The organism is Metapseudomonas phytobenefica (genome assembly GCF_043392685.1).
Taxonomy (GTDB): Bacteria; Pseudomonadota; Gammaproteobacteria; order Pseudomonadales; family Pseudomonadaceae; genus Metapseudomonas.
The window spans coordinates 56,703-113,355 of the sequence record NZ_JBHZGM010000009.1; the positions used below are offsets into that span (position 1 = coordinate 56,703).

Below are 56,653 nucleotides of genomic sequence, written 5' to 3' on the forward strand. Positions count from 1 at the left end.
TGCTCGCCATCACCCTGCGCAGCTTCCTGCGCTCCTCGCGCCTGCCCATCGTCTTCGTGCCGGTGTACATCGGCTACGAACGCGTGCTGGAAGGCCGCACCTACCTGGGCGAACTGCGCGGAGCAAGCAAAAAGAAGGAATCCATCTTCGACCTGTTCAAGGTCATCAGCGCCCTGAAGCTGCGGTTCGGTTCAGTGGCGGTGAACTTCGGCGAACCGATCAAACTGGCCGAATTCCTCGACCAGCAGCAGCCCGACTGGCGCACCCAGGAGCTGGGCCCGCAATTCCGCCCGGCCTGGCTCAACGACACCACCAACCAGCTCGCCGAGCGCATCGCCCGTCATCTCAACGACGCGGCGGCGATCAACCCGGTCAACCTGGTGGCCCTGGCGCTGCTCTCCACCACCCGCCTGGCCCTGGACGAACGCGCCCTGACCCGCGTGCTCGACCTCTACCTGGCGCTGCTCCGCGCCGTGCCCTACTCGCCCCACGCCACCCTGCCCGAAGGCGACGGACAGGCGCTGATCCAGTACGTGCTGAGCATGGACCTGCTGGCGGAGCAGAAGGACGCGCTGGGCAGGATCCTCTATCTGGACGAGCAGAACGCCGTCCTCATGACCTACTACCGCAACAACGTGCTCCATGTGTTCGCCCTGCCCGCCCTGCTGGCCTGTTTCTTCCAGAGCAGCGCGCGGATGAGCCGCGAGCAGATCCTGCGTTACACCCGTGCGCTCTATCCCTATCTGCAGGCAGAGCTGTTCATCCGCTGGGACGCGAACGAACTGGATGGCGTCGTGGACCAGTGGCTGGCAGCCTTCGTCGAACAGGGCCTGCTCAAGGTGGAAAACGACGTCTATGTGCGTCCGGCACCGAGTTCGCGGCAGTTCGTGCTGCTGACCCTGCTGGCCCGCGCCATCGTCCAGACCCTGCAGCGCTTCTACATGGCCATCGCCCTGCTGCTCAACGCCGGCCAGAACCAGTTGAGCGCCGAAGAACTCGAGGACCTCTGCACCGTCATGGCCCAGCGCCTGTCGATCCTCCACGGGCTGAACGCTCCGGAGTTCTTCGACAAGAGCCTGTTCCGCCACTTCATCCAGACGCTGCTGGACCAGCGCGTGCTGCGCCAGGACGAAGCAGGCAAGCTGGGCTACCACGAACTCCTTGGCGAACTGGCCGAAGGCGCTGCCAAGCGTGTGCTGCCGGCGGAGATTCGCCTGTCCATCCGCCAGGTGGCCTTCGATCGCCAGGTCGAGGCCGAGCCGGACGCCCCAGTGGAAGCTGGCTGATCCTTCTCGCCAGGCCTTCTGGCCTGGCGCTTCTCTTTTAGGACCGTTCCCACATCCCGACTGGGCATTTCCCGGCAGGCTCGCTCGAGCGGCCTCCGTACCATTCGGCGCTGCTCCTCTCGGATCACCGAGTGCACCACCAGCCCCGAACACGGAAAACCCAATCCATGCTGCTGAGAACCATCACAGTCGAGAACGGCACCGGAGAGGTGGTCAACGCCGCCATCCTGTGCAGCTTCGCCATCCCCGAGATCGATCGCAACATCGTCGTTTACACCCTCAACGAAGACGGCCGCGAGGGCACCGCCAAGGTGTATGTAGCGAGCGCCATCCCCCAGGACAACGGCTATCGCCTTGCCGGCCTGGAATCCGAGCGGGAATGGCAACACACCGTGCAGGTGCTCAGGGAAATCACTCGGGGAGAAGAGTCGTGAGCATGGTCAGCAAGACGCAATTCCACTTCGTCCAACTCAAGGGCGAAATTACCGGCGCCGGCAATGAACCAGCCGCCTCGAGGGACCACCAAAGCCTGTCAATCAGCAGGTCTTCCATCAGCAAGCTGATCGCCACCCGCGAAAGCAGCAACATCGGCGACCCGCTGCCGTCTACCCGCCCGCCACTGCCGGATGAACCCACTTCTGTGGCCGCGTTCCTCTCCCCTATCGACAGCCGCGCCCTCGGCGTGGATTTCAGCCTGGCCACGCCAGCGGTCCTCGAAGCCACGGCCGAAACGCCCGCGCCCGCTGAAGAGGCGATTGCGGAAGAGGTCGAGGTCGAGGTCGAGCGCGAGCCGGCCGACGTACAGGACGTAGCGGAAGCCTGTGCCGAAATAGTTGCGGAGCCGGCGATCCCCGAATCCGAGCCAGAGGCAGCTGTCGAGCCAGAGCCAGAGCCAGAGCCAGAGCCAGAGCCAGAGCCTCAGATTGAACCAGAACCTGAACCTGAACCTGAAACGGCAGCCGGATTGCCCCTCGAAATCGAGGAACTGCCAGGCGACCAAGCCGAAACAGCTACGGTCCCTGCACCGTCCCGGCGGGCAGCTGAACAGCTGATTGAGCCGGCGGCGGTGGAGACCGAACACCCAAGCCACATGATCCAGCCGCAACCGGCTCTTCCCACCCTTGCCGACAGCGAGGCCGACAGCGTGCTGTGCGACGTGCAGAGTACCCTCGCCTCCCTCGCGGACATGGCCAAGAACCTGACCCAGCAGAAGCTGGAAACGGTGAAGCAGCAGGAAAGCCTGGAACAGCGCAAGGCCCTGTTGCAGGAGAAGGAACGCATCCTCGCCGACAAGGACGAACAACTGCGTCTGCTGGAGGCACGGCTGACCCGCGAAGTCTCCAACCTGGAGCGCAGCGCCGAGGACAATGCCCGCGCCCTGGCCGAACGCAGCACCGCCCTCAAGGCCCTGGCCGAAAGCGTCGAAGCCCGCGACCGCAGCACGGCCAAGCTCGCCGAAACCCTGCGCCTGGAAAAGCAGCGCAACGATGAACTGGCCGAGACGCTGGTGCGCCGGGCGGAATCCCTCGACGAGCGCGAGGCCGCGCTGAACCGCAAGGACGAGGACCTCGCCGAGAAGCTCAAGCAACTGGTCGCCGCCAAGGACCGCTTCCGCGCCCTGGTCAAGGCCTTCAACGAAACGGTGCAATTCAACAACACCCTGAACGCCATCTCCAGCACTGCGCTGGACGACAGCCAGCACTGACCTCCCCCACTCGCCCCCGGATCGGGGGCGATGTCTTTCCAGCCCCAGCCCGTCGCACTTTGCCTTTGTTCATCAACGCCGGGGCAGCACTCGGTTAAACTTGATTGCTCCGACCCGCCGCCCCAGCGCGTGAGGGTCGCTCCGGTCCGCTGAGCTTTGTGCTTACCGCCCCTCAACAGCCACAAGGATGCTGCCATGATCCGCTTCGCTACCCTCTGCGCCGGCCTCGCCCTCTCCGCCAGCGCCTTCGCCCTGTCCCTCGCCGACCTCAGCCAGCAGGACGCCAGCGGCGGGCTGAAGGATGCCCTGACCCAGGGCGCCAAGGTGGCCGTCCAGCAACTCGGCAAGCCGGGTGGCTTTTCCAGTAACCCCGACGTGCGCATCGAGCTGCCGGGCAACCTCGGCAAGGCCGCCAGGACCATGAAGATGATGGGTATGGGCGCCCAGGTGGAACAGCTGGAAACGACCATGAACAAGGCCGCCGAAGCGGCAGTACCGCAGGCCCAGGCGCTGCTGGTGGACGCGGTGAAGAAAATGACCGTGCAGGATGCCAAGAGCATCCTCAGCGGCCCGGACGACGCCGCTACCCAGTACCTGAACAAAACCAGCCGCGAGCAACTGCGCGCGAAGTTCCTGCCCATCGTCAAGCAGGCCACCGACAAGGTGGGACTGGCCCAGCAATACAACAGCTTCGCCGGCCAGGCCGCGAGTTTCGGCGTGGTGGACGCCAAGAGCGCCAATATCGAGAGCTACGTGACTGAAGAAGCCCTGGACGGCCTGTTCAAGATGATCGCCGAGCAGGAAGCCAGCATCCGCCAGAATCCTGCGGGCGCGGCTACCAGCCTGGCGAAGAAGGTCTTCGGCGCGCTCTGAGCGTCGCAGCGCATTGATAGCGGCCCTCTCCCGCAAGCGGGAGAGGGGACTATCCGCGCAGGCCTTGAGCCACGTGCACGCCCTGTAGGGGCGAATTCATTCGCCAGGCAGCCCGCCCCTTACCACTCCAACACCTCCACCCTGCTATCCCCCAACGCATCATCCAGCCCCTGATGGAACCACCTCAGCGCCTGTTCGAACCGGCCATGCCAGAGCCGCTCGCTGGCACCGGCCTGGATGCCCGTCTGAACCCGCGCCGCCATGGCGAAGTCTTCCTCCAGCGCCGAATAGAGAATCGCGTTGTTCCTCTCGAAATAGCGCTGCGCCTTTTCCGTCGCCGGCGCTTCCGGCAGCAGGGTATGCCCGAGCACGCGGGTCGCCAGCGGGCCGTCGGGGAACACGGTGGAGAAGTCGATATGGTCCGGCTCCACCAGCACCAGGGTGTTGGGCCAGAGGAAGTACAACAGGTTGCCGTGACGCCGCAGGTTCCAGTCCCGCTCCGGCTGGTCGAGGATTTCCCGCAGGTTGCGCTTCACGTAGTAATTGCGGATATGCCGGCCGAAACGCTCGAACAGGCCCAGGTTGGGCCAGAACAGATGGTCGATGGTGGCCTGGTGCGCCTTGGCGACGTGGTAGTTCTCCAGGAAGGTGTCGATGGTCAGCTTCCAGTTCACCGGCCGGCGGATGTCCCGGGGATCGAAGATCACGTGATCGTCCAGGGCGAAGCTGTCGAAGTCGGCGAGGATCTGCTCGCCGAAGAAGGCGTCCAGATCCAGCGCCGGCCCCGGTGAGTGGCGCGCCCAGACGGCACCGAAGCGCTCGGCGACGGGCACCTCGGCAAGGTTCAGGCAAGCGCGATCGATGCCGTCAAAACCATATCCGTGGGGAATGCCGCGAAGCTGCCCGTCCGGATTATAGGCCCAGGCATGGTACGGACAGACGAAGACCCGGTTGCGCCCGCTGGCATCGTTCACCAGTTGGGTGCCGCGGTGCTTGCAGACGTTGAGGAAGCCCCGCAGTCGGCCCTGCTCGTCACGGGTCAGTAGCAGCGGCGCCAGCAGCTCGCGGGTGATGAAGTGACCCGGGGGAATTTCGCAGGAACGGGCCACCAGCAACGGCTCGCAACGCAGTATCTCGTCCCGTTCGCGGCGGTAGCGCTGCGCGTCGAGGTAGACATCCACCGGCAGCGCCGACGGCGACTCGACGCACTCGGATTCGCCCTGTTCCACCAGGGCCAGGGTTCGCTTGAGCAATGCCACCTGGGTCGCGTGCTGCATGGACACCTCGTCTTGTGATCATGGGCTGAGGCAGGCCCGGCCAGTCTCTGCGCGCATGCCCACGGCGCCAAGGGCCAGGGAGGAACCAGCCGGAAGATTGGCAGAAATGGCCGAAGCGCCCATGAAAAAGGCCCCCGAAGGGGCCTTTTTCGTCAGTGGCTGGGCTGCGGGTCGGGAGCCAGCGCTGGCCGGGCCTGCTCCGCCTCCACGGGTTTGACCCGGAACCAGGCGGCGTAGAGTGCCGGCAGGAACAACAGGGTCAAGGCGGTGGCGACGATCAGACCGCCCATGATGGCCACGGCCATGGGACCGAAGAACACGCTGCGCGACAGCGGGATCATCGCCAGCACCGCTGCCAGCGCGGTGAGCACGATGGGGCGGAAGCGCCGCACCGTGGCCTCGATGATGGCGTGCCAGCGGTCCAGTCCCTGTGCGATGTCCTGCTCGATCTGGTCGACCAGGATCACCGAGTTGCGCATGATCATCCCCGCCAGGGCGATGGTGCCGAGCATCGCGACGAAGCCGAAGGGTTGGCGGAACACCAGGAGGAACAGGGTCACGCCAATCAGCCCCAGGGGCGCGGTGAGGAACACCATGGCCGAGCGCGAGAAACTCTTGAGCTGCAGCATCAGCAGGGTCAGCACGACCACGACGAACAGCGGCATGCCGGCGTTCACCGAGCGCTGCCCACGGGCGGAGTCTTCCACCGTACCGCCGACTTCCAGCAGGTAGCCGTCCGGCAGCTCGGCGCGGATCGGCTCCAGCGTCGGCAAGATGTCCTTGACCAGGCCGGCCGGCAGCGACTTGTCGTAGATGTCGCCACGCACGGTGACGGTGGGCAGGCGGTTGCGGTGCCAGATGATGCCCTCCTCGAACCCGTATTCCAGGGTGGCGATCTGCGACAGCGGCACGCTGCGACCGTTGTCCGTGGGCACCGACAGGCTCGGCAACAGGGCCAGATCCTGGCGTTCACGCACGGTGCCGCGCAGGAGGATCTCGATCAGCTCATTGTCTTCGCGGTACTGGCTCACCGGCGCACCCGTCAACGAGCTCTGCAGGAATCGCGACAGGTCGGCGGTGCTCACCCCCATCGCCCGGGCGCGGTCCTGGTCGATGTTCAGCCGCACCACCTTGCTCGGCTCCTCCCAGTCCAGGTGCACGTTCACCACATGCGGGTTTTCGCGCACCTTGTCGGCCACCTTGCGGGCCAGGGAGCGGACTTCGTCGATGTGTTCGCCGGATACGCGGAACTGCACCGGGTAACCCACCGGCGGGCCATTCTCCAGGCGCGAGATACGGCTGCGCAGGGTGGGGAATTCATCGTTCAGCACCTGGATCAGCCAGCTGCGGACTTCCTCGCGGGACTCGATGGTCTTGGCCAGCACCACGAACTGGGCGAAGCTCGCCGCAGGCAGCTGCTGGTCCAGCGGCAAGTAGAAACGTGGCGAGCCGGTGCCGACGTAGGCGACGTAGTTATCCACACCCGGGTGGTCGCGCAGCAGCTGCTCCAGGCGCTTCACCTCGGCCTCGGTATTGGCCAGTGATGAACCCTCGCTCAGCTTGAGGTCGACCATCAGCTCCAGGCGGCCGGAGGACGGGAAGAACTGCTGGGGCACGAAGCGGAACAGCGCGATGGAGGCGATGAACGCGGCCAGGGTCAGCAGGATCACCGTCTTGCGCCGCCGCACGCACCACTCCACCACGCCACGGACGCGCTGGTAGAAGGGCGTACCGTACGGATCGTGGCCCTTGTCGCTGCCGCCATGTTTCTTCGCGTGCAGCCTGGCCAGATCGGGCAGCAGGCGGTCGCCCAGGTAGGGGACGAACATCACCGCGGCGATCCAGGACACCACCAGGGCGATGGTCACCACCTGGAAGATCGAGCGGGTGTACTCGCCGGTACCGGACTGCGCGGTAGCGATGGGCAGGAAACCGGCGGCGGTGATCAGGGTGCCGGTGAGCATCGGGAATGCCGTGCTGCTCCAGGCATAGCTGGCCGCCTTGAGGCGGTCGTAGCCCTGCTCCATCTTGATCGCCATCATCTCCACCGCGATGATCGCGTCGTCCACCAGCAGCCCCAGCGCCAGCACCAGCGCGCCAAGGGAAATCTTGTGCAGGCCGATGCCGAGGTAGTACATGGTGGCGAAGGTCATCGCCAGCACCAGCGGGATGGACAGCGCCACCACCAGGCCGGTGCGCAGGCCCAGGGAGAAGAAGCTCACCAGCAGCACGATGATCAGAGCCTCGGTGAGCACACGAACGAACTCCCCTACCCCGGTCTTCACCGCCGCCGGCTGGTCGGACACCTTGCGCAGCTGCATGCCGGCCGGCAGGTTCTGCTGCAGTCGGGCGAACTCCTGCTCCAGCGCCTGGCCGAGCACCAGGATGTCGCCGCCATCCTTCATGGATACGGCCAGGCCGATGGCGTCTTCGCCCATGAAACGCATGCGCGGCGCCGGCGGGTCGTTGAAACCGCGACGTACGTCGGCGACGTCGCCGATGCGGAAAGTACGGTCACCCACGCGGATGGGGAAATCGCGGATTTCCTTCACCGAGTCGAAGCGGCCGGAGACCCGCAATTGCACGCGGTCGCTGGGGGTCTCGAAGAACCCGGCGGCAGCCACGGCATTCTGCTCTTCCAGGGCCTGCTGCACGGCGGCAAGCGGCAGCCCCAGAGTCGCCAGCTTCACGTTGGAGAGTTCGATCCAGATCTTCTCGTCCTGCAGGCCGAGCAGCTCCACCTTGCCCACATCCTTGACCCGCTGCAGTTGCAGCTGGATGCGGTCGGCGTAGTCCTTGAGCACGGCGTAGTCGAAGCCTTCGCCGGTCAGGGCATAGATGTTGCCGAAGGTGGTGCCGAATTCGTCGTTGAAGAACGGCCCCTGGATGCCTGGCGGCAAGGTGTGGCGGATGTCGCCGATCTTCTTGCGGACCTGGTACCAGAGCTCGGGAATCTCGTTCGAGCGCATGGAGTCGCGGGCGATGAAGGTCACCTGCGATTCGCCCGGGCGGGAGAAGGAGATGATCTTGTCGTACTCGCCGGTCTCCATCAGCTTCTTCTCGATGCGCTCGGTGACCTGGCGGGACACTTCCTCGGCACTGGCGCCCGGCCAGTTGGTGCGTATCACCATGGCCTTGAAGGTGAAGGGCGGGTCTTCGCTCTGACCCAGCTTGGTGTAGGAAATGGCCCCGACAATGCCCAGCAGCAGCATGATGTAGAGGACGATCTGGCGGTTCTTCAGCGCCCAGGCGGAAAGGTTGAAGTTCACGGCGCCTTACTCCTTGGCCAGCATCTTCACCGAACGATTGGCGCGGTCCACCGGCCGCACCTGCTGGCCTTCGCGAAGCACCTGCACGCCGGCGGCCACGACCCAGTCGTCGGGCTCGAGGCCTTCGAGAACCGGCACCCGGTCCTCACCATAGGGACCGACGCGCACCAGGCGGCGCTTCAGGGTGGAGTCCCGGGGATCCACCACCCAGACATAGGGCTGGCCCGCCTCTGCGGTCAGCGCCGAGAGCGGTACGGAAAGGGGAACCGAAGCATTGCTGCGGATGAAGACGCGGGCGCTCTGCCCCAGTTCCGCCGGGACCTTGCCATCGACGAAGGCGACACGCGCAGCGAAGGTGCGCGACTGCGGATCGGCGGCCGGCGCCAGCTCACGGATACGCGCCGGGAAGCGCTGGCCGGGCAATGACCACAGCTCGACCGCCACCTCCTGGCCGACCTTGAAGCGGTCGATGGCATGTTCCGGCAGGCTGATCAGCACTTCGCGCTCGCCGTCCGCAGCCAGGGTGAAGACCGTCTGCCCGGCGGCCACCACCTGCCCCACTTCCGCGCGGCGACTGGCGATCACGCCATCCCGGGAAGCACGCAGCACGGTATAGGCGGCCTGGTTGCTGGCGACGTTGAACTCGGCCCTGATCTGCTTCACCCGCGCCTCACCCGCGCGGTACTGATTCTCCACGTTGTCGTACTGGGAGCGGCTGATCATCTGGCGGTCCAGCAGGGTGCGGTAGCGATCACGCTCGGCACGCACCAGCTTGAGGTTGGCCTCGGCGGCGGTGACCTGGGCCCGGCTGGCCTCCAGTTGCAGGCGCACGTCCTGCGGGTCCAGTTCGGCCAGGGGTTGGTCCTTCTTCACCCGCTGCCCCACTTCCACCAGGCGCTTGGCGATCTTGCCGCCAATGCGGAAGGCCAGCTCCGGCTCGTAGCGCGAACGCACTTCACCCGGGAAGGTATCCACCGCGTCCGCCGCAGGCTCGGGCTGCACCACCATGGCTGGACGCACCACCTGTTGCACAGGCTCCCCATTGCCGCAGGCGGCGATCAACAGGGAGAGAGAAAGGGGCAGAGCGAGGGGCAAGGCATGGCGAAACATGATGAATGACCTTTCGCGAAGAGCAGTGGGAATATTTATACTGCTGGGTATAGTAAAAATAGCAAACTCACCAGTCCAGTATTTAGAAAGAAATGTCTAACCATTCATTTCCGACCAGCGGCCCGGGCCGCCCGAAAGATCCGGCCAAGAGAAAGGCGATTCTCGAAGCCGCGAAGAATCTTTTCCTGCGAAACGGCTATGACGGCAGCAGCATGGACGCCATCGCTGCCGAGGCCGGTGTGTCCAAGCTGACCGTGTACAGCCATTTCACCGACAAGGAGACGCTGTTCTCCGCCGCGGTGAAGGCCAAGTGCGAGGAGCAGCTGCCGGAGCTGCTGTTCGAGCTACCGCCGGATGCCAGTATCGAAAGCGTGCTGCTGAACATCGGCCGCAGCTTCCACCAGCTGATCAACAGCCGCGAGTCCCTGGAACTGCACCGCGTGATGGTGGCCATGGCCAACCAGGACGCGAAGCTGTCACGGATGTTCTACGAGGCGGGGCCGCAGCAGATCCTCAAGGAAATGACCGGGCTGCTGGCCCAGGCCAACCAAGCCGGCAAGCTGCGCATCGAAAACGCGCAGAACGCCGCCGAGCATTTCTTTTGCCTGATCAAGGGCGGACACAACTTCCGCCTGCTGATCGGCTGCGGCACGGCCCCGGAAGGGGAAGACGCCGAGCAGCATGTGCGGGAAGTGGTGGAGCTGTTCACCAGGGCCTATGCACCCTGACCGAGCCTCCGCAGGTCCGGTCACGAAATTGGCTGGACGCCACCTGCGGCTGGCCTTGCCTCAGGTTCCGAGTTTCTTTTTCGGATAAATGTCATACCGGCTGGATTTGCCTTCCAGCGCATAGCCCGGCCTGGCGCCCTCGATGATCGGCGCCTTGCGCGGGCGCTTCACCACCACACGGTGGCTGGCCAGGGCCTGGGCCGCCTCCAGCAGTGCCGGAGCATCCTGGTCGTCGCCCACCAGGGGGCGGAACAGGCGCATTTCCTTCTTCACCAGCGCGCTCTTGTCGCGGTGCGGGAACATCGGGTCGAGGTAGATCACCTGGGGCGCCTCACCCTGCCAGTTACGCATCAGCTCTATCGCATTGCCCTGCAGCAGATGCATGCGCGCGACGATGGCGGCGCAGTCCAGGTCCCGGCTGGCACGGGCCAGGCCGTCTTCGAGCAGGGCAGCGATCAGCGGCTGGCGTTCGATCAGGGTCATGTCGCAGCCCAGGGTCGCCAGGACGAAGGCATCGCGCCCCAGTCCCGCCGTGGCATCCAGCACCCTTGGGCGGACGCCGGGCTGCACGCCCACCGCCTTGGCGATCATCTGCCCGCTGCCGCCGCCGAACTTGCGCCGATGGGCCACTGCGCCCTCGACGAAATCCACCCGGACAGGTCCCGGCGAATCGGGGCCGAGCTGCAGCAGTTGCAGGCCGTCGCTGCCAAGCTGCAGGGCGAAGTCCGCCTCACCCTCGCGCGCCAGCCCCAGGCGCGCGGCCCAGGCTTCCAGCGCTTCGGCACAGGCCGGTTCCAGGGCCTCGGCCCTTACCCTGACGGAATCTTCACTCATGGACACAATCGCCTGACCGGTAAAAACCCGCGCATTCTGCCAGAGCTGCGGGGCAGATTCGCGCCCGGCTCACCGGCACATGTGCAACGCCCCCATATCCAGATGGAAGTGGTCGCGGTGGGCCGCGTTGTAATCGGGCCCCAAGGTGACGCTGAAGTGTTCGCAGGCGGACGCTCGCACCAGACGCAGGAAGCGCGCCTTCTCGCCCTCCCCCGTCCAGTCCCCGGCCACCGAAACGTACCGGTCATCGGCCAGTCGGAATCCGGCGATGTCCAGTGCATTGGCCGAAGCATGCTGGCTGCGGCGCTGGCTGCCGCCGATGTTGCGGCAAGCGAAGCTGCCCAGATGATCCAGGCGCGTCACCCTCTGGCCGAACACTTGCTGCGCGGCTGGTTGAAGGCCGTGACGTTCGAACAGCGCGAAGGCCACCGCCAGTTCGCAGCTCGCGATGAAGCTGCTGCTCAAGGCAAGACCGGCTGCATTGATGCGCACGCTGTTGGCGAGCGGGCAGCCGGCGGTGGGCGCGCTGTCCGGCAGTGGCGCGTACTTCAGCGCAGAGCTCGCCAGCGCGCTGCGGCAGAGTTCGGGATCGTCCTGCAGGCGCCACAGTTTGAAACGGGTGACCAGGTTGGGCGCTTCCCGCACGTCCAGCGGCGCCCAGGGGTTCCAACGCGGCGACAGCTCCAGGCGCCAGGCCCGTTCCCGCTCTGGCACCAGCAGGATCACCAGCGCCACGAGGACCAGCAGAACCCGACGCACTGCAGGTTCACGGCCTGAACAGGCCCTGGGCGGCGGCAAAGGCTTCGCCACGTTGCGCTTGGGTGGTCATGGCAGGCTCCGGAATCCGCGAACAGAGGCCGATAGCCTAGCCCAAGGTTCACAGGAGACCGAGCTGTTCGGCAGGCGGTTGCGGCAGCTCGAGAGCCGGTAGTCCCGGCAGGCGCTCGCAAAGGGCGGCATGGAAGCGCAAGGCCTGGGCCGCCGCCTGGTGGTTGTCCGGGGTGTGCAGGAAGACGCTGGGCGTCAGGCCCTGTTCGATCCAGCCGGCCACCTTGTCCAGCCAGGGTTCGAGGAACGGCTGGTTGGCGTCCAGGTCCGGCCCGCCGATGAAGCGCACCTGCGGGCTGGCGCTGAAGGCGGTGGGCCGAACCGGCACGCGCGGTTTCTTCGACTGTGCATGAAGCACCGCCGGGTCCCGGGATCGGACACTGAACAGGGCCCGCGAATCCAGGCAGATGCGCTCCACGCCGCGCTCGTGCAGCAGGCGATTGAGCGCCCGCTCGGCGTCGCCCTTGTCGAAGAAGGCCGGATTGCGCACTTCCACCGCAATGGACTGGTGACTGAACTCGTCCAGCCAGCAGGCCAGCTCACCAAGCCGGTTGGGTCCGAAGGCGGCCGGCAGCTGCAACCAGAGCGGCGCCAGGCGCGGCCCGAGGGGCGAGAGCAGCTGGAGAAAGTCCTGGGTGGCGCTGAACTGGTCGCGCAGGTCGCCTTCATGGCTGATGTCGCGAGGCAGCTTGGCGCAGAAGCGGAACGCCTCCGGCATGGTTTGCGCCCAGCGCTGGAGAGTCTCGGCGGATGGCCGGGCGTAGAAGGTGGTATTGCCTTCTACGGCATTGAACACCTGGCAATAGTGGCCAAGGGTCTCGGCGGGGCGCAGGTCGGCGGGATAGAAACTGCCGCGCCAGGCCGGCTCGTTCCACGACGGGCAGCCCAGGTGATAAGGCAGCATCAGGCGTAGAGGTCGAGGCCGAGGACTTCGGGGGCGTCGAATTCGGCAGTCATGCGGGCAGTGGTGCTGTAGCTGGCGACGGCCTGGGCGGCGCGGTTGCTCATGTTGCGCTGCTGGATCAGGTCCTGGGGACGCAGCGGGAGGCTGTCGGCAGAAGCGTTGCTGGCCTGTACACGGCGAGGCTGCGGCGCCTGCTCGTAGCCCTGGGTCGCGGACGGCGTGCCCGGCTGCTCGCGGCGAGCTTCCTCCTCACGCTGGATCTCGCGGAAAGGCGTGACCGCACTGCCCTGACGGGGGCTGCGCTCCAGCGGATAGGAAGAAGTGAAGCCGTCGATACGCATCGGTTACTGCCCGGCAGTGCTGGCGTTTTGAAATGAATGCGGGTGGACTCTAGCCGTCCGCCCCGGCGTTGGCAATCCGCGACGGGGACGGCAGGAGCGATTCTACTGCGGCGCCTTGGGCGTGGCGACGTTGTCGCGCAGGTAGACCGGCTGCGCCTGATCGGCGGGCAGGCCTTCGCCCCGCTCCCAGGCGAAGCGGGCCAGGGTGAGCAGGTCTTCGGCGTGGGGCAGCAGGTCCGGCGACTGGCCGGAAACCGGCACCGGAATCCGCGCGGCAAAGGTGCCCCAGCCGGTGCCGGCGCCGTACCAGCTGCCGCTGGCATCGCGTGGCAACCGGGCCTGTTCGGGCGGCAGCACGGCCTCCACGCCCGCCAGGCGCATTTCGCCGGCTTCCAGGCGGTAGCAGCCCCAGTAAACCTCGTCCATGCGCGCGTCGATGGCGGCGGCCACCTGGTCCACGCCCTGCTCGCGATGGGCCCGTTGGGCCAGCACGGCCAGGTCGGACACCGGCAGCACCGGACGATCCAGGGCGAACGCCAGCCCCTGGACGACGCCGATGGCGATGCGCACACCGGTGAAGGCACCGGGGCCACGGCCGAAGGCGATGGCATCCACCGCGGCCAGCGGCAGGCCCGCCTCACCCAGGAGGGTCTGGATCATCGGCAGCAGGCGCTGGGCATGCAGGCGCGGGATCACCTCGTAGTGGCTGAGTACCTTGCCGTCATGCAGCAGGGCAACGGAGCAGGCTTCGGTGGCGGTATCCAGGGCCAGCAGAGTGGTCATCGATCGGTCCAGACGCAGGAAAAAAGGCGGGCATTATAAACGCCAACGGCCCGCAAGCGGGCCGTTGGTCAGATACGGGCTGCGTCTCAGCTGAGGGCGGCCAGCACCTTGGCGGTGATCTCGTCCACGGAGCCCACGCCGGCAACGGCGCTGTACTTCGGGGTGCCTTCGGCGGCGGAGAGCTTCTGGTAGAAGTCCACCAGCGGCTTGGTCTGCGAGTGGTACACGGCCAGACGCTTGCGTACGGTCTCTTCCTTGTCGTCGTCGCGCTGGATCAGGTCTTCGCCGGTTTCGTCGTCCTTGCCGGCAACCTTCGGCGGGTTGTGCTCGGTGTGGTAGACGCGGCCGGAAGCCGGGTGTACGCGGCGGCCGGCGATGCGGCTGACGATTTCCTCGTCGTCCACTGCGATTTCCACCACGTGGTCGATGGTCACGCCGGCTTCCTTCAGCGCTTCAGCCTGAGGGATGGTGCGCGGGAAACCGTCGAAGAGGAAGCCATTGGCGCAGTCGGGCTGGGCAATGCGCTCCTTGACCAGGTTGATGATCAGGTCATCGGAAACCAGGCCGCCGGCGTCCATGACGCTCTTGGCCTGCAGGCCCAGCTCGGTACCGGCCTTGACCGCTGCGCGCAGCATGTCGCCAGTGGAAATTTGCGGAATGCCGAACTTTTTGGTGATGAACCCGGCTTGAGTACCTTTGCCGGCACCAGGGGCCCCCAGCAGAATCACGCGCATCGATGTGCTCCTCAAAGTTTTGTTTTTGAATCGGTCGGATTCGCCTCTTGGGGCCAATCTCAGAATGGATATTTCGGCGTCGCTGTCGGGCCAAAAGGATGTTCAAGATACACAGCGACCCTATAGCGCACAAGACGCCGGAAGTAGGGGCGAAAACAGACTCAACCGGTGTTTCGCAACCCCGCCGCGATACCCGCCACGCTGACCAGAAGGGCCTGCTCCAGCGGGCCTTCGGCATGCTGCTCGCAGCGTCTGGAACGGGCCAGGAGCTCGGTCTGGAGCAGGTGCAGCGGGTCCAGGTAGGTGTTGCGCACGCTGATCGCTTCGCGGGTCTCCGGGCTCTGCGCCAGAAGCTCGGACTGGCCGGTCAGGGCCAGTACCGAAGTGCGCGCATGCGACAATAGGTCGCGCAATTGCGCACCCAATGGTTTCAGCTCTTCCGGCACCAGCCGCTCGTCGTACAGCGCGGCAATATTCGCGTCAGCCTTGGCCAGGACCATCTCCAGCATGTCGATGCGCGTCGCGAAGAACGGCCAGCGCTCGCGCATCCGCGCCAGCAGCGGGGTTTCCCCGCGTTGCCCGGCGTTGCCCAGGGCCGCTTCCCAGCCCAGCCAGGCCGGCAGCATCAGGCGCATCTGGGTCCAGGCGAAGATCCACGGAATCGCCCGCAGGCTTTCCACCCCGCCGGCGCGGCGCTTGGCCGGGCGGCTGCCCAGCGGCAGGCGGCCCAGTTCCTGCTCCGGCGTGGCCTGGCGGAAATACTCGACGAACTGCGGATGCTCGCGCACCACGGCGCGGTAGGCTGCCACGCCATCGGCGGCCAGGCGGTCCATGGCGGCACGCCAGGCCGGTTCCGGCTCCGGCGGCGGCGACAGGGTCGCCTCCAGCACGGCGGCCAGGTAGGTGTTGAGATTCTGCTCGGCGATGCCGGGCTGGCCGAACTTGAAGCGGATCATCTCGCCCTGTTCGGTGGTGCGGAAGCGCCCTGCCACCGAGCCGGGCGGTTGCGACAGGATGGCCGCATGGGCGGGGCCACCGCCGCGCCCCACGGTGCCGCCGCGGCCATGGAACAGGAGCAGCTCCACCTGATGCTCGCGGCAAATCTCCACCAGGCGTTCCTGGGCCCGGTACTGCGCCCAGGCGGCCGCCACCGTGCCGGCATCCTTGGCCGAGTCGGAGTAACCGATCATCACCTCCTGCGGACCATGCAGCCTCTCGCGATAACCGGGCAGGCCCAGCAGGCGTTCGATGACCGGGCCGGCGTTGTCCAGGTCGGCCAGGGTCTCGAAAAGTGGCACCACGCGGATCGGCCGTTGCAACCCGGCTTCCTTGAGCAGCAGTTGCACCGCCAGCACATCGGAAGGCGCCCCGGCCATGGAGATCACGTAAGAACCCAGGGAGGCGGCCGGCGCGCTGGCCACCACCCGGCAGGTGGCGAGCACTTCGGCGGTGTCGGCCGATGGCCGGTAGTGCGGCGGCAGCAGCGGGCGGCGGTTGTCTAGCTCACGCTGGAGGAAGGCCAGGCGGTCTTCCTCGCTCCACTCGGCGTAGTTGCCGAGCCCCAGGTAATCGGTGATCTCACCCAGCGCGGCAGCGTGGCGGCCGGAGTCCTGGCGGATGTCCAGGCGTACCAGGAACAGGCCAAAGGTGGCGGCGCGGCGCAGGCAGTCGAGCAACACACCGTCGGCGATCACACCCATGCCGCAGGCGTGCAGGGAGTGGTAGCAGACTTCCAGGGGCTCCATCAGCTCGCTGTTGTCATGCAGCACCTCGGGGCCGGGCGGGATGTCGCAGTCCAGCGCCGCTTCGGCCCAGGCCCGGGTCGCGCGCAGGCGATCGCGCAGTTGCTTGAGCACCGCGCGATAGGGTTCGGGATGCACGCCCACGCGCACGCGCAGTTCATCGCTGGCCTGCTGCATCGACAACTCGGCCGCCAGGTGCTCGACGTCGCGCAAGTACAGGTCGGCGGCCATCCAGCGCGCCAGCAGCAGCACCTGGCGGCTGATGGCTGCGGTGACATTGGGATTGCCGTCGCGGTCGCCGCCCATCCAGGAGGCGAAACGCAGGGGCGCGGCACCGAGCGGCAGGCGCTGCCCGGTGGCGGCATGCAGGACCTCGTCGACGTGGCGCAGCACCTTGGGCAGCGCGTGCCAGAGGGAATGCTCGATCACCGCGAAGCCCCACTTCGCCTCGTCCACCGGGGTCGGCCGGCTGCGGCGGATCTCCTCCGTGTGCCAGGCCTCGGCGATCAGGCGCAACAGACGCAAGCGCACGCACTCGCGCTCGCTGTCGCTGAGGTCGGAGTGGTCCCGGGCGGCCAGTTGCGCGGCCATGGCGTCGTATTTCCGGATCAGGGTCCGGCGGGCGACTTCGGTGGGATGGGCGGTCAGCACCAGTTCGATGTCCAGGCGCGCCAGTTGCCGGGCCAGTTGTTCCGGAGCGTGGCCGGCGGCGCGCAGGCGTTGCAGCAGATCGCCCAGCACGCGGTCTTCGAAGGGCTTCGGCTCGTCCGGGGCACGCCGACGGATGCGGTGATACTGCTCGGCGATATTGGCCAGGTTGAGGAACTGGTTGAACGCACGGGCCACTGGCAGGAGTTCGTCGTCGGTGAGTCCGTCGAGGGTCTCGTTGAGCTGCCGTTCGCCCTGGGCCGAGCCCTGGCGTGCAGCCTTGGCCCCCTTGCGGATGCGCTCGATCTTGTCGAGGAAGGCATCTCCCAGCTGGGCACGGATCGTATCGCCGAGCAGCTCGCCGAGCAGGTGGACATCCTCACGCAGACGCGCGTCGATTTCGGCCATGGCCTTCCCTCCGTAGCTGTGTGCGTCCTCCAGATTGCCGATAGCGTCATGCAGATACAAGGGCGCGACGAACGGCGTATCCGGACGCTACCGCGAGCTAGTCTGAACCTTAGCCGCCATCACGAATGACGACTCCCGGGCGGTGGGGATCGCCCGGAGCTCGAAAACACCCACCACCCGTGGGAAGAGGATGAGGTGTCTATGAAGATCCGAGAATTGGTCCGCCATTGGGAGCAGAACGCCAAGGGTCGCCTGACCCGCAGCGAGTACAGCGTTCATCTGGATCTGGAGTCCGCCGCGCGGCTCGCGGCGCTGGCCGAGATGTACCCCAAGCGCAGCGTCGAGGAACTGATCGGTGAACTGGTGGGCGCCGCCCTGGAGGAGCTGGAAGCCAGCTTCCCCTACGTCAAGGGCAGCCAGGTGGTCGCCACCGATGAACAGGGCGATCCGCTCTATGAAGACATAGGGCCGACACCGCGCTTCCTGGCCCTTTCGCGCCGTTACCTGCAGCAGCTCAGCGATCAGCGCGACGCCACCAATCACTGAACGCCCGCGCTAATGGTCACCCGCGCCGATGCACGCCAGGCACGTGCAGGTGCCCGGCGTGCGCGCAATCTTCACCGGTCACCGGCGGCGGGCCGGGCTGTTCCAGCTCGCGAAGGATGGCGCAGGCCTGGCTGGCACCGTCGCCGTTGCAGCGCGCCTGCAGGTCCTTGAGCTGGTCACGCAGGGACTGCAGTTCGGCGATGCGCACCTCGACATGGTGCAGGTGCTCATCGATCAGCCGGTTGGCGGTGCCGCAATCGGCTTCGGGGCGGTCGCGCAGGGCCAGCAGCGCGCGGATTTCCTCCTGGGTCATGTCCAGCGAGCGACAGTGGCGGATGAACGACAGGCGCTCCACGTGGGCCGTGTCGTATTGCCGGTAATTGCCAGCGCTTCGCGAGGGCGCCGGCAGCAGGCCTTCGCGCTCGTAGTAGCGGATGGTTTCCACCGGGCATCCGGTGAGGGTCGCCAGTTCGCCGATCTTCATTGCCTGACTCCGCTTGACTCTGTAGTTGCTACAGGGTGTGCAATGCCACTCGAAGCGTCAAACAGGAATTGACCCCATGAGCCAACATTGCTGCCACGACCATGACCACGCGCCCCGTTCCGCCACGCCGGAGCTGGCGGCAATCGCCACCAGCGCCGAGCCGCGCTGGAGCAGCCTGCGCATCGACGCCATGGACTGCCCCACCGAGGAGCGCCTGATCCGCGACGCACTGGGCAAGGTGCAGGCCATCGATGCGCTGGAATTCAACCTGATGCAGCGCCTGCTGCGCGTGCGCCATCGCTTCGAGGACGTGGAACCCCTGCAGCGCCTGATCGAGAGCCTGGGTATGCAGGCCGTGCCCCTCGCCGAAGGCGCTCCGGCCAGCGCCCCGGCGGAAGCGAAGAAACCCTGGTGGCCGCTGGCCCTGGCCGGCCTGGCCGCACTGGCGGCGGAAGCCTGCGAATGGTTCGGGGCGGGGCCGCAATGGCTGACCGCGGGCCTGGCGATCCTCGCCATCCTCGGCGCCGGCCTGCCCACCTACAAGAAGGGCTGGATCGCCCTGAAGAACCGCAACCTGAACATCAACGCGCTGATGAGCATCGCCGTGACCGGCGCCCTACTGATCGGCCAGTGGCCGGAAGCGGCCATGGTCAGCGTGCTGTTCGCCATTGCCGAGCTGATCGAGGTGCGCTCCCTGGAGCGGGCACGGGATGCCATTCGCGGCCTGCTGCAACTGGCCCCGGAACAGGCCACGGTGTTCGAGGACGGCCAGTGGCGCGAGCGCCCGGCCCGCGAGGTGCAGCCCGGTGCCCACCTGCGGGTCCGCCCGGGTGAGCGCATCGCCCTGGACGGCGAAGTGCTGGGCGGTCGCTCCAGCGTCAACCAGGCGCCCATCACCGGCGAGAGCCTGCCGGTGGAGAAAGGCCTGGGCGATCCGCTGTTCGCCGGCACCATCAACGGTGAAGGCGAGCTGGAATACCGCGCCACCCGTGCCGCCGACGACAGCACCCTGGCGCGCATCATCCACGCCGTGGAAGCGGCCCAGGGCTCGCGGGCGCCGACTCAGCGCTTCGTCGACCGCTTCTCGCGCATCTATACGCCGGTGGTGATCCTCATCGCCGTGCTCACCGCCCTGCTGCCGCCGCTGCTGTTCGATGGCGCCTGGCTGGACTGGCTGTACCGCGCCCTGGTGCTGCTGGTGATCGCCTGTCCCTGCGCCCTGGTGATTTCCACCCCGGTGACCATCGTCAGCGGCCTGGCCGCGGCAGCCCGGGGCGGCATCCTGATCAAGGGCGGGGTGTTCCTCGAACTCGGCCGCAAGCTGGCCTGGGTAGCCCTGGACAAGACCGGCACCCTGACCGAAGGCCGCCCGCGCCAGACCGATATCGAACAGCTGCAGGCGCACCAGCAGGAACCCCGCGCCCTGGCCGCCAGCCTGGCCGCCCGCTCGGACCACCCGGTGTCCCAGGCCGTGGCCCGTGCCGCCGAAGCCGACGGCGTTGCGCTCTACGCCGTGGGCCGCTTGGCCGCCCTGCCCGGGCGCGGAGTCACCGGCCTGATCGACGGGCGTACCTATCACCTGGGCAACCACCGCCTGGTGGAGGAACTCGGCCTGTGCTCGAGCGAGCTGGAAACCCGCCTGGATGCCCTGGAAGCACAGGGCAAAACAGTGGTGGTCCTGTGCAGCGAGCAGGCGGTGCTGGCGCTGTTCGCCGTCGCCGATACCGTGCGCGACAGCAGCCGCGAAGCCATCGGCCAGCTCCACGCGCTGGGGGTGAAGACGCTGATGCTCTCCGGCGACAACCCGCACACCGTGCAGAGCATCGCCCGCCAGGTCGGCATGGACGATGCCCGTGGCAACCTGCTGCCGGAGGACAAGCTGGCGGAGATCGGCCGGCGCCAGACCGGCGGCGTGCCGGTGGGCATGGTGGGTGACGGCATCAACGACGCCCCCGCCCTGGCTCGCGCCGACATCGGCTTCGCCATGGGCGCCGCGGGCACCGATACCGCCATCGAAACCGCTGGCGTGGCATTGATGGACGACGACCTGCGCAAGCTGCCGCAATTCATCCGCCTGTCGCGCCGCACCCACGCCGTGCTGATGCAGAACATCAGCCTGGCCCTGGGGATCAAGGCAGTGTTCCTCGCCCTCACACTGATGGGCAGTGGCACGCTGTGGATGGCGGTGTTCGCCGATATGGGCGCCAGCCTGCTGGTGGTGTTCAACGGGTTGCGCTTGTTGTCGCCGAAGTCGCTGTAGGCGCGAAATCATTCGCGAACACGGCTCCCGCGCGGCTCGCAGGCCCACGCGGAGTTGTCCTGCAGCGTTGGGCCTCGTTCCTCGGACCAACCTACGGGACGGATTGAGATGGAATCGCCTACCCCGCAAGCGCTTCCTGATAGAGCTGCGCCATCCTGGCGTCGAAGGCCACCAGCAGCACCTCTCGCAGGCTGCTGCCCGCCGGCCTCGGCCGCCTGAGTTCCGCCATCGCGACCTGCGCCGCCTCCCGCAGCGGATAGCCATATACCCCGCAGCTGATCGCCGGAAAGGCGATGCTGGCCAGCCCTTCGGCTTCGGCCAGGGCCAGGCTGTTGCGGTAGCAGTTGCCGAGCAGCTCGGGTTCGCGATGGCTGCCGCCGTGCCAGACCGGTCCGACAGTGTGGATCACGAAACGTGCCGGCAGACGGAAGCCGGGCGTGATCTTCGCCTCGCCCGAGGGGCAGCCGCCGAGGGTGCGGCAGTGGGCGAGGAGTTCGGGGCCGGCAGCACGGTGGATAGCGCCGTCAACGCCCCCGCCGCCGAGCAGCGAGGAATTGGCGGCATTGACGATGGCGTCCACCGCCAGGGTGGTGATATCGCCTTGCCAGATACGTATGTCCATGGGGGTCACCTCCATTGGGAGGCTAGCCTCTTATTTGACCTCTTGCGGGGTCTCCTGCCCCATGCAACGCACGGCCTGTTTCTTGTTGTCCACCAGCACGCCGGTCAGGCCCTTCTGCTGGGTGTCGAACAGCACCAGCACGCCATCGATGCACTGCGCCACCTGGTCCGCCGGTTTGAGGGAAATCCTGTAATCCTCGCCGGGAATGGTCTTGAGCATGGTGAAGTCGGACAGCAGCAGGGCGTCCTCGGGTTTGGCGAAGTGCAGGTAGCCGTAGTACCAGAGCACCATCACGGTGCCGACAATGCTGCCGATGCCGGTGAGGATCAGTGGGATGGGGTTGCGTTCGCTCATTGGGGACTCTCTGTATTCGGGACTTCAGCCAGCCGGCGCAATCCGACGAAGCCTTTCGGGTCTTCGAGGTAAAGCAGCATCACCGTTCGCCAGGTGGGATCGGCGAATGTCTGCACATGGCCACCGCGGACCGGCTGGAACACCCGCGGAGGGGGCGCAGCTTGATACAAGCGCACGCCGTTGGAAAGGGGGACCACCGGATCGTCGATGCTGTGGTAGATCAGCATGGGCAGGCCCTGCAACCTGCCGATGGCACGAATGGCGCTGTCGCCGTCGGGTACCAGCCAGGACAACGGCACCTGCAATGGCCAGGTGATCCAGGCATTGGAGAGGCTGTACCGGGCCACTTCGCGGTAGCTGGCCGGCACGCCGTCCAGCACCAGCGCCTTGAGCCTGTCCCGGCGCGCGGGGTGTTCGGCGAGGTAATGCACCGCCAGGGCGCCACCGATGCTCTGGCCGAGCAGCACCTGTGGCCGGCCCTGCACTTCCGGCGCCCGGTCGAGCCAGGCGAAGGCCGCATCGATGTCCTGGTAGATCGCCGGCAGGCTCGGCGCGCCCTCGGAGCGGCCGTAGCCCCGATAGTCCAGCAACAGCACCTGGTAGCCCTGGGCCGGCAACCACCAGCTGCTGCCCAGGTGGCTGGCGACGTTGCCGCCGTTGCCATGCAGGTGCAGCACCGTACCCTTCACTTCGACGCCCGGTTTGGCCGGCAACCACCAGGCATGCAGGCGCGTGCCGTCGGCGGCGGTGAGCTGGATATCGCGATATTCCAGCCTGGCCTTCTCCGGGGTGAACGGCAGGTGCTTGTCCGGGTAGAACAGCAGCGAGCTGCAGCCTTGCAGGAGCAGGGCGAAGAAGATCAGCAAACAGTGGCGCATCGAGGATTCCTTCCCGGAGACCGTTGGCCGGCCCTTCGGGCCGGTTAGCGAATGAATTCGCCCCCACAATGAACCTGCAGCCTCACAAGATATTGGCGTAATCCGCCTCGATGCGTTCCAGGCTCAGGTGGTTGAGGAAGTTAGAGAAGCACATCCAGGCCGCCAGCGCGTTGAGGTCGCGGAACTGCGGCGGCAGGTACTTCGGTGGCACCACCAGGCCTTCGTCCACCAGCTGGCGCAGGGTGCGGGTGTCTTCCAGGGTGGTCTTGCCGCAGAACAGCAGCGGGATCTGCTCCAGCTTGCCCTTGCGCACCGCGAGCTGGATGTAGTTGTAGATCAGGATGAAGCCCTTCAGGTAGGACAGGTCCTTGGTGAAGGGCAACCCGCCTGGCAGCGAGCCACGGAAGGCGCGGCTGGCGCTGGCGTAGCTTTCCTCCATGCTGTACCCCTGCTCGCGGTAGAAGTGGTAGACGTCGAGGAAATCGGCGCCCTCCTCCGCCATGTGGATGGCGCGGGTGCGGTTGGTCAGCCGGCGCAGGCGTGTCGGATAGGACGCGAAGGCGATCACCTCCATCAGGATCGCCAGGCCTTCCTGGGTCACGGTGGAGGACGGCGGGCCCTTGGAGAGGAAGGTGCAGATCGGTTGGTTCTGGCCATTCAGGGTGGTGCCCACGTGCACCAGCCCCTCGTGGACTTCCAGGGCACGCACGTCGCGCTCGTTGAACATCGCGTCGGCGCGGATCTTGATGTAGTCGGCCCCCGCCGCGGCGTCGGCGACGATGCCATCGGACTCGAACACACGGATGGTGTCATCGCCGAACACCGGCCCCAGCCGGCTCTGCAACAGGTCCACGGCGTCCTTGGCGGTGAGGTTCTTGACCTCGTCCTTGAGGTCGCCGCGATCGGCGATGTTGTTCAGGTAGTCCGAAAGCATCAGGCCGAGGTCGGCCAGGGTCGGGTCGCCGGCGTGGAAGGCATCGGAGGCGGCGCCGTAGAGCTCCTGGGAAATCAGGCCGAAGTCCGCGGTGCCGCGCGCCTCGAGCATGCGGATCACCATGCGGTATTCCTTGCACATGCGCCGCATGATCTGGCCCACCGGGTTGAACTGGCCCAGGTGGCGGGTGATGTCGCGCTCGATGTTCTGGAATTCCAGCTTCTTTTCCGCCGAGTCGAAGGCCAGCGGACGGCTCTCGTAATAGGCGCGGTCCACCGCGGGCATGGACTTGCCCTTGTGCTTGAGGAAGCCCTGGCGGACGCTGTCGTCCCATTTCACCGCGTCCAGCACCCGGATCGGCGTCTGTGCCTGGACGATGCGGTCGGACAGTGCGCGGATGGTCTTCTGGTAGTCGTCGGGCAGCTTGCGGCGGGACATCGGCGTCTTACTCCTCGACCGCGCGCTGGTAGCGCGCCACTTCGACGAAGACGTCGGAGTTGGCCGGGTCATCCAGCCAGCCGAAGACCACGTCCAGCGGGCTGGTGATGAGCAGGCCGTCGCCCTCCGGCATTTCCACGAGCTGGCCCTCGAACCGGCCTTCCCGCATTTCCTGCTCGATGCGCTCGACATCCAGGTTGTAGACCACCAGCTCGTTGTCGGTGGTCAGTTCGAAACCGGCGATGGCGAAATTGGCGCCGAGCTTCTTCGGCAGTCCGGCTGAGAGGTACCAGCGGCGACCATGGTGAGCAACGGTGAAGCCGAACTCCTCCATGCCTTCCAGGTTGTCCTTGCTGCCTTCGAAGCTGCGTGCCTTGTACAGGTTGGAGCCAGCGCGGCTGATCTCCAGATATTGCCGCTCGCCCCACTCGTCCTTGCGGCTCCAGTCCCCGAGCAGGGGAATGGGCGCCGGCTCGTTGGCCGGGATGGGATCCTTGAAAGTGACAAGGCAGCCACCCAACAGCAGGAATGACAGGGCAACCACGGCACGCCAGACACTCATCTCGCTCTCCTTGTGATAACGAAAACCCCGCCTCGCCAGCCAGGTGAACAGATCGCAAGCGATGGCCGGGCAAAACAGGCGAGCAAGCGCAGTCTACATGCAGTAAATGAGCATTCTGAGCCTGCTTTCAACGACGCATGGCCGAGCACAGCAGTGTTCACGCAGCCGCCGGCACGGCGGGGTTCGATCTACTCGCCTAGAGTCCCATCACCAGATAAAGGTAGCGTTTCAGGACGGCTCGCATCTCGTCGATGTCGAGGTTTTCCACCCCATCGAGAAGGCCCTGATATTCCATCCGCAGAATGACGGCCGTCAACACCTTGGCGTCTTCGGCAGGTTCGGCCGAGCCCAATACCTGGAAGAAATGCTCCGCGCCCTGCGAGAGTATCCGGCGATGGGCGTCAGCCAGATTGCGAAGCCCTGCATTGAGCAACGCTTCCTGGCGGAAGGCATGCTCGGCCAGCAGCTGGTCGCGGTTCTCTTCGAGTTGGCTGCGCACGTACTGGATGGCCAGCTCGACGATCTGGTCGGTCATCTCCCGACGCGAGTCGCCGTCGCGGCTGAGCGCCGCGGCCATGGCCTGGAGGTCGTCCTCCACGTTGGCCCAGAAGGCCGCCATCACCGCCGAACTGCGCTCCACGAACTGGGCGAAGGTGTCGGTGATCAGATCGTTGATGTCCTTGAAGTAATAGGTGGTGGCCGACAGCGGCACCTGGGCCTCGGCGGCCACGGCCCGATGGCGCACCGCCCTCACGCCGTCGCGCACGATGATGCGCATGGCGGCATCGAGGATCGCCTGGCGTCGCTGTTCGCTGCCCTGGCGGCTGGCCTTGCGGCCCTGGTATTTCACGCTTTCGGCGACCGCGCTGGCTACGCGGGCGGCACTGTCACCGCGGGACGACTGGTTCAAGACAGGAAACCCTCCGAACTCACTCAAAGTGAAGTGTTGACCATTTATCCGGCTAATCAATGCGGGATCTGGCGAGATTGTCGCTCTGTCGACCCCTGACGAGCGCCTTGTAGGAACAACGCCGGGGCAAAAAGGTTCGCGTGCCGGACGCCAGCCAAGAAAAAACCGCCCGAAGGCGGTTTTTTCTTCTTGCTTCAGAGTCAGGCCTGCGGACGCATGTGCGGGAACAGGATGACGTCACGGATAGACGGCGAGTTGGTCAGCAACATCACCAGGCGGTCGATACCGATGCCTTCGCCGGCGGTGGGCGGCATGCCGTATTCGAGGGCGTTGATGAAGTCGGCGTCGTAGTGCATCGCCTCGTCGTCACCGGCGTCCTTCTCCTTGACCTGCAGCATGAAGCGTTCGGCCTGGTCTTCGGCGTCGTTGAGCTCGGAGTAGGCGTTGGCGATCTCGCGGCCGCCGATGAACAGCTCGAAGCGGTCGGTGACGCTCGGGTCCTGGTCGTTGCGGCGGGCCAGCGGGGAGACTTCGAACGGGTACTGGGTGATGAAGTGCGGCTGCTCCAGCTTGTGCTCCACCAGTTCCTCGAAAATCATCACCTGCAGCTTGCCCAGGCCTTCGTGGCCGAGGACCTTGGCACCGGCCTTGCGGGCGATCTCGCGGGCCTTGTCGAGGTCTTTCAGGTCAGCCTCGGTGATGTCCGGGTTGTACTTGAGGATGGCGTCGAACACGGACAGGCGGGCGAACGGCTCACCGAAGTGGAAGACCTTGTCGCCGTAGGGCACGTCGGTGCTGCCGAGCACGGCCTGGGCCAGCTCGCGGAACAGTTCCTCGGTCAGGTCCATGTTGTCTTCGTAGTCGGCATAGGCCTGGTAGAACTCGAGCATGGTGAACTCGGGGTTGTGCCGGGTCGAAACGCCTTCGTTACGGAAGTTGCGGTTGATCTCGAAGACCTTCTCGAAACCACCGACCACCAGGCGCTTGAGGTACAGCTCCGGCGCGATACGCAGGAACATGGCCATGTCCAGCGCGTTGTGGTGGGTAGCGAACGGCTTGGCCGCGGCGCCGCCGGGAATCGTCTGCAGCATCGGGGTTTCCACTTCGAGGAAACCGCGCTCGGACAGGAAGCGGCGGATGTGGGCGATGACCTGGGAACGCACGCGGAAGGTGTGGCGGGTTTCCTCGTTGACAATCAGGTCGACGTAGCGCTGGCGGTAGCGCTGCTCGGTGTCGGTCAGGCCGTGGTGCTTGTCCGGCAGCGGGCGCAGGGACTTGGTCAGCAGGCGCACGTTGGTCATGTCGACGTACAGGTCGCCCTTGCCGGAACGGGCCAGGGTGCCTTCGGCGCCGATGATGTCACCCAGGTCCCAGGTCTTGATCTCGGCCAGGGTCTCTTCAGGCAGGGTCTTGCGGTTGACATAGGCCTGCAGGCGGCCGCTGCTGTCCTGCAGGACCAGGAAGGAGCCGCGGTTGAGCATGATGCGACCAGCAACCTTGACCGGAATGGCTGCGGCTTCCAGCTCTTCCTTGGTCTTGTCGGCGTACTGTTTCTGCAGGTCCGCGAAGTAGTCGGCGCGGCGGAAGTCGTTGGGGAAGGCGATGGCCCTGGATTCACGCACGGTGGCAAGCTTTTCCTTGCGCTGGGCGATCAGCCTGTTTTCTTCCTGTTGCAGTTCGTGCTGCTCGAGTTGTTGGTCGCTCATGGTCGTTTATCTGCCTGGCGTTTAGATCAATTGGGTTTGCATGTAGGAGCGAGCCTGCTCGCGAAGCGCTCAAGCGGGTTCGCGAGCAAGAGCCGGGCTCCTGCAGGGAGGCTCCGCGTCAGAGCCCTTGTTTGAGGCTGGCCTCGAGGTATTCGTCCAGGTCGCCGTCCAGCACCCGGTCGCAGTCGCTGCGCTCGACGCTGGTGCGCAGGTCCTTGATCCGCGACTGGTCGAGTACATAGGAGCGGATCTGGTGGCCCCAGCCGATATCCGACTTGGAGTCTTCCAGGGCCTGGGAGGCGGCGGTGCGTTTCTGCATCTCCTGCTCGTACAACTTGGCCCGCAGCATCTTCATCGCGGTGTCCTTGTTGGCGTGCTGGGAGCGTTCGTTCTGGCACGCCACCACGGTGTTGGTCGGCACGTGGGTGATACGCACCGCGGAGTCGGTGGTGTTCACGTGCTGGCCGCCCGCGCCGGAGGAGCGGTAGGTGTCGATGCGCAGATCAGCCGGGTTGATCTCGATCTCGATGTTGTCGTCGATCTCGGGGGAGACGAACACCGCGGTGAACGAGGTATGGCGACGGTTGCCGGAGTCGAACGGGCTCTTGCGCACCAGGCGGTGCACGCCGATCTCGGTACGCAGCCAGCCGAAGGCGTACTCGCCCTTGATGTGCACGGTGGCGCCCTTGATGCCGGCGACCTCGCCCTCGGACAGTTCGACGATCTCGGCATCGAAGCCGTGCTTGTCGGCCCAGCGCAGGTACATGCGCAGCAGCATGTTGGCCCAGTCCTGGGCCTCGGTGCCGCCGGAGCCGGCCTGGATGTCCAGGTAGCAGTTGTTGGGGTCCATCTCGCCGCTGAACATACGGCGGAATTCCAGCCTCTCGAGGATCTCGCGCAGGCGTTCGATTTCGGCGGCGACGTCGTTGACCGCGCCTTCGTCGTTCTCCTCGACCGCCATGTCCAGCAGGTCGCGGGAGTCGGCCAGGCCGCCGGTGAGGTCGTCCAGGGTCTCGACGATCTGCGCCAGCTGGGCGCGTTCACGGCCGAGGTTCTGGGCGTATTCGGGGTTGTTCCAGACGTTGGGGTCTTCGAGTTCGCGGTTTACTTCGACGAGACGATCATGCTTCTGATCGTAGTCAAAGATACCCCCGAATAGACAGGGTGCGATCGGAGAGGTCCTTGATGCTGTTCAGGATCGGGTTGATTTCCATGGCTGGAAGCTCTCGCTGGCAAAACTTTCGGAAAAGCCGGCGAGTATACCCGAGTCACTGGATGCCGGCAGCATGCCAGCCGTGAATTGCGCCGATCCGGCGACGCACGGACCCGCCCCGCTCCGCCTCCCCGTCAGGGCCCGGTGTCCACCTCCGCCATGGCCACCTGATTGCGGCCGTTGTTCTTGGCCCGGTACAGCCCCTGATCGGCCAGGTCTACCAGGACCAGGGAAGACTGGCCCAACTTCGGCGTCAGGGTGGCTACGCCGACGCTGACGCTCAGCACCGAACCCGGTGCCGGCAGGTCGTGGTGGATGCACAGGGCCTCCACCGTGCGCCGCACCTTCTCCGCCAGCAGGCGCGCGCCGCCGGCAGCAGTTCCCGGCAGGACCATGGCGAATTCTTCGCCGCCGTAGCGTGCGGCCAGGTCCGTGGCGCGGCTGCAGCAGGTGCGGATCGCTTCGGCGACCCGGCGCAGCGCATCGTCGCCGGCCACATGACCGAAGTTGTCGTTGAAGGCCTTGAAGTGGTCCACATCGATCATCAGCAGCGACAGTTCGTTCTGCTCGCGCAACGCGCGGCTCCATTCCATGTCCAGGTATTCGTCGAAGTGGCGGCGGTTGGACAGGCCGGTGAGGCCGTCGGAGTTCATCAGCCGCTGCAGCACCAGGTTGGTTTCCAGCAACTGCTGCTGGCTTTCCCGCAGGGCGCGATAGGCCTCGTCGCGCTGCAGCAGGGCGACGTAGGAACGGGAGTGGTAGCGGATGCGCGCCACCAGCTCGATGGCGTCCGGCAGCTTGACCAGGTAATCGTTGGCCCCGGCGGCGAAGGCCGCGCTCTTCACCCTGGGCTCTTCCTTGGTCGACAGGACGATGATCGGCACCTCGCGCAGGGCCGCCACGCCACGGAGTTCGGCCAGCAGGCTGAGGCCGTCGACGCCGGGCATCACAAGGTCGAGCAGGATCACCGTCGGCTTGATCTGGCGGGCCATGGCGATGGCCTGCTGGGGATCGGAGCAGAAATGGAAGTCGATGCCCGGCTCGCCGACCAGGGCGCGGCGCACAGCCTCGCCGATCATCGCCTGGTCATCCACCAGGAGGACCATCGCCCCGCCACCGCCTGGGGAAGTCTCATCCATCTGACTTCGATAAGGGTATTGCATATGACTCTCCGGGCCCGCCGGGCCTAGCTTGATGCTTCGAATTCAACCAATCACTTCGACCAGCCGGGGCGCGATTCGCTCCAGCGCGAGTATCTCCACCGCTGCGCCGATGGTCGCGGCGGCCTTGGGCATGCCATAGACGGCGCTACTGTCCCGGTCCTGGGCGATGGTCAGAAAACCCTTGTCGCGCATGCGCTTGAGGCCTTCCGCGCCATCGCGGCCCATGCCGGTGAGCAGCACGCCAATGGCCTCTCCCTTCCAGTGCGCCACCAGGCTGTCGAAGAAGACGTCGATGGAGGGACGGTAAACATGGCTGGCGGGCTCGGCGGTATAGGCCAGGGAGCCGTCCTTCAGCAGCCTCAGGTGATTGTTGGTGCCGGCCAGGAGAACGGTCCCCGGCTGCGGCGCTTCTCCCTCCCGCGCCAGGCGGACGGGGAGACTGGATTCACTGGCCAGCCAATCGGCCATACCGGCGGCGAAGACTTCGTCCACGTGCTGGACCAGCACCACGGACGCCGGGAAATCCGCCGGCAACTGCTTGAGCAGCTGCGCCAGGGAAGCCGGGCCGCCAGCGGAGGCGCCGATCGCCACCAGACGCTGACCGCCGGGGCGCCGCGCAGGTGGCTCGGCGGCGCCACGGCCACGGTTGTCGCGCTGGCCCACCAGCCAGCTGATGTTATGGATCTTGCGCAGCAACTGCGCGGCTTCCTGGGCCTGGCCGCTGCCGAGTCCCGGGGTGTTCACCGCGTCCAGGGCTCCGTGGCCCATGGCTTCGAACACCCGGTGCATGTTCTGCTCAATGTCCACGGTGACGATGAGAATGGCGCAGGGGCTGCGGGCCATGATCTGCCGGGTCGCCTCGACCCCGTCCATCTCCGGCATCAGCAGGTCCATCAGCACCACGTCCGGCACGTCCCGGCTGCAGCACTCCACCGCTTCCACGCCATTGGCCGCGACCCAGGCGATCTGGTGCGCTGGCTCCAGGGCAAGGGCCCGGCGCAGCGCTTCCACCGCCAGGGGCATGTCGTTGACTATCCCTATCCTCACCCTTGCGCCTCCCCGATCAGCATGACCACCGCATCCAGCAACGCTTCGTCGTGGAAGCTGGCCTTGGCCAGATAATAGTCGGCGCCGGCATCCAGCCCGCGGCGACGGTCCTCTTCACGATCCTTGTAGGACACCACCATCACCGGCACGGACCGCAGGCGATTGTCGCGACGCACCAGGGTGACCAGCTCGATGCCGTCCATGCGCGGCATGTCGATATCAGTGATGAGCAGGTCGAAATGCTCGGAACGCAGGGCGTTCCAGCCGTCCATGCCGTCCACCGCCACCGCCACCTCGTAGCCACGGCCAACCAGCAGCTTGCGTTCCAGTTCGCGCACGGTGAGGGAATCGTCCACCACCAGCACGCGCTTGCGCTGGGCCCCCGCGCCTTGGCGCCCGCTGCGGTCGACCCGTTCCAGGCGGCCGCTGCCGAGCAACTTGCCGACGGACTTGAGCAGGTCCTCGACGTCGAGGATCAGCACCGGCCGACCATCGTCCAGCAGGGCCCCGGCGGACAGGTCCTGGACCTTGCCCAGGCGCGGGTCCAGCGGCATCACCACCAGGGTGCGCTCGCCAAGGAAGCGTTCCACGGCCACGCCGTAGCAGGTGTCGCGCTCGCGGATCAGCACCACCGGAATGCCGTGCTCGTCGCGCTTGCCTTCGGCGCACTGGAGGATCTGGCTGGCCGAAACCAGTCCCACGTGCCGGCCTTCGTGCCAGAAGTGCTGGCGGCCTTCGAGCTGGACGATATCCTCGGACTGCAGCCGGGTCATGCGTTCGATATGGGCCAGCGGGAAGGCGTAGGCCTCGCCGCCCACCTCCACCACCAGGCTGCGCACCACCGACAAAGTCAGCGGTACTTCGATATGGAAGGTGGCGCCCTGCCCGCTGCGCTGCTCCATGCGCACGCCGCCCCGCAACTGGCGCACCATGTGCTGCACCGCGTCCAGGCCGACACCACGCCCGGACACCTCGGTGACCTGGTCGCGCATGCTGAATCCCGGCAGGAAGAGGAAGGCCAGCAGTTCCTCCTCGGTCATCCGCAGCGCCGTTTCGGGGCTGGCGAACTGCCGCGCGACCACCGTATCACGCAAGCGTTCCAGGTCGACCCCAGCGCCATCGTCGGCCAGTTCCAGCAGGAGCATCCCGGCATGGTGGCGGGCATGCAGGCGGATCACGCCCTCCTCCGACTTGCCCAGGCGCCGGCGCACCTGCGGGCTTTCGATGCCGTGGTCGACGGCATTGCGCAACAGATGCGTCAGGGGCGCTTCCAGGCGCTCCAGCACGTCGCGATCGACCTGGGCGCTCTCGCCGCTCACCTCCAGCCGCACCAGCTTGCCCAGGGAGCGGCCAAGGTCACGGACCATCCGCGCCTGCCCCGCCAGCACGTCGGCGAAGGGGCGCATGCGCGAGGCCAGTGCGGCATCGTAGAGCAGTTGCGCACGCTGGCCGCCCTGCCAGCCGAACTCATCGAAATCGGCCATGTAGCCGGCGAGCATCTGCTGGCATTCGCCCAGCAGTTGCCGCGCCTCACCCAGCATGGCCTGGGCCTGCGGGTCCAGGGTGCCGTCCAGCACCGACTCGCGGGCCGTATCCAGCGCCCGGCTGGCGCTGGCCTGGAGGCGCTTGAGGCGATGCAGGACGTCGTTCAGCGGCTTGATGCGCTGGAACTCCACCAGCGACTTGCTGGAAATATCCAGCAGGTGATCGAGGCGCTCCGCGCTGACCCGCAACACCCGGTCGCGGGCCTCGTTGCCGGTGTCGCCGGGGATGGGCGCCTCCGCCTCGCGCGGCGCGGGCTCCGCGGGATGCGGCGGTGGCGGTTCGGCAATACTCGGCGGGGGAATGACCGGCTCGACGAGCTCCCCGGCCGCCGGAGGACTGTCCACGGGCAGCCCCTGCAACCGGGCGATCAGCGCTTCGATGGTCTCGCGCCCGGCGCTCTCCGCCCAGCCGGCTTCGGCGCCAATGCGCAGCAGCAGGTCGGAACCCTGCAGCAGCGCATCGATATTGTCCGGCTGCAGGCGGACATGGCCCTGGTGGGCAGCCTCCAGCAGGTCCTCCATCACGTGGGCGACCCGTACTCCGGCATCCAGCCCGACGATCCTCGCCGCGCCCTTCAGGGAGTGGGCCGCGCGCATGCAGGCTTCCAGCTGGTCGGCCTGGGTCGGATTGCGTTCCAGCACCAGCAGCCCGGCGTTCAGTGCCTGGGTCTGGGCTTCGGCCTCCAGCCGGAACAGTTCCAGCAGGGACGCATCGCGCATCTGCTCCGGGGTCATGCCAGGCTCCTTGCCATGGCCTGCAGCAGCAGGCCCTCATCCAGCAGCGTGATGCTGCGTTCGCGCCACTGCACCACGCCCGTGGCGAACTGGCGGGCCGCCAGGTCCGGTGCGCGGCCGGGGTCGACCACGGCATCCAGGGGAATGCCGTGGATACCGTCCACTTCATCCACCGGCGCCACCAGCGGGCCGCCCGGGCTGGCGAAAATCAGCATCCGGGGCACCACGCGGCGCTCGTCATGGGTCTCGGCGCCCTTCTCCAGCCCCAGCAGTTCCAACAGGGACAGGCAGGCCACCAGTGCACCGCGGACGTTGGTCACCCCCAGCAGAGCCAGGGCGCGCTGGTGCGGCAGGGAGTGGATGGGGCTGACCGCCGCCACCTCCACCAGGCTGCGGGTGGCGATGCCCAGCCATTGCTCGCCCAGGCGGAACACCAGTGTGGAGCGGCGTTCGCGGCCATCTTCTTCGGCGTCGTCCACTGAGCTGTCGGTGTCTTCGCGAATCAGCGCATAGCGGTCGAGCAGCAGGGTGGCGGCCGCGGCATGCACCTCGCAATTGCGGCAATGGACATGAGCGGCCAGGCGCTCGCAGGATTTGTCACCGTGGATGCCGATGCGATTCCAGCAGTCGTCCACCGCTGGCAGCTGGTCGCTGGCGATCAGGGGCAGGCGGTTATCGGCCATGGTTGTTCACTCCCCGGCTGGCGCGCTGTTGCAGGCGCCGTGCGCCGGCCCGGTCGCCCCGTGCGGCGAGCAGCGCTGCCAGGTGGGCCAGTGCTTCGGCGTGCTGCGGCGCCAGGTAGAGCGCCTTGCGGTAATAGTCCTGCGCCTCATCCGCCTTGCCGGCCACGTCACTGAGCAGCCCGAGCCAGTAGAAGGCATCCGCCGAGGGGCCATGGGCAGCCAGGAAGGCTTCGCAGGCACGGCGTGCTTCCTCGCTGCGACCACTGTTGGCCAGGCTGACGATATTCGCCAGGGTGGCCTCTGGCCCCTCTCCGCCGGCGGCCGTTCGGGCCTGCCCGGGCTTTGGCTGCGTGGGTTTCGGCATCGGCGGACGTGGTCGGGACGGAACGCGAGCAGGCGCCGGCGCGGCCACTGTAGCAGCAGGCGCCGGAACCTGGGGCCGGCTCGGCTTTGCCGCCTGGGATGGCCCATGACGGAACACGAAGGCCTGTGGATAACCCAGCGGCTGCATGCCCTGCTGGCTGAGCAGGCTGGCCTCGGCGGGGCCGATGAACATCGCACCGTCACGCTGCATCAGGCGCTTGAGTACCTCCAGCACGGCGCTCTGGGTGGGCCGGTCGAAATAGATCAGCAGGTTGCGGCAGAACACGAAATCGTAGGGCGGCTCCCCGGCGAGCAGGCCGGGCTCCAGCAGGTTGCCGCGCAGGAAGCGCACCCTGGACGCCACTTGCCGGGTCACGGCGTGGCCCTCGCCCGAAGGCAGGAAGTAGCGGTCGCGAAAACCCAGGTCATCGCCCCTGAACGAGTTGCGCCCATACACACCCTGGCGCGCACGTTCCAGCACCCGCTCGCTGATATCCACCGCATCCACTTCGAACAGCCCCGGGGCCAGGCCGGCATCGAGCAGCGCCATGACGATGGAAAACGGTTCTTCCCCCGTGGAACAGGGCAGGCTGAGGATGCGCAACGGACGGCCGGGGGCCAGCGCCGGCAGCCGATCGAGGGCCAGGCGGCCGAGGGCTGCGAAGGATTCGGGATAGCGGAAGAACCAGGTTTCCGGCACCACCACCGCCTCCACCAGCGCCTGCTGTTCGGCGGGCGAAGCGTTCAGGGTGGTCCAGTAGGCGTCCTCGTCACGGCTGGCGCAGGCGTGCATGCGCTGGCGCACCGCACGCTCGATCACCACCCGGCCGACGGACTCCGCCTCCAGGCCGATGCGGTGCTTCAGCAGGGTTTCGAAGCGCTCGATCATGCCGCGCCCTCCGTCGTCGGAAAGAGCAAGGCGCGCACCTCGTCCGGCATCAGGTCGGCAACGCGGATGCGCTGCACCAGGCCGTCGGCGGCCTGGTAGACCGGCCCCAGGTAGCGCGCTGCGCCCTGTTCCAGGCCGTAGTCGCGGAACTCATCCGGATGGCAGCGCAGGGTATCGGTGGCCTGTTCCAGGATGAGCCCGAGCCAGCGGCCCTGCCCTTGCAGCGGATAATCCACCAGCACCAGCCGGGTGCTGGTGCGCGCCCGGGACGGCTGGCCGAAGGCGAGTGTTCCCAGGTCCAGAACCGGCACCAGCACGCCCCGGTGGGAAAACACCCCGGCGACCCACTCGGGCGCCTCGGGCACCTGCTTCAGCCGGCGCAGGGGCAGGACCTCCACCACTTCATGGACGTCCAGCGCATAGCGGTCGCCACCCATGCGGAACTGCAGGTAGAGCCGGCCCCTGGCGGTGCGGGCCGGCGTTCGGGTTCGATTCGGGCCCATGGTGCCGACTCAGACCTTGAAGCGGCTGACGCCGGTCCGCAGGCCGTTGGCCACCAGGTTCAGTTCGTCGATGGCGGAGCTGGCCTGGCGCAGGGATTCCACCGTCTGCCCGGTGGCCTCGCCCAGTTGCACCAGCGCCTGGTTGATCTGCTCGGCGCCGGTGGCCTGGGCCTGCATGCCCTCGTTGACCATCTGCACCCGCGGCGCCAGCGCCTGCACCTGCTGGATGATCTGCGACAGCTGCTCGCCCACCTGGCCGACTTCGGCGATACCGCGACGGACTTCCTCGGAGAACTTGTCCATGCCCATGACCCCGGCGGACACCGCCGACTGGATCTCGCGCACCATCTGCTCGATGTCGTAGGTCGCCACGGCGGTCTGGTCAGCCAGGCGGCGCACTTCGGTCGCCACTACGGCAAAGCCACGGCCGTACTCGCCGGCCTTTTCCGCCTCGATGGCGGCGTTCAGGGACAGCAGGTTGGTCTGGTCGGCCACCTTGACGATGGTGGTGACCACCTGATTGATGTTGCCAGCCTTCTCATTGAGGATCGCCAGCTTGGCGTTCACCAGCTCGGCTGCGCCCATCACCTGGTGCATGGTGTCTTCCATGCGCGCCAGGCCAAGCTGGCCGGAGCCGGCGAGGACGGAGGTCTGCTCGGCGGCGCCGGACACCTCGGCCATGGTGCGCACCAGGTCGCGGGAGGTGGCGGCGATTTCCCGCGAAGTAGCACCAATCTCTGTGGTGGTGGCGGCGGTTTCGGTGGCAGTGGCCTGCTGCTGCCTGGAGGTCGCGGCAATCTCGGTAACCGAGGTGGTCACCTGCACGGCCGAGCGCTGGGCCTGGGAAACCAGCGTCTTGAGCTCCTCGGCCATGCTGTTGAAGCCGGTCTCGATGGCGTTGAATTCGTCCCGGCGCTTGAGGTCCAGGCGGGTGGACAGATCGCCGCTCCCCATGATCCGCAAGGTATCGACGATACCGCCGACCGGGCGGGTGATGGCACGCAGCAGCAGCAGGCCGCAGACGGACGCGGCGGCAATGGCCAGCACCAGGGCGATGAGCATGCTGCGTTCGGCACTGCGTACCGAAGTGATGATTTCGGCGATCGACGCCTCGCTCAACTCGCGGTTGATCTCGATCAGGTCGTTGAGCTTCTCGCGGCCTTCGCCCCACCGCTCCACCAGAGCGCCCTCGAACGTGGCACTGGCCGCGTCGAACTTGCCGTCGTCCAGGTTTGCCAGCGCCTGGGCCTGATGCATCCCGTACGCCTTGCGCAGATCGGTGAAGGTCTTGAACTGCTCGCGATCGACATCGTCGCTGATGGTGCGGTCGTAGGCTTCGATCGCCTCATCGAGCTCGGCGCTGCTCTCCTCCAGATCCTTGCGGTCGGTGTGATAGATAGCACCGCGCCAATCGCCGTCGCGGTGCAGGAGCGCCTGGGTACGCAGGAGGTTTTCGGTCCATTCGCTGCGAACCTTGCTGATGAAATACATGCCGGGCACGGAATCCTTCAGGACCCGGTCACCCTCCTGCTCGATATTCCTCAGCTGCAGGTAGGACATGCCGGCCATCAGCAGCATGATGGCGATGATCACCGCGAAACTTGCCTGGATACGCAAGCGAACAGTCCAGTTCTTCACATTCTTCCCCTTTACCCGTGCCAGGTTTCTTGCAGGCCTGCGGCCAAATGCGGCGACTCTAGAGACAAGCTCGGCGACTCGCAATCGCCACGAAGCATGGAATTTCGTCGCCAGAATGTCGGCGGCACGAAACCATTGGGGAGTTTGGCAGAAAGTTGCCGAATTGCAGGGAGGGGATGCGCGTGGGGAGCGAACCCAGAACGGGTAGGAGCGAGCTTGCTCGCGAACAGTCCATCACACGACCTTTCGCGAGCAAGCTCGCTCCTACAGCTAAATGTACCGGCGGATTCGGTCAGGCCAGTTCCTGACGAACCTGCTGTTCGAGTTCGGCCTTGAGTGCCGGATCGAGGCGCAGCTGGCGGGCCAGTTCCTCCAGGTAGGCGCGCTCCATGAAGTGCTCCTCGTCCACCATCAGCACGCTGGCCAGGTACATTTCCGCGGCCATTTCCGGCGTGCTGGCGGCGCGGGCCACTTCGGCCGGGTCCAGCGGCTTGTTCAACTCGGCATCCAGCCAGTGACGCAGCTCGGCGTCCTGGGTCAGCTTGGCCAGCTCTTCCTCGATCAGCTGGCGCTCGCGGGCGTCCACATGGCCATCGGCCTTGGCCGCCGCCACCAGAGCCTTGAGGATGGCCTGGCTGTGCTGCTCCGCCTGCAGTGCGGGCAGGCGATCGAGGGTGCGCGGCTCGTTCTGCGGCGCCGTCGCCTGCTGCGCCTGCCAGTTGCCGTAGGCCTTGTAGGCCAGCACCCCGAGCGCCGCCAGGCCGCCATAGGTCAGTGCCTTGCCGCCCAGCTTGCGCGCACTCTTGTTGCCCAGCAGCAGCCCCAGGGCTCCCGCCGCCAGGGCACCGCCGCCGGCGCCCTTGAGCAGGCTGCCGAGGTCGCTGCCATTGCCGGATTTGCCGGCGGATTTGCCGGCCGCCTTCTGTTGCAGCAGGTCCTGGCCGGATTTCAGCAGTTGGTCGAGCAGTCCACGGGTAATCATCGATGCCTCCAGGTCATTCCAGACTCACAGATCGACCGACTCTAGCCGCAGGGATTCCCGGTCGCAGGGGGCAGAGTGCTTCCAGATATTGCCGGTCGATCGCGAATGAATTCGCCCCCAGAGGGAGACGCGCTACCTGTGGATATCCGTATGCCGCGTTTCGCGCAGAAACAACAGCGCGCAGACCAGGCTGCCACCGGTGATCAGCACCGGGTACCAGAGGCCGTGGAAGATGTCGCCGGTATACACCACCAGGGCGAAGGACACCGTCGGCAGGAAACCGCCGAACCAGCCATTGCCGATGTGGTACGGCAAGGACAGCGAGGTGTAGCGGATGCGGGTCGGAAACAGCTCGACCATCAGCGCCGCCAGCGGGCCGTAGCAGAGGGTGGAAATCAGGATCAGGGCGAAGAGGATGGCGATCACCATCGGCCTGTCGATCTGCCCGCTGTCTGCCTGCTGGGGATAACCCGACGCCTTCACCGCCGCCGCCATGGCCTCGGCGTCGAAGCCGCTGATCTCGGTGTCGCCGATCCGCACCAGCACCTCGCTGCCGGCCGCCGCGGCCTCACTGGAATAGGGCAGCCCGCGCTTAACCAGGAAGGTCTTCACCTTGTCGCAGGGGCTGTCGAATTTCGCCTTGCCCACCGGATCGAACTGGAAGGTACAGGTGGCCGGATCGGCGATCACGGCGATCGGCGCCTGCTGGCTGGCCTGGTGGATGGCGGGGTTGGCGTAATGGGTCAGCGCCTTGAACAGCGGGAAGTAGCACAGGGTGGCCAGCAGCAGGCCAGCCAGCAGCACCGGTTTGCGGCCGATGCGGTCGGACAGCCAGCCGGCGACGATGAAGAACGGCGCACCCAGCACCAGGGCGACTATCAGCAGGCCATTGGCGGTGCCGCCGTCGACCTTGAGCACCTGGGTCAGGAAGAACAGCACATAGAACTGCGCGGTGTAGAAGGTCACCGCCTGTCCGGCGTTGATGCTGAAAAGCGCGGTCAGCACCACCTTGAGGTTGCTCCAGTTGGTGAAGGACTCGCGCAGCGGCGCCTTGCTGCACTTGCCCTCGGCTTTCATCTTCAGAAAGGCCGGCGACTCGTGCATGGACAGGCGAATCCAGGTGGAAATGCCCAGCAGCACGATGGACAGCAGGAACGGCAGGCGCCAGCCCCAGGTTTCGAACTGGTCGCCGGTCAGCTCGCGGCAGGCCAGGATCACCAGCAGCGAGAGCAGCAGGCCGAGGGTGGCGGTGGACTGGATCCAGCTGGTATAGCTGCCGCGCTTGTTGGCCGGGGCGTGCTCGGCGACATAGATCGCCGCGCCACCGTACTCGCCGCCCAGCGCCAGGCCCTGGAGCATGCGCAGGCAGACCAGGAGGATGGGCGCCGCCACGCCAATGGAGGCATAGGTGGGCAGCAAGCCCACGGCGAAGGTGGACAAGCCCATCAGCAGGATGGTGACCAGGAAGGTGTACTTGCGCCCGATCATGTCGCCCAGGCGACCGAACACCAGTGCCCCGAACGGGCGCACCAAGAAGCCGGCGGCGAAGGCCATAAGGGCGAAGATGAAAGCCGTGGTGTCGTTCACCCCGGCGAAGAACTGCTTGCTGATCACGGCGGCCAGGGCGCCATAGAGGAAGAAGTCGTACCACTCGAACACTGTGCCGAGGGAGGAAGCGAAGATCACCTTGCGCTCCTCCTGGCGCGTCGTGGCGGGCAACTCATCAGCGGGAGTCGTTACGTACTCGGTCATTGCGGCTCTCCTGCCCCTTGTGGGGGCTCTTGTTGTTGTGGATGCCTTTCCTGATCAGCCTCGACCACCACGGCGCAGGACGCCGCGCGATGCTGGATGTCACGGGCGGCGAAGGTCCTTCGCTCAAACCCCGATGCTTTCCTTCACCTTGCCCACCGTTGCCGCGCCCAGCCCGAGGACACGCTGCTGCTCGGCGAGGATCAATTGCGCTGCCTTCTCGGCGATCACCAGTACCGGCGAGCAGGTATTGCCGGAGGTCAGGCTGGGCATGATCGAGGCATCGGCGATGCGCAGGCCGGGGATGCCGTGCACCCGCAACTCGGCATCCACCACTGCATCGAGACCCTGGCCCATGCGGCAGGTGCCGGCCGGGTGGAAGATGGTGGTGCCGATCTCGGCGGCGGCGCGGTGCAGGTCTTCTTCGCTCTGGTAGCCCGGGCCGGGCTTGTACTCCTCCGGCTGGTAGGTGGATAGCGCCGGTGCGGCGACGATGCGCCGGGTCAGGCGGATGGCATCGGCGGCCACCGCCAGGTCGCGTGGGTCGCTCAGGTAGTTGGGCTGGATCGACGGCGCCAGGGCCGGGTCGGCGGAACGGATGCGCACCGTGCCACGGCTGTGCGGACGCAGGTCGCAGACCGACGCGGTGAAGGCCGGGAAGTCGTGCAGCGGCTCGCCGAAGCGGTCCAGCGACAGGGGTTGCACGTGGTATTCGAGGTTGGCCGAAGGCTGCTGCGGATCGGAGCGGGCGAAGGCTCCCAACTGGCTAGGCGCCATGGACAGCGGACCGCTGCGGTCCAGCAGGTAGCGTATGCCCATGCCCAGCTTGCCCCACAGGCTGCCGGCAATCTGGTTCAGGGTCGGCACGCCGCTGACCTTGTAGACCATGCGTAACTGCAGGTGGTCCTGGAGGTTCTCACCGACGCCCGGCAACTCGTGCGCCACGCCTATGCCGAGACACTCCAGCAAGGCGCGCGGTCCGATGCCAGAGCGCTGCAAAAGGCAGGGCGTGCCGATAGCGCCAGCGCTGAGGATGATCTCGCGGCGCGCCTCGATGCGCTGCTCGCCGCCCCGCCAGTTCACCAGCAGCGCCTTGGCGCGGCCATCTTCGAGGACCACCCGGAGCACTTCCGCCTGGGTCAGGACCGTCAGGTTCGGGCGATGGCGGATGCCACGCAGGAAACCCTTCGAAGCGTTCCAGCGCACGCCGCCGCGCTGGTTCACCTGGAAATAGCCGCAGCCTTCGTTGTCGCCGCCGTTGAAATCCTCGACGCTGGCGATGCCGGTCTGCGCGGCCGCCTGCTGGAAGGCATCCAGCAGTTGCCAGGACAGGCGCTGGCGCTCCACCCGCCACTCACCGCCTGCGCCGTGCAGTTCGCTGGCGCCGCCGAAGTGATCCTCCATCCGCAGAAACAGCGGCCACAGCTCTTTCCAACTCCAGCCGGCGTTACCTTCGGCGGCCCAGCCGTCGTAGTCGCGGGCCTGGCCGCGCATGTAGATCATCCCGTTGATCGACGAGCAGCCGCCGAGCACCTTGCCGCGCGGATATTTCAGCGCGCGGCCGTTGAGACCGGGAACCTCGTCGGTATTGAAGCACCAGTCGGTACGCGGATTGCCGATGCAATAGAGGTAGCCGACGGGGATGTGAATCCAGGAGTAGTTGTCCGCGCCACCGGCTTCCAGCAGCAGGACGCGATTGGCCGGGTCGGCGGAAAGCCGGTTGGCCAGCAGGCAACCGGCAGGACCGGCGCCGACGATAAGGTAGTCATAGGTATCCAATACCCCGGACATGGCGAGCCTCGTCTTGTCGTTGTTTTCGAAGGCCGTCGGACGGGCGGCAACTGACCGCCAGGTCGCGAACGTCTTGAGGCTAGCCGCTCATTCACGATAAAAAAACGACCGTTTCGGGACAGCTGCTGTTAGTTTTCTAACAACGTCCTCCCCTTTCCCTGCCAAGGACCGCTGCCATGTTCGACTGGAACGACCTGCGCTTCTTCCTCGAATTGCAACGCAGCGGCCGCCTGCTCACCACAGCCAAGCGCCTGAACACCACTCATGCAACGGTGGCGCGGCACATCGAGAACATCGAGCGCGACCTCGGCACGCAACTCTTCGCCCAGCACACCGGCGGCTACCAGCTGACGCCCGCGGGTCAGGCCCTGCTCAAACATGCCGAGGCCATGGAGAACGCCGCCTTGCTGGCCCAGGAAGAGATGAGCCAGAGCATCTCGCCGCTGGGGCAGATCCGCATCGGCGTCACGGAGGGCCTGGGCAGCATGTTCCTTGCCCCGCGCCTGGCCGGACTGATGCGCCAGTATCCGGGGCTGGAAGTTGAGCTGGTCTCGGTGCCGCGCTTCGTCAGCATCACCAACCGCGAGGCGGACATCGCCATCTCCCTCGACCGGCCCAATGCCGACCTGGTGATCACCCGCTCGCTGACCCGCTACCGTCTCAGCCTGTTCGCAAGCCCGGCCTACCTGGAGCAGGCGCCGCCGCTGGACAAGCGCGACGACCTGGGCAAGCACCAGTGGATCGGCTATGTCGACGACCTGCTGTTCAGCCAGGAGCTGATGTTCCACCACAACTTCTGCCGCCACCCTCACGTGGTGTTCCGCAGTACCAGCGTGGTCGCCCAGCAGCAAGCGGCCCAGTCCGGTCTCGGCCTGGCCATCCTCCCGTACTTCATGGGCAGTCGCGATCCGCAGCTGGTGCCGGTCCTGCCGGAGGAATACATCGAACGCGAGTACTGGATGAGCACCCGCCGCGAACTGCACCGCTCCGTGCGCCTGCGGGTGGTGTGGGACTTTCTGATGGAGCTGTGTGAGCGGGAGCGAGAGTTGCTGCTCGGAGAACCCCTGTAGGAGCGAGTAGCTGGATGAAATCCGGGAGCGGCGAACCTCCCGAACTACAACGGCGCGGCACAAACCTGTAGGAGCGAGCTTGCTCGCGAAATTCGCCAGCCAGCTGGCTCCTACAAGGAGAGTTCGTATCGCTGCGGACCCGCAGGGTGGCGGAAGTTCGCGTAACCATCTAAAAAAGCGAAACCATCGTTCAGATTTCGATATTTCATGGATACCACCCCCCCATGATGACCCTCCGCCAGATCCGCCATTTCATCGCCGTCGCCGAAACCGGCTCCATCTCCGCGGCAGCCCAGGCGGTGTTCATTTCCCAGTCCACCCTGACCCTGGCCATCCAGCAACTGGAACAGGAGATCGGCGTCAGCCTGTTCAACCGCCATGCCAAGGGCATGTCGCTGACCCACCAGGGCCACCAGTTCCTGCGCCAGGCGCACCTGATCCTCGCCACGGTGGAAAACGCCAAACGCAGTCTGCAGCAGAGCACCGACCAGGTGGCCGGCAGCCTCACCATTGGCGTGACCAGCCTGGTGGCCGGCTATTACCTGGCCGACCTCATCACCCGTTTCCAGCGCGCCTATCCCAATGTGAAGACCCGCGTGGTGGAAGACGAGCGCCCCTATATCGAGCACCTGCTGGTCAGTGGCGAGATCGACGTGGGCGTGCTGATCCTCTCCAACCTGGAAGACCGCCACGCGCTGCAGACCGAAGTGCTGACCCACTCGCCGCACCGCCTCTGGCTGCCTGCCCAGCACCCGCTGCTGGAGCGCGACAGCATCAGCCTGGCGGATGTGGCCGGCGAGCCGCTGATCCAGCTCAACGCCGACGAGATGGGCCTGCACACCCAGCGCATCTGGTCCCGAGCCGGCCTGACGCCCCAGGTGACCCTGCGCACCGCCTCGGTGGAAGCGGTGCGCAGCCTGGTGGCGGCGGGCCTCGGCCTGTCGATCCAGCCGGACATGACCTACCGCCCCTGGTCACTGGAAGGCGACATCATCGAAGCCCGCCCGCTGGTGGACCTGGGCGCCCCGCTGGACGTCGGCCTGGCCTGGCGCCGAGGCACCGCGCGCCCGACCCTGGTGGACCCGTTCATCACCGTGGCGCGGGAACAGCCGAACAACCGCAGGCTTTCTATTTAATAGAACGCTACTTTCAATATTTAGAATTTGTCGACCTCCAGCCCGGCCTCTAGTCTCTCCCCCCTATAAGCTGAGGCATGCCGGGCTCCCAAGGAGCACGGAATGACCGCAGAACAAGAATCCGAGAAGAAAAGAGCCCGCAAGATGACCGGCGCCGCCAGCACCCCGACCCTGCATACCGAACTGCTGATCGACGGCCAGCTCGTCATCGGCGAAGGGTTGGCCGAGCCGATCATCAACCCCGCCAGCGGCGAGACCCTGGTGACCATCGCCGAAGCCTCCATCGAGCAGGTGGACGCCGCCGTCGCAGCCGCTCATCGCGCCTTCACCCATTGGTCGCGGACCACGCCCGCGCAGCGCGCCGCCGCCCTGCTGGCCATTGCCGACGCCATCGAAAAACGCGCCGATCAGCTTTCCCGCCTGGAAGCCCTGAACTGCGGCAAGCCGCTGCACCTGGCGCGCCAGGACGACATCCCCGCAACCGCCGACGTGTTCCGCTTCTTCGCCGGCGCCGTGCGCTGCCAGCAGGGCCAGCTCGCCGGTGAATACGTGCCCGGCCACACCAGCCTGGTGCGCCGCGACCCGGTGGGCGTGGTGGCCTCCATCGCCCCCTGGAACTACCCGCTGATGATGGCGGCCTGGAAGATCGCGCCGGCGCTTGCCGCCGGCAACACGCTGATCTTCAAGCCCTCCGAGCACACCCCGCTGTCCATCCTGGCCCTGGCGCCGGCGCTGGCGGACATCCTCCCGCCGGGGGTGATCAACATCCTCTGCGGCGGCGGCGACAGTGTCGGCAGCCAACTGGTCGGCCACCCGCGCGTGCGCATGGTGTCGCTCACCGGCGACATCGTCACCGGGCAGAAGATTCTCCAGAGCGCCGCGCGCACGCTCAAACGCACCCACCTGGAACTGGGCGGCAAGGCGCCGGTGATCGTCTGCGACGACGCCGACCTCGACGCCGTGGTCCAGGGCGTGCGCACCCACGGCTACTACAACGCCGGCCAGGACTGCACCGCCGCCTGCCGCATCTATGCCCAGGCCGGTATCCACGACCGCCTGGTGAGCGAACTGGGCGAGGCCGTGGCCAGCCTGCGCTTCGCCCGCAAGCGTGACCAGGACAACGAGATCGGCCCGCTGATCAGCTCGCGCCAGCGCGACCGCGTGGCCAGCTTCGTCGAACGCGCCCTGGGCCAGCCGCATATTGAGCGGGTCACCGGCGCCGCCGTGCATTCCGGTGCCGGCTTCTACTACCAGCCCACCCTGCTGGCCGGCTGCAAGCAGCAGGACGAGATCGTCCAGCGCGAAGTCTTCGGCCCGGTGGTCACCGTCACCCGCTTCGACGACCTGGCCCAGGCGGTGGACTGGGCCAACGACTCCGAGTACGGCCTGGCCTCCTCCGTCTGGACGCAGAACCTGGACAAGGCCATGCAGGTGGCCGCGCGCCTGCAATACGGCTGCACCTGGATCAACACCCATTTCATGCTGGCCAGCGAGATGCCCCACGGCGGGCTCAAGCGCTCCGGCTACGGCAAGGACCTGTCCAGCGACTCCTTGCAGGACTACAGCGTGGTGCGCCACATCATGGCCCGCCACGGTGGTGATTTTTAAAAGAGATAAGAGGCCCACAGGGCCAGCTGTACCTGCTTGATCTGCCCCGACCAATAACGAAAAAGAGGGAACAACATGTCCGTGCGCAAAACCGCCCTGCTCAGCGCAGTGGCCACCGCCATCCTCGCCAGCGGCAGCCTGCAGGCCGCCGAAGCCCTGAAACAAGTTGGCGCCGGCGAAGGCCAGCTCGACATCATCGCCTGGCCCGGCTACATCGAGCGCGGCGAGTCGGACAAGAACTACGACTGGGTCACCCAGTTCGAACAGGACACCGGCTGCAAGGTCAACGTGAAGACCGCCGCCACCTCCGACGAGATGGTCAGCCTGATGGCCAAGGGCGGCTACGACCTGGTCACCGCCTCGGGCGACGCTTCCCTGCGCCTGATCTACGGCAAGCGCGTACAGCCGATCAATCCGGAGCTGATCCCCAACCTGAAGAACCTCGATCCGCGCCTGAAGGACGCGCCGTGGTTCACCGTCGACGGCCAGTCCTACGGCACCCCGTACCAATGGGGCCCGAACCTGCTGATGTACAACACCCAGGCCTTCACCCAGGCGCCGGACAGCTGGAGCGCGGTGTTCGAACCCCAGCAACTGGCCGACGGCAAGTCGAACAAGGGTCGCGTACAGGCCTACGACGGCCCCATCTACATCGCCGACGCCGCCCTCTACCTGAAGTCCGCCAAACCGGAACTGGGCATCCAGGACCCGTACCAGCTGACCGAAGAGCAGTACACCGCCGTGCTCGACCTGCTGCGCCAGCAGCATGAGCTGGTGCACCGCTACTGGCACGACGCGACCGTGCAGATGAGCGACTTCAAGAACGAAGGCGTGGCCGCCTCCAGCACCTGGGGCTACATGGCCAACACCCTGAAAGCCGAGAAGCAGCCGGTTGAAACCGTGGTCCCGAAGGAAGGAGTCACCGGCTGGGCCGACACCACCATGCTGCACGTCGACGCCAAGCACCCGAGCTGCGCCTACAAGTGGATGAACTGGTCGCTGGAGCCCAAGGTCCAGGGCGACGTCGCCGCCTGGTTCGGCTCCCTGCCCGCCGCCCCGGAAGGCTGCAAGGCCAGCGCCCTGCTCGGCGCCGAAGGCTGCACCACCAACGGCTTCGACCAGTTCGACAAGATCGCCTTCTGGAAAACCCCGCAGGCCGAGGGCGGCAAGTTCGTGCCCTATAGCCGCTGGACCCAGGACTACATCGCGATCATGGGCGGTCGCTGAACTGGCTGCGCGACCTGATGGCTGCGTTGCGTCCTCGCTCGGCGCGTCGCCTACCAGGAGGTATGTCTCGCGCCTCGCTGCGGGGCGCCTTGCCCTCAGGCCGCTCGCTCAGTCCAGCCTGTAGCACGATGAAACCTCCCCTCTCCCGCTTGCGGGAGAGGGGCTGGGGGAGAAGGTAGCCCGGCAGCGCACGGTGCTCGCCCTCTCCCCAGCCCTCCCCTTGCAGGTCGCCCCTGAAGGGAGAGGGAGTTTGTTCGTACTCACCTGGAAACACCGTGCGGCTGACACAACCCTCAGCCCAGCCCTCTCCCGGAGGGAGAGGGCGTTAGCGCCTGCACCCCTGATTCTTTCGCTTCACCGGAGCACCACACCATGACACTTGCTGTCCAGTTCACCCAGGTTTCCCGCCAGTTCGGCGAGGTCAAGGCTGTCGACCGGGTATCCATCGATATCAAGGACGGCGAGTTCTTCTCCATGCTCGGCCCTTCGGGTTCAGGCAAGACCACCTGCCTGCGCCTGATCGCAGGTTTCGAGCAGCCCACCTCGGGCTCCATCCGCATCCACGGTGAAGAGGCGGCTGGCCTGCCGCCCTACGAGCGCGACGTAAACACGGTGTTCCAGGACTACGCGCTGTTCCCGCACATGAACGTGCGCGACAACGTCGCCTATGGCCTCAAGGTGAAGGGCGTGGCGAAGTCCGAGCGCCTGGCCCGTGCCGAAGAAGCCTTGGGCATGGTTGCCCTGGCCGGCTATGGCGAGCGCAAACCGGCGCAGCTGTCCGGCGGCCAGCGCCAGCGCGTGGCCCTGGCCCGTGCGCTGGTCAACCGCCCGCGCGTGCTGCTGCTGGACGAACCCCTGGGCGCACTGGACCTCAAGCTGCGTGAGCAGATGCAGAGCGAGCTAAAGAAGCTACAGCGCCAGCTCGGCATCACCTTCATCTTCGTCACCCACGACCAGGGCGAGGCGCTGTCCATGTCCGACCGCGTGGCCGTGTTCAACAAGGGCCGCATCGAGCAGGTGGACACCCCGCGCAACCTGTACATGAAGCCGGCCACGCCTTTCGTTGCCGAATTCGTTGGCACCTCCAACGTGCTACGCGGCGACCTGGCCCGCCAACTGACCGGCGCCGAGCAACCCTTCTCCATCCGCCCCGAGCACATCCGTTTCGCCCAGGGCGAGATCGGCAGCCACGAGGTGGAAATCAGCGGCCTGCTCCACGACATCCAGTACCAAGGCGCCGCCACCCGCTACGAGATCCGCCTGGACAACGGCCAGAACCTCTGCGTCAGCCTGGCCAACAGCCAGTGGCAGGACGCCGCGCCGCTGCATCAGCAGGGCCAGCTGGTCACCGCCCGCTGGACCCGTGATGCCATGGTCCGGCTGACCGAGGACGCGTGACATGGAACTGACCCTCAACGCCGCGCGGCCGCGCGCTGCCAACGGCCTGATGCGCAGGTTTTCCACCCTGCTCCATCGCAAGCCGACCCTGTACCTCTCGCTGCTGCTGGTGCCGCCGCTGCTGTGGTTCGGCGCCATCTACCTGGGCTCGCTGCTGACGCTGCTCTGGCAGGGTTTCTACACCTTCGACGACTTCACCATGACGGTGTCGCCGGAGCTGACCCTGGCCAACTTCGCCGCACTGTTCCAGGCCGCCAACTTCGACATCATCCTGCGTACCCTGGGCATGGCCATCGCCGTATCCATCGCCAGCGCCGCCCTGGCCTTCCCCATCGCCTACTACATGGCGCGCTACACCACGGGCAAGACCAAGGCGTTCTTCTACATCGCGGTGATGATGCCCATGTGGGCCAGCTACATCGTCAAGGCCTACGCCTGGACCCTGCTGCTGGCCAAGGGTGGCGTGGTGATGTGGTTCGTCCAGGCGTTGCACCTTGAACCCGTGCTGGAACTGCTGCTGGGCGTGCCCGGCGTGGGCGGCAGCACCCTGTCGACCTCGCACCTGGGGCGCTTCCTGGTGTTCGTGTACATCTGGCTGCCGTTCATGATCCTGCCGATCCAGGCTTCCCTGGAGCGCCTGCCGCCGTCCTTGCTGCAAGCCTCGGCCGACCTCGGCGCGCACCCGCGCCAGACCTTCATGCAGGTGATCCTGCCGCTGTCCATCCCGGGCATCGCCGCCGGCTCGATCTTCACCTTCAGCCTGACCCTGGGCGACTTCATCGTGCCGCAGCTGGTGGGCCCGCCCGGCTACTTCATCGGCAGCATGGTCTACGCCCAGCAGGGCGCCATCGGCAACATGCCCATGGCTGCGGCCTTCACCCTGGTGCCGATCGTGCTGATCGCCGTTTACCTGTCCATCGTCAAACGTCTGGGGGCCTTCGATGCACTCTGAGAAAGCGTCCTGGGGCCTGAAAGCAGCCGCCTGGGGCGGGCTGGCATTCCTGCACATCCCGATCCTGATCATCTTCATGTACGCCTTCAACACCGAAGACGCGGCCTTCAGCTTCCCGCCGCGGGGCTTCACCCTGCACTGGTTCAGCGTCGCCTTCGGCCGCGCCGACGTGGTGGAAGCGATCAAGCTATCGTTGCAGGTCGCCTGCATCGCCACCCTGATCGCCCTGGTGCTCGGCACCCTGGCGGCCGCCGCACTGTACCGCCGCAGCTTCTTCGGCAAGGAAGGCATCTCGCTGATGCTGATCCTGCCGATCGCCCTGCCCGGCATCATCACCGGTATCGCCCTGCTCTCGGCGTTCAAGGAGCTGGGGATCGAGCCCGGGCTGCTGACCATCGTCATCGGCCACGCCACCTTCTGCGTGGTGATCGTCCACAACAACGTGATCGCGCGCTTGCGCCGCACTTCCCACAGCCTCATCGAAGCTTCGATGGACCTGGGAGCCGACGGCTGGCAGACCTTCCGCCACATCATCCTGCCGAACCTGGGCTCGGCCCTGCTGGCAGGCGGCATGCTGGCCTTCGCGCTGTCGTTCGACGAGATCATCGTCACCACCTTCACCGCCGGCCACGAACGCACCCTGCCGATATGGCTGCTCAACCAGCTCAGCCGCCCGCGCGACGTCCCGGTGACCAACGTGGTCGCCATGCTGGTGATGCTGGTGACCATGCTGCCCATCCTCGCCGCCTACTACCTGACCAAGGGCGGCGAGAGCGTGGCGGGTAGCGGGAAGTAAAGCCCTGTATGCACTCTCCCCTTCTTGTCTCCCCTCTCCCGCATGCGGGAGAGGGGCCGGGGGAAAGGGCAGCGAAGTCAGATCCAGAACACGTGGCTGCCGGCGAGTCCGCAGCCCTCTCCCTAACCCTCTCCCCGAAGGGAGAGGGGATAGTTACGAGGACCTAACCCATGCAAACCAAGCTCCTGATCAACGGCCAGCTCGTCGCCGGTGAAGGCCCCAGCCTCGCCGTACTCAACCCGTCCCTGGGCACCGCCCTGGTGGAGATCGCCGAGGCCAGCCCGGCCCAGGTCGACGCCGCCGTGCGTGCCGCCGATGCCGCCTTCCCGGCCTGGTCGCAGACCTCGCCCAAGGACCGCGCCACCCTGCTGCTGAAGCTGGCGGACAAGATAGACGCCCACGCAGAGGAACTGGCCCGCCTGGAATCGCAGAACTGCGGCAAGCCCTACGCCGCTGCTCTGAACGACGAGCTGCCGGCCATCGCCGACGTGTTCCGCTTCTTCGCCGGCGCCAGCCGCTGCATGAGCGGGTCCGCCGCTGGCGAATACCTGCCCGGCCACACCTCGATGATCCGCCGTGACCCGGTGGGCGTGGTCGCCTCCATCGCGCCGTGGAACTACCCGCTGATGATGGCCGCCTGGAAGCTCGGCCCGGCGCTGGCCGCCGGCAACACCGTGGTGCTCAAGCCTTCCGAGCAGACCCCGCTGACCGCCCTGAAGCTGGCCGAATTCATCAATGAAATCTTCCCCGCCGGCGTGGTGAACATGGTCTTCGGCCGTGGCCCGAGCGTCGGCGAGCCGCTGACCACCCACCCGAAGGTGCGCATGGTGTCGCTGACCGGCTCGGTCGCCACCGGTTCACGCATCATCGCCGGCACCGCCGACAGCGTGAAACGCATGCACATGGAGCTGGGCGGCAAGGCACCGGTGATCATCTTCGACGACGCCGACATCGACGCCGCCGTGGAAGGCATCCGCACCTTCGGCTTCTACAACGCCGGGCAAGACTGCACCGCCGCCTGCCGCATCTACGCGCAGAAGGGCATCTACGAGCAATTCGTGCAGAAACTGGGCGAAGCCGTAGGCAGCATCAAGACCGGCCTGCAGGACGACCCGGCCACCGAGCTCGGCCCGCTGATCACCGAGCAGCACCTGCAGCGCGTCGAAGGCTTCGTCCAGCGCGCCGGCGCCCTGCCGCACATCCAGGTGGTTACCGGCGGTGCGCGGGTCGACGGCCCCGGCTTCTTCTTCCAGCCCACCGTGCTCGCCGGCGCCCGCCAGGACGACGAGATCGTCCGTCGCGAAGTGTTCGGCCCGGTGGTGTCGGTCACCGCCTTCGATACCGAAGAGCAGGTGCTGGAGTGGGCCAACGATTCCGACTACGGCCTGGCCTCCTCCGTGTGGACCGCCGATGTCGGCCGCGCCCACCGCCTGTCCGCGCGCCTGCAGTACGGCTGCACCTGGGTCAACACTCATTTCATGCTGGTCAGCGAAATGCCCCACGGCGGCGTCAAGCAGTCCGGCTACGGCAAGGACATGTCCATGTACGGGCTGGAGGACTACACCGCCGTTCGCCATGTGATGTTCAAGCACTGATCCGGGCGGTTACGAGCGGATTCATGCTGCTGTTGTGGGGGCGACTTCAGTCGCTGAGCAGGCCGCAGGCCTGCCTTGGGATCAGCCAGGGGACGGCCGCGCCGCCCTTCGCGAATGAATTCGCCTCCACAGGAAAAGCAGTTTCGCTTCACCCGCACTACCCAACCAGGAGAACGAGCAATGCGTAGAACCTTGCGTGATATCAGCTTCATCCTGCTTTGCGTCATGGCCAACATGGCCTATGCGGCTGACGATGCCAGGGCCATTGTCGACGGCTACATGGCCGCCTGGAATGCCCACGACGCCGACAAGGCCGCCGGTTTCCTGGCCGAGGATGCGGTGTACTTCGACGCCACCGTCGGCACCCCGCAACAGGGGCGTGCCGCGGCCCGCGACAATGTGATCAAGGTCTTCGTCGGTGCAGTACCCGACCTGAAATGGAGGATGACCAGCGAGCCCATCGTCAGCGCCGACGGCATCGCCTTCCAGTGGGAGTTCGCCGGCACCAACAGCGGGGCCTGGAGCGCCGAAACCCCGGCCACCAACAAGCCGCTGAAGTTCGAGGGCGTGAGCTTCATCCGCGTCAAGAACGGCAAGATCACCTACCAGGGCGACTACTACGACGCCCTCGGATTCAACAAGCAACTCGGCTGGTAAGCCCCTCTCCCCCCTCTCCCTGACAGGAGAGGGGTACCCGCGCCGACAGCTTGCGTAGGGTGCGCTGCGCGCACCAGAACCTCCGCGCGGTCTGTCGGTGCGCACCGCCCCCCCTACACGACGGCAATACCAGCCGCCTCGGCCAACCCCTTTTCCCTCAACCATTCAGGATTGAACAAGCGCCCCGCATAGAGCCCCCCGCGGTCGCACAACAACGTGACGATCGTGTGCCCCGGCCCGAGCTGGCGGGCCACCTGCACGGCGGCGGCGAGGTTGATGCCGGAGGACCCGCCGACGAACAGCCCCTCCTTGCGCAGCAGGTGATAGACCATCGCCACGCAGGCCGGGTCGTCCACTTGCACGGCGTCGTCGATGGGCGTGCCTTCGAGATTGGCGGTAATGCGGGTGGTGCCGATGCCTTCGGTGATGGAGCTGCCCTCGGCCACCAGCTCGCCGCGTTTCACCCAGTTGTACAGCGCGCTGCCCATGGGGTCGGCGAGGACGATGCGGATGCTGGCGTCACGCGCCTTGAGGTAGCGCGCCACCCCGGCCAGGGTGCCGCCGGTGCCGGTGGCGCAGACGAAGGCATCCAGCCGGCCCCCGGTATCGGCCCAGATTTCCGGACCGGTGGTCTCGAAGTGGGCCTGGCGGTTGGCGGTGTTGTCGAACTGGTTGGCCCAGATGGCGCCGGGCAGCCCGTCGGCCAGGCGGCCGGCGATCTTCTGGTAGTTGTCCGGGTCCTTGTAGGGCCTGGGCGGCACCGGGCGCACCTCCGCGCCCAGGGTACGCAGCAGGTCGAGCTTCTCCGGGGACTGGTTGTCCGGGATTACGATGATGCAACGATACCCGCGCGCCGCGCAGATATGTGCCAGGCCGATGCCGGTATTGCCGGCGGTGCCCTCCACCACCGTGCCGCCGGGGAACAGGCGCCCCTCGCGCTCGGCGTCGTCGATGATGTAGCGGGCGGCGCGGTCCTTGACCGAGCCGCCGGGGTTGAGGAATTCGGCCTTGGCCAGGATGTCGCAGCCGGTCTCGGCGCTGAGGCTGTCGAGACGCAGCAGGGGCGTATTGCCGATGGTGCCGATAAAACCTTCGCGGATCGCCATGCCACACCTCCTCGAGGAGCATGGGGACGAACAGTTTCAGTCTAGCCGCCGGGTCATTCGCCTATGTCTTCGTTCCACAGCTCCGGACGAGACGCGATGAAGTCTTCCATCAGCTTCACACAGTCGGGATCCTGCAGCACCTCCAGCTCCACGCCCCGGGAACGCAGCAGCTCCTCCTCACCCTGGAAGGTGCGGTTCTCGCCGATGATCACCTTGGGAATCCCGTAGAGCAGGATCGCCCCGCTGCACATGGAACAGGGCGAGAGCGTGGTGTAGAGCACCGATTCGCGGTAGACGCTGGCGCTCTGGCGGCCGGCATTCTCGAAGGCGTCCATCTCGCCGTGCTTGATGGCGCTGCCTTCCTGGATGCGGCGGTTGTGGCCCCGGCCGATGATGCGGCCCTTGTGGACGATCACCGAGCCGATGGGAATCCCGCCCTCGGCCAGCCCCTGGCGGGCTTCGTCGATGGCGGCTTGCATGAAGGGGTCCATGTTCGTTCCTTGTGTTCCCGTGGATTGAGCCTCTGGTTTACCCGCCCGGCTGCGAATCCTGCAAGTCCTGCTTGGCCAACCAGATCCGGTAGGCGTTGATCCCCGCCCGCACCGAGCTGAACACCATCGGGGGCTTCAGCTCGCCCAGTTCGCCGGAGCGCTGCAGCAGTTCGTAGGCCGGGCCGAACAGGCGGGCGAAACCGAGGTGCACCCCCCTGGCGGCGAGGGTCTGCTGCACTTCGCGCAGGGTGGCGAGGCCGGTGAGGTCGAGGTTGATCATGGTTTCGGCGTTGAGCAGCACCGCGCGAGGGTGGTCGGCCTGCTCCACCAGATGCAGCAGGCGCTGCTTGAAGTAGTCGGCGTTGAAAAACAGCAGGGGCGCATCGAAGCGGTAGATCAGCAGGCCCGGCAAGGTGGTCGCCTGTGGATAACGGCTCAGTTCCACCTGGCCGTCGACGCCTTCCACCCAGCCCAGCAGCGCATCGCTGGGACGGTAGGTGAGGTACAGCAGGCGCAGCAGGGCCAGGCTGATGGCGACGAAGATCCCCGGCAACACGCCGACGCCCAGCACCCCCACAGTGGTCAGCAGACACAGCCCGTACTCGAAACGACTGAGGCGCCAGAACGCCTTGAGCGCGTGAAAGTCGATCAGCCCCCAGCCGGCCAGCATCAGCACCGCGCCCAGGGCGGCGATGGGCACCCAGGCCAGCGGTCCGTGGAGAAACACCAGCACGGCGACTATCACCAGGGCCACCACCACGCTGACCATCTGGGTCTTGCCGCCCACCAGATCATTCACCGCCGTGCGCGAGTCCGCGCCGCTGATGACGAAGGACTGGGACACACCAGCGCCGACGTTGGCCAGGCCCAGGGCGATGAGTTCATGGTTGGCGTCGATGGCGTAGCCGTGACGGGCGGCGAAACTGCGGGCCGTGAGCATGGCGCTGCAGAAGCTGACGATGGTGATACCGGTGGCATCGCGCAGCAGGCCGAGCAATTCCGGGTAACTGGCGCGCGGCCAGCTCAGCTCCGGCAGACCCGCAGGAACCGCGCCCAGCAACGCCACGCCATGACGGTCCAGCCCCAGCCCGGCGGCGGCCAGCGAAGCCAGCACGATCGCCACCAGGGCCACCGGCAGCCGCGGCCAGCGCCGGGGCAGGAGGATCAGCACCAGCAGGGTCGCTGCCCCCAGCGCCAGGGTTGGCAGGTGGGTATCGGCCAGGTTGCGGATCATCGCCAGCAGGCCGGGGATGAAGCCGCTGGTCTCGCTCTGGTAGCCCAGTAGCTTGCCGAGCTGGCCGGCCAGCAGGCTGAGGCCGATGCCGTTCAGATAGCCGACGAGGATGGGCCGCGAAAGGAAACTGGCGATGAAGCCGGCACGCATGAAGCCGGCGACGATGGACAGCAGGCCCACCATCACCGCGACGATCATCGACAGGTGGATCAGCCGCTGCGGATCACCGGCCGCCAGCGGGGTGATGGCGGCGGCCACCATGGCGGCGGTGGCGGCGTCGGGCCCGACCATCAGCTGTCGGGAACCGCCCACCAAGGCATAGATCAGCATCGGCAGGATGCAGGCGTAGAGCCCCACCTGGGCGGGGAAGCCGATGATCTGCGCGTAGGCGATGGCGGTGGGAATCTGCACGGCGGCGACTGACAGCCCGGCAGCGAGGTCGGCGCGCATCCATTCGCGGCGATACTGGAAGTTGCTGACCCGGCTACGCAGCCGTTGAACCAGTTGCATCGGATCGGTCCTGTGGAGGTCGATCCTGAAAAGCTTAACAACGACGCCGGGAAATTCCCGGCGCCGCGGTCACTTTTGAGAATTATTGATCCTTCTCACAGTTGATCATCCAGGGCACGCCGAAGCGGTCCACCAGCATGCCGAAACGCGCAGCCCAGAAAGTCTGCGCCAGGGGCATCTGCACCTGGCCGCCCTCGGCCAGCGCGTTGAACACCCGCTCGGCCTCGACCACCCGGTCGACGTTGATCGAAACGCTGATGCCGCTGATGCCCTGGAAAGGCACCTGGGGCGGGCAGTCCGAGCCCATGATCACCTGATCGCCCACGGCCAGGCGGGCATGCATGATCTTGTCGCGGAAGTTCTCCGGCACCTCACCGCAGGCGGGGCTCTCGGCGAAGGTCAGGAAGGCTTCGAGGGTGCCGTTCAGCACCTTGGCGTAGAACTGGAAGGCAGGGCCGCACTGGCCGTCGAAGGTGAGGTAGGGGTCGATTTTCATGAGGGTCTCCTGTCCGTGGTGGTTGACTGTCACTGCTGTCGGGATTTCTCGAACAATCGCTCTTCCTGTTCGCGCAGTTCGGGGGTGAGTGCTTCGCCGAAGTCCTCGGCCTCGAATACCTGGCGGATTTCGATCTCGGATTCGGACGGCATCGGGTTGGGGCAGCGCTTGACCCACTCGATGCACTCTTCCAGGGAATCGACCTTGAACAACCAGAAGCCGGCGATCAGCTCCTTGGTTTCCGCGAAGGGGCCGTCGATGACGGTGCGCTCCTTGCCCTTGAATACCACCCGCGCCCCCTTGGAGCTGGGGTGCAGGCCCTCACCGGCGAGGAGGATGCCGGCCCGGGCCAGCTCCTCGTTGTACTGGCCCATGGCCGTGAGCAGCTCCGTGCTGGGCATGATGCCGTCTTCCGACTCCCTGGTTGCCTTGACTATCACCATGAAGCGCATTGTCTCTCTCCTGTTGGGTGGCATGAGCGCCAGCCTGCGGCCGCTGCCGGCTGACTGTGCCAATTGGTCGAAGGGGAAACGACGGAATCGACAACAGGCCGAAAATATTTCTCGAGGGCGCAGGACTGGAACAGCGTAGCCCTGGATGGAGAAGGTGCGCAGATGGGGTGACGGGTGAGCAAGTAGCTGCATTGCCCGTAGGAGCTGGCTTGCCAGCGAATGGCCCCTTTTCGCTAGCAAGCTAGCTCCTACAAGGCGCCTGGACCGACGGTCGATTTCCGGGGTTGGCGCAGCGATCCGGGCACGCTACGCGTGCCTTGTTGGGCTTCGCTTCGCTCTGCACCAACCTACGGGATGTGCGTCCATAGCGGCTTCGATGTGGGGGCCGCCAGCATTGGCATCAGCGCGGAGCGATGTGCGCCACCATCAGCTGCACGCTTTCCTGGCCTCGGTATTCGTTC

The 56,653-nt window shown here is 66.3% G+C and carries 52 protein-coding genes (2 of these 52 only partly in view); 16 read left to right on the forward strand and 36 right to left on the reverse strand.

Features of this window, described 5'->3' with window-relative positions:
• Both plsB and ACFW0B_RS10090 read left to right on the forward strand, forming a co-directional pair.
• Positions 1-1,286, forward strand: partial view of a glycerol-3-phosphate 1-O-acyltransferase PlsB gene (gene plsB / locus ACFW0B_RS10085; RefSeq protein ID WP_449147770.1) — the 3' portion only. 1,213 nt of this gene lie to the left of the window's left edge; only the last 1,286 of its 2,499 coding nucleotides appear in the window; its start codon lies beyond the left edge, outside the window; its stop codon occupies positions 1,284-1,286.
• Between the two features lie 167 nt (positions 1,287-1,453).
• Positions 1,454-1,720: a hypothetical protein gene (locus tag ACFW0B_RS10090; protein ID WP_449147771.1), complete on the forward strand. Its 267-nt coding sequence runs from the start codon at positions 1,454-1,456 to the stop codon at positions 1,718-1,720.
• 98 nt (positions 1,721-1,818) lie between these two features.
• On the opposite strand, the gene ACFW0B_RS10095 is transcribed toward ACFW0B_RS10090, so the two are convergent.
• The gene (locus tag ACFW0B_RS10095) at positions 1,819-2,286 is read right to left on the reverse strand and encodes a hypothetical protein (protein ID WP_449147772.1); all 468 of its coding nucleotides are present in this window, start codon (positions 2,284-2,286) and stop codon (positions 1,819-1,821) included.
• 90 nt (positions 2,287-2,376) lie between these two features.
• On the opposite strand from ACFW0B_RS10095, the gene ACFW0B_RS10100 reads away from it, so the two are divergent.
• Positions 2,377-2,991, forward strand: coding sequence for a hypothetical protein (locus ACFW0B_RS10100; protein WP_449147773.1), 615 nt, complete (start codon positions 2,377-2,379; stop codon positions 2,989-2,991).
• Positions 2,992-3,186: 195 nt separating this feature from the next.
• Positions 3,187-3,864, forward strand: coding sequence for a DUF4197 domain-containing protein (locus ACFW0B_RS10105; protein ID WP_449147774.1), 678 nt, complete (start codon positions 3,187-3,189; stop codon positions 3,862-3,864).
• Positions 3,865-3,983: 119 nt separating this feature from the next.
• On the opposite strand, the gene ACFW0B_RS10110 is transcribed toward ACFW0B_RS10105, so the two are convergent.
• The 3 genes from ACFW0B_RS10110 to ACFW0B_RS10120 all read right to left on the reverse strand — a co-directional run bounded on the left by ACFW0B_RS10110 (position 3,984) and on the right by ACFW0B_RS10120 (position 9,520).
• Positions 3,984-5,141 (reverse strand): aromatic ring-hydroxylating oxygenase subunit alpha, encoded by a 1,158-nt coding sequence (locus ACFW0B_RS10110; RefSeq protein WP_449147775.1) that lies wholly within the window; start codon positions 5,139-5,141, stop codon positions 3,984-3,986.
• A 152-nt stretch (positions 5,142-5,293) separates the two neighbouring features.
• Entirely contained in the window at positions 5,294-8,410 is a 3,117-nt protein-coding gene (locus ACFW0B_RS10115; RefSeq protein ID WP_449147776.1) for an efflux RND transporter permease subunit, read from the reverse strand.
• 6 nt (positions 8,411-8,416) lie between these two features.
• On the reverse strand, positions 8,417-9,520 hold the full coding sequence (locus ACFW0B_RS10120; protein WP_449147777.1) for an efflux RND transporter periplasmic adaptor subunit: 1,104 nt from the start codon (positions 9,518-9,520) through the stop codon (positions 8,417-8,419).
• Between the two features lie 92 nt (positions 9,521-9,612).
• Here ACFW0B_RS10120 and ACFW0B_RS10125 point away from each other — a divergent pair, with 92 nt between their 5' ends.
• Positions 9,613-10,248, forward strand: a complete 636-nt coding sequence (locus ACFW0B_RS10125) for a TetR/AcrR family transcriptional regulator (protein ID WP_449147778.1) — start codon at positions 9,613-9,615, stop codon at positions 10,246-10,248.
• Positions 10,249-10,308: 60 nt separating this feature from the next.
• Here the strand turns inward: ACFW0B_RS10125 and ACFW0B_RS10130 are convergent, their stop codons facing one another.
• The 7 genes from ACFW0B_RS10130 to ppc form a co-directional block, all read right to left on the reverse strand.
• On the reverse strand, positions 10,309-11,082 hold the full coding sequence (locus ACFW0B_RS10130) for a class I SAM-dependent methyltransferase (RefSeq protein ID WP_449147779.1): 774 nt from the start codon (positions 11,080-11,082) through the stop codon (positions 10,309-10,311).
• Positions 11,083-11,151: 69 nt separating this feature from the next.
• Positions 11,152-11,841, reverse strand: a complete 690-nt coding sequence (locus ACFW0B_RS10135; RefSeq protein WP_449147780.1) for an extensin-like domain-containing protein — start codon at positions 11,839-11,841, stop codon at positions 11,152-11,154.
• Positions 11,842-11,959: 118 nt separating this feature from the next.
• Positions 11,960-12,814 carry a DUF72 domain-containing protein gene (locus ACFW0B_RS10140; RefSeq protein ID WP_449147781.1) on the reverse strand — a complete coding sequence of 285 codons (855 nt, stop codon included), beginning with the start codon at positions 12,812-12,814 and terminating at the stop codon, positions 11,960-11,962.
• Entirely contained in the window at positions 12,814-13,155 is a 342-nt protein-coding gene (locus ACFW0B_RS10145) for a hypothetical protein (protein WP_449147782.1), read from the reverse strand. The genes ACFW0B_RS10140 and ACFW0B_RS10145 overlap by 1 nt, the downstream gene beginning before the upstream one ends.
• Before the next feature lie 102 nt (positions 13,156-13,257).
• A complete protein-coding gene (tsaB, locus tag ACFW0B_RS10150) occupies positions 13,258-13,938 on the reverse strand; it encodes a tRNA (adenosine(37)-N6)-threonylcarbamoyltransferase complex dimerization subunit type 1 TsaB (RefSeq protein WP_449147783.1) in 681 nt (226 codons plus the stop codon).
• A gap of 86 nt (positions 13,939-14,024) precedes the next feature.
• The gene (gene adk, locus ACFW0B_RS10155; protein ID WP_449147784.1) at positions 14,025-14,672 is read right to left on the reverse strand and encodes an adenylate kinase; all 648 of its coding nucleotides are present in this window, start codon (positions 14,670-14,672) and stop codon (positions 14,025-14,027) included.
• A gap of 161 nt (positions 14,673-14,833) precedes the next feature.
• Positions 14,834-17,470: a phosphoenolpyruvate carboxylase gene (gene ppc, locus ACFW0B_RS10160; RefSeq protein ID WP_449147785.1), complete on the reverse strand. Its 2,637-nt coding sequence runs from the start codon at positions 17,468-17,470 to the stop codon at positions 14,834-14,836.
• A gap of 201 nt (positions 17,471-17,671) precedes the next feature.
• Here ppc and ACFW0B_RS10165 point away from each other — a divergent pair, with 201 nt between their 5' ends.
• Positions 17,672-18,016, forward strand: a complete 345-nt coding sequence (locus ACFW0B_RS10165) for a pilin assembly protein (RefSeq protein WP_449147786.1) — start codon at positions 17,672-17,674, stop codon at positions 18,014-18,016.
• A 16-nt stretch (positions 18,017-18,032) separates the two neighbouring features.
• Here ACFW0B_RS10165 and cadR read toward each other — a convergent pair whose 3' ends face one another.
• Complete coding sequence (gene cadR / locus ACFW0B_RS10170; RefSeq protein ID WP_449147787.1) at positions 18,033-18,500, reverse strand: Cd(II)/Pb(II)-responsive transcriptional regulator; 468 nt, start codon at positions 18,498-18,500, stop codon at positions 18,033-18,035.
• Positions 18,501-18,576: 76 nt separating this feature from the next.
• Here cadR and ACFW0B_RS10175 point away from each other — a divergent pair, with 76 nt between their 5' ends.
• Positions 18,577-20,760 carry a heavy metal translocating P-type ATPase gene (locus tag ACFW0B_RS10175; RefSeq protein WP_449147788.1) on the forward strand — a complete coding sequence of 728 codons (2,184 nt, stop codon included), beginning with the start codon at positions 18,577-18,579 and terminating at the stop codon, positions 20,758-20,760.
• A gap of 118 nt (positions 20,761-20,878) precedes the next feature.
• Here the strand turns inward: ACFW0B_RS10175 and ACFW0B_RS10180 are convergent, their stop codons facing one another.
• The 18 genes from ACFW0B_RS10180 to ACFW0B_RS10265 all read right to left on the reverse strand — a co-directional run bounded on the left by ACFW0B_RS10180 (position 20,879) and on the right by ACFW0B_RS10265 (position 41,464).
• Positions 20,879-21,382 carry an O-acetyl-ADP-ribose deacetylase gene (locus ACFW0B_RS10180; protein WP_449147789.1) on the reverse strand — a complete coding sequence of 168 codons (504 nt, stop codon included), beginning with the start codon at positions 21,380-21,382 and terminating at the stop codon, positions 20,879-20,881.
• A gap of 30 nt (positions 21,383-21,412) precedes the next feature.
• A complete protein-coding gene (locus ACFW0B_RS10185) occupies positions 21,413-21,736 on the reverse strand; it encodes a hypothetical protein (protein WP_449147790.1) in 324 nt (107 codons plus the stop codon).
• On the reverse strand, positions 21,733-22,614 hold the full coding sequence (locus ACFW0B_RS10190) for an alpha/beta hydrolase (protein ID WP_449147791.1): 882 nt from the start codon (positions 22,612-22,614) through the stop codon (positions 21,733-21,735). The genes ACFW0B_RS10185 and ACFW0B_RS10190 overlap by 4 nt, the downstream gene beginning before the upstream one ends.
• A gap of 82 nt (positions 22,615-22,696) precedes the next feature.
• Entirely contained in the window at positions 22,697-23,986 is a 1,290-nt protein-coding gene (locus tag ACFW0B_RS10195; RefSeq protein WP_449147792.1) for a flavohemoglobin expression-modulating QEGLA motif protein, read from the reverse strand.
• 7 nt (positions 23,987-23,993) lie between these two features.
• Positions 23,994-24,548 carry a hypothetical protein gene (locus tag ACFW0B_RS10200; protein WP_449147793.1) on the reverse strand — a complete coding sequence of 185 codons (555 nt, stop codon included), beginning with the start codon at positions 24,546-24,548 and terminating at the stop codon, positions 23,994-23,996.
• A gap of 196 nt (positions 24,549-24,744) precedes the next feature.
• Complete coding sequence (locus ACFW0B_RS10205) at positions 24,745-25,458, reverse strand: TetR/AcrR family transcriptional regulator (protein ID WP_449147794.1); 714 nt, start codon at positions 25,456-25,458, stop codon at positions 24,745-24,747.
• Between the two features lie 200 nt (positions 25,459-25,658).
• On the reverse strand, positions 25,659-27,164 hold the full coding sequence (gene lysS, locus ACFW0B_RS10210; protein WP_449147795.1) for a lysine--tRNA ligase: 1,506 nt from the start codon (positions 27,162-27,164) through the stop codon (positions 25,659-25,661).
• Positions 27,165-27,282: 118 nt separating this feature from the next.
• A protein-coding gene (gene prfB, locus ACFW0B_RS10215; protein ID WP_449147796.1) for a peptide chain release factor 2 occupies positions 27,283-28,378 on the reverse strand; the annotation gives its coding sequence in 2 pieces (ribosomal slippage) (positions 27,283-28,305 and positions 28,307-28,378; 1,095 coding nt in all).
• Positions 28,379-28,511: 133 nt separating this feature from the next.
• Entirely contained in the window at positions 28,512-29,540 is a 1,029-nt protein-coding gene (locus ACFW0B_RS10220; protein ID WP_449147797.1) for a diguanylate cyclase, read from the reverse strand.
• 42 nt (positions 29,541-29,582) lie between these two features.
• The gene (locus ACFW0B_RS10225; RefSeq protein WP_449147798.1) at positions 29,583-30,587 is read right to left on the reverse strand and encodes a chemotaxis response regulator protein-glutamate methylesterase; all 1,005 of its coding nucleotides are present in this window, start codon (positions 30,585-30,587) and stop codon (positions 29,583-29,585) included.
• Positions 30,584-32,866, reverse strand: coding sequence for a hybrid sensor histidine kinase/response regulator (locus ACFW0B_RS10230; RefSeq protein ID WP_449147799.1), 2,283 nt, complete (start codon positions 32,864-32,866; stop codon positions 30,584-30,586). Before ACFW0B_RS10230 ends, ACFW0B_RS10225 begins: the two co-directional genes overlap by 4 nt.
• Positions 32,863-33,549, reverse strand: a complete 687-nt coding sequence (locus ACFW0B_RS10235; protein ID WP_449147800.1) for a chemotaxis protein CheW — start codon at positions 33,547-33,549, stop codon at positions 32,863-32,865. The genes ACFW0B_RS10230 and ACFW0B_RS10235 overlap by 4 nt, the downstream gene beginning before the upstream one ends.
• Positions 33,539-34,801 (reverse strand): CheR family methyltransferase, encoded by a 1,263-nt coding sequence (locus ACFW0B_RS10240; protein WP_449147801.1) that lies wholly within the window; start codon positions 34,799-34,801, stop codon positions 33,539-33,541. Before ACFW0B_RS10240 ends, ACFW0B_RS10235 begins: the two co-directional genes overlap by 11 nt.
• A complete protein-coding gene (locus tag ACFW0B_RS10245; RefSeq protein ID WP_449147802.1) occupies positions 34,798-35,304 on the reverse strand; it encodes a chemotaxis protein CheW in 507 nt (168 codons plus the stop codon). The genes ACFW0B_RS10240 and ACFW0B_RS10245 overlap by 4 nt, the downstream gene beginning before the upstream one ends.
• A 9-nt stretch (positions 35,305-35,313) precedes the next feature.
• Positions 35,314-36,942, reverse strand: a complete 1,629-nt coding sequence (locus ACFW0B_RS10250) for a methyl-accepting chemotaxis protein (RefSeq protein WP_449147803.1) — start codon at positions 36,940-36,942, stop codon at positions 35,314-35,316.
• Between the two features lie 292 nt (positions 36,943-37,234).
• On the reverse strand, positions 37,235-37,924 hold the full coding sequence (locus ACFW0B_RS10255) for a tellurite resistance TerB family protein (protein ID WP_449147804.1): 690 nt from the start codon (positions 37,922-37,924) through the stop codon (positions 37,235-37,237).
• A gap of 132 nt (positions 37,925-38,056) precedes the next feature.
• Positions 38,057-39,676 (reverse strand): MFS transporter, encoded by a 1,620-nt coding sequence (locus tag ACFW0B_RS10260; RefSeq protein ID WP_449147805.1) that lies wholly within the window; start codon positions 39,674-39,676, stop codon positions 38,057-38,059.
• A gap of 123 nt (positions 39,677-39,799) precedes the next feature.
• Entirely contained in the window at positions 39,800-41,464 is a 1,665-nt protein-coding gene (locus tag ACFW0B_RS10265) for a GMC family oxidoreductase (RefSeq protein ID WP_449147806.1), read from the reverse strand.
• Between the two features lie 176 nt (positions 41,465-41,640).
• On the opposite strand from ACFW0B_RS10265, the gene ACFW0B_RS10270 reads away from it, so the two are divergent.
• From ACFW0B_RS10270 to ACFW0B_RS10310, 9 genes are all read left to right on the forward strand, one after another.
• Positions 41,641-42,534 carry a LysR family transcriptional regulator gene (locus ACFW0B_RS10270; protein WP_449147807.1) on the forward strand — a complete coding sequence of 298 codons (894 nt, stop codon included), beginning with the start codon at positions 41,641-41,643 and terminating at the stop codon, positions 42,532-42,534.
• A gap of 224 nt (positions 42,535-42,758) precedes the next feature.
• Positions 42,759-43,670 (forward strand): LysR family transcriptional regulator, encoded by a 912-nt coding sequence (locus tag ACFW0B_RS10275; protein ID WP_449147808.1) that lies wholly within the window; start codon positions 42,759-42,761, stop codon positions 43,668-43,670.
• A 102-nt stretch (positions 43,671-43,772) separates the two neighbouring features.
• Entirely contained in the window at positions 43,773-45,278 is a 1,506-nt protein-coding gene (locus tag ACFW0B_RS10280) for a gamma-aminobutyraldehyde dehydrogenase (protein WP_449147809.1), read from the forward strand.
• A gap of 75 nt (positions 45,279-45,353) precedes the next feature.
• Positions 45,354-46,505, forward strand: a complete 1,152-nt coding sequence (ydcS, locus tag ACFW0B_RS10285; RefSeq protein WP_449147810.1) for a putative ABC transporter substrate-binding protein YdcS — start codon at positions 45,354-45,356, stop codon at positions 46,503-46,505.
• 372 nt (positions 46,506-46,877) lie between these two features.
• Entirely contained in the window at positions 46,878-47,903 is a 1,026-nt protein-coding gene (locus ACFW0B_RS10290) for an ABC transporter ATP-binding protein (protein WP_449147811.1), read from the forward strand.
• Position 47,904: 1 nt separating this feature from the next.
• Positions 47,905-48,855 (forward strand): ABC transporter permease, encoded by a 951-nt coding sequence (locus ACFW0B_RS10295; protein ID WP_449147812.1) that lies wholly within the window; start codon positions 47,905-47,907, stop codon positions 48,853-48,855.
• Positions 48,845-49,651, forward strand: coding sequence for an ABC transporter permease (locus ACFW0B_RS10300; RefSeq protein ID WP_449147813.1), 807 nt, complete (start codon positions 48,845-48,847; stop codon positions 49,649-49,651). Before ACFW0B_RS10295 ends, ACFW0B_RS10300 begins: the two co-directional genes overlap by 11 nt.
• Before the next feature lie 170 nt (positions 49,652-49,821).
• Positions 49,822-51,246, forward strand: coding sequence for a gamma-aminobutyraldehyde dehydrogenase (locus ACFW0B_RS10305; RefSeq protein ID WP_449147814.1), 1,425 nt, complete (start codon positions 49,822-49,824; stop codon positions 51,244-51,246).
• A 180-nt stretch (positions 51,247-51,426) separates the two neighbouring features.
• Positions 51,427-51,903 (forward strand): ester cyclase, encoded by a 477-nt coding sequence (locus ACFW0B_RS10310; RefSeq protein ID WP_449147815.1) that lies wholly within the window; start codon positions 51,427-51,429, stop codon positions 51,901-51,903.
• A 113-nt stretch (positions 51,904-52,016) separates the two neighbouring features.
• Here ACFW0B_RS10310 and ACFW0B_RS10315 read toward each other — a convergent pair whose 3' ends face one another.
• From ACFW0B_RS10315 to recJ, 6 genes are all read right to left on the reverse strand, one after another.
• Positions 52,017-53,009 (reverse strand): cysteine synthase A, encoded by a 993-nt coding sequence (locus ACFW0B_RS10315; protein ID WP_449147816.1) that lies wholly within the window; start codon positions 53,007-53,009, stop codon positions 52,017-52,019.
• 53 nt (positions 53,010-53,062) lie between these two features.
• Entirely contained in the window at positions 53,063-53,500 is a 438-nt protein-coding gene (locus ACFW0B_RS10320; protein ID WP_449147817.1) for a nucleoside deaminase, read from the reverse strand.
• Between the two features lie 37 nt (positions 53,501-53,537).
• Positions 53,538-55,244, reverse strand: coding sequence for a SulP family inorganic anion transporter (locus tag ACFW0B_RS10325; protein WP_449147818.1), 1,707 nt, complete (start codon positions 55,242-55,244; stop codon positions 53,538-53,540).
• Positions 55,245-55,326: 82 nt separating this feature from the next.
• Entirely contained in the window at positions 55,327-55,740 is a 414-nt protein-coding gene (locus tag ACFW0B_RS10330) for a VOC family protein (protein WP_449147819.1), read from the reverse strand.
• A 29-nt stretch (positions 55,741-55,769) separates the two neighbouring features.
• On the reverse strand, positions 55,770-56,192 hold the full coding sequence (locus ACFW0B_RS10335) for a YciI family protein (protein ID WP_449147820.1): 423 nt from the start codon (positions 56,190-56,192) through the stop codon (positions 55,770-55,772).
• A 400-nt stretch (positions 56,193-56,592) separates the two neighbouring features.
• On the reverse strand, positions 56,593-56,653 hold the 3' portion of the coding sequence (gene recJ, locus ACFW0B_RS10340) for a single-stranded-DNA-specific exonuclease RecJ (protein ID WP_449147821.1). It continues 1,655 nt past the right edge of the window; 61 of the gene's 1,716 nt are visible here — the last part of the coding sequence; its start codon lies beyond the right edge, outside the window; it ends in the stop codon at positions 56,593-56,595.

Coding starts and splice junctions, on each gene's coding strand:
- ACFW0B_RS10090 (WP_449147771.1), top strand. CDS start 1,454: ATGCTGCTGAGAACCATCACAGTCGAGAACGGCACCGGAGAGGTGGTC.
- ACFW0B_RS10100 (WP_449147773.1), top strand. CDS start 2,377: ATGATCCAGCCGCAACCGGCTCTTCCCACCCTTGCCGACAGCGAGGCC.
- ACFW0B_RS10105 (WP_449147774.1), top strand. CDS start 3,187: ATGATCCGCTTCGCTACCCTCTGCGCCGGCCTCGCCCTCTCCGCCAGC.
- ACFW0B_RS10110 (WP_449147775.1), bottom strand. CDS start 5,141: ATGCAGCACGCGACCCAGGTGGCATTGCTCAAGCGAACCCTGGCCCTG.
- ACFW0B_RS10120 (WP_449147777.1), bottom strand. CDS start 9,520: ATGTTTCGCCATGCCTTGCCCCTCGCTCTGCCCCTTTCTCTCTCCCTG.
- ACFW0B_RS10125 (WP_449147778.1), top strand. CDS start 9,613: ATGTCTAACCATTCATTTCCGACCAGCGGCCCGGGCCGCCCGAAAGAT.
- ACFW0B_RS10130 (WP_449147779.1), bottom strand. CDS start 11,082: ATGAGTGAAGATTCCGTCAGGGTAAGGGCCGAGGCCCTGGAACCGGCC.
- ACFW0B_RS10140 (WP_449147781.1), bottom strand. CDS start 12,814: ATGCTGCCTTATCACCTGGGCTGCCCGTCGTGGAACGAGCCGGCCTGG.
- ACFW0B_RS10145 (WP_449147782.1), bottom strand. CDS start 13,155: ATGCGTATCGACGGCTTCACTTCTTCCTATCCGCTGGAGCGCAGCCCC.
- tsaB (WP_449147783.1), bottom strand. CDS start 13,938: ATGACCACTCTGCTGGCCCTGGATACCGCCACCGAAGCCTGCTCCGTT.
- adk (WP_449147784.1), bottom strand. CDS start 14,672: ATGCGCGTGATTCTGCTGGGGGCCCCTGGTGCCGGCAAAGGTACTCAA.
- ppc (WP_449147785.1), bottom strand. CDS start 17,470: ATGGCCGAAATCGACGCGCGTCTGCGTGAGGATGTCCACCTGCTCGGC.
- ACFW0B_RS10165 (WP_449147786.1), top strand. CDS start 17,672: ATGAAGATCCGAGAATTGGTCCGCCATTGGGAGCAGAACGCCAAGGGT.
- cadR (WP_449147787.1), bottom strand. CDS start 18,500: ATGAAGATCGGCGAACTGGCGACCCTCACCGGATGCCCGGTGGAAACC.
- ACFW0B_RS10175 (WP_449147788.1), top strand. CDS start 18,577: ATGAGCCAACATTGCTGCCACGACCATGACCACGCGCCCCGTTCCGCC.
- ACFW0B_RS10180 (WP_449147789.1), bottom strand. CDS start 21,382: ATGGACATACGTATCTGGCAAGGCGATATCACCACCCTGGCGGTGGAC.
- ACFW0B_RS10185 (WP_449147790.1), bottom strand. CDS start 21,736: ATGAGCGAACGCAACCCCATCCCACTGATCCTCACCGGCATCGGCAGC.
- ACFW0B_RS10190 (WP_449147791.1), bottom strand. CDS start 22,614: ATGCGCCACTGTTTGCTGATCTTCTTCGCCCTGCTCCTGCAAGGCTGC.
- ACFW0B_RS10195 (WP_449147792.1), bottom strand. CDS start 23,986: ATGTCCCGCCGCAAGCTGCCCGACGACTACCAGAAGACCATCCGCGCA.
- ACFW0B_RS10200 (WP_449147793.1), bottom strand. CDS start 24,548: ATGAGTGTCTGGCGTGCCGTGGTTGCCCTGTCATTCCTGCTGTTGGGT.
- lysS (WP_449147795.1), bottom strand. CDS start 27,164: ATGAGCGACCAACAACTCGAGCAGCACGAACTGCAACAGGAAGAAAAC.
- ACFW0B_RS10220 (WP_449147797.1), bottom strand. CDS start 29,540: ATGCAATACCCTTATCGAAGTCAGATGGATGAGACTTCCCCAGGCGGT.
- ACFW0B_RS10230 (WP_449147799.1), bottom strand. CDS start 32,866: ATGACCCCGGAGCAGATGCGCGATGCGTCCCTGCTGGAACTGTTCCGG.
- ACFW0B_RS10235 (WP_449147800.1), bottom strand. CDS start 33,549: ATGGCCGATAACCGCCTGCCCCTGATCGCCAGCGACCAGCTGCCAGCG.
- ACFW0B_RS10240 (WP_449147801.1), bottom strand. CDS start 34,801: ATGATCGAGCGCTTCGAAACCCTGCTGAAGCACCGCATCGGCCTGGAG.
- ACFW0B_RS10245 (WP_449147802.1), bottom strand. CDS start 35,304: ATGGGCCCGAATCGAACCCGAACGCCGGCCCGCACCGCCAGGGGCCGG.
- ACFW0B_RS10255 (WP_449147804.1), bottom strand. CDS start 37,924: ATGATTACCCGTGGACTGCTCGACCAACTGCTGAAATCCGGCCAGGAC.
- ACFW0B_RS10260 (WP_449147805.1), bottom strand. CDS start 39,676: ATGACCGAGTACGTAACGACTCCCGCTGATGAGTTGCCCGCCACGACG.
- ACFW0B_RS10265 (WP_449147806.1), bottom strand. CDS start 41,464: ATGTCCGGGGTATTGGATACCTATGACTACCTTATCGTCGGCGCCGGT.
- ACFW0B_RS10270 (WP_449147807.1), top strand. CDS start 41,641: ATGTTCGACTGGAACGACCTGCGCTTCTTCCTCGAATTGCAACGCAGC.
- ACFW0B_RS10275 (WP_449147808.1), top strand. CDS start 42,759: ATGATGACCCTCCGCCAGATCCGCCATTTCATCGCCGTCGCCGAAACC.
- ACFW0B_RS10280 (WP_449147809.1), top strand. CDS start 43,773: ATGACCGCAGAACAAGAATCCGAGAAGAAAAGAGCCCGCAAGATGACC.
- ydcS (WP_449147810.1), top strand. CDS start 45,354: ATGTCCGTGCGCAAAACCGCCCTGCTCAGCGCAGTGGCCACCGCCATC.
- ACFW0B_RS10290 (WP_449147811.1), top strand. CDS start 46,878: ATGACACTTGCTGTCCAGTTCACCCAGGTTTCCCGCCAGTTCGGCGAG.
- ACFW0B_RS10295 (WP_449147812.1), top strand. CDS start 47,905: ATGGAACTGACCCTCAACGCCGCGCGGCCGCGCGCTGCCAACGGCCTG.
- ACFW0B_RS10300 (WP_449147813.1), top strand. CDS start 48,845: ATGCACTCTGAGAAAGCGTCCTGGGGCCTGAAAGCAGCCGCCTGGGGC.
- ACFW0B_RS10305 (WP_449147814.1), top strand. CDS start 49,822: ATGCAAACCAAGCTCCTGATCAACGGCCAGCTCGTCGCCGGTGAAGGC.
- ACFW0B_RS10310 (WP_449147815.1), top strand. CDS start 51,427: ATGCGTAGAACCTTGCGTGATATCAGCTTCATCCTGCTTTGCGTCATG.
- ACFW0B_RS10315 (WP_449147816.1), bottom strand. CDS start 53,009: ATGGCGATCCGCGAAGGTTTTATCGGCACCATCGGCAATACGCCCCTG.
- ACFW0B_RS10320 (WP_449147817.1), bottom strand. CDS start 53,500: ATGGACCCCTTCATGCAAGCCGCCATCGACGAAGCCCGCCAGGGGCTG.
- ACFW0B_RS10325 (WP_449147818.1), bottom strand. CDS start 55,244: ATGCAACTGGTTCAACGGCTGCGTAGCCGGGTCAGCAACTTCCAGTAT.
- ACFW0B_RS10330 (WP_449147819.1), bottom strand. CDS start 55,740: ATGAAAATCGACCCCTACCTCACCTTCGACGGCCAGTGCGGCCCTGCC.
- ACFW0B_RS10335 (WP_449147820.1), bottom strand. CDS start 56,192: ATGCGCTTCATGGTGATAGTCAAGGCAACCAGGGAGTCGGAAGACGGC.